This window comes from Ectothiorhodospira mobilis (assembly GCF_900114895.1).
GTDB classification, from domain to species: Bacteria; Pseudomonadota; Gammaproteobacteria; order Ectothiorhodospirales; family Ectothiorhodospiraceae; genus Ectothiorhodospira; species Ectothiorhodospira mobilis_A.
The window spans coordinates 1-55,927 of sequence record NZ_FOUO01000011.1 but is presented as its reverse complement, the minus strand read 5'-3'; the positions used below and the strand labels follow the sequence as shown (position 1 = coordinate 55,927).

The following is a 55,927-nucleotide window of genomic DNA, read 5'->3' as shown; positions in this document are numbered from 1 at the left end:
GGCTTTGCGCACGCCGCCCCGGCGTCGTATGATGATCCGTCCGGCGGGGACGCCGGACAGGATCCGCATCCGGCGCAGGGAACGCGTGGCAGGCCGGCAGCCTTGGGCTGCCTTTTTTCGTTTATGGGAGGGGAAACACCCGATGTCAGACGCGCTGGTGCAGAACTACAGGCGCCAACCGGTGGCCTTCGAACGGGGCGAAGGGGCCTGGCTGTGGGATACCTCGGGGCGGCGCTACCTGGACGCCCTGGCGGGCATCGCCGTGTGCGGGCTGGGCCATGCCCACCCCGCCGTGACCCGTGCCCTGTGTGATCAGGCGGGCCGCTTGGTGCACACCTCCAACCTCTACGAGATCACCCTGCAGACCCGTCTGGCCGAACGCCTCACGGCCCGCTCCGGCATGGATCAGGCCTTCTTCTGCAACTCCGGCGCCGAGGCCAACGAGGCGGCCCTGAAGCTGGCGCGCCTGCATGCCCGCCGCCGGGGCATTGAGCGGCCGCAGGTGGTGGTGATGGAAGGCAGTTTCCATGGCCGCACCCTGGCCACCCTCAGCGCCACCGGCAATGCAGCCGTGCAACAGGGCTTCGAACCCCTGGTGGAGGGGTTCATCCGCGTGCCCTACGGCGACCTGGCGGCGGTGGAGGCCCTGGCGGGGCGCGAGGACATCGCCGCCGTGCTGGTGGAGCCGGTCACCGGCGAGGGCGGCATCCGCATCCCCCCCGAGGGGTATCTCCCGGGCCTGCGCCGGGTGTGTGACCAGCGGGGATGGCTGCTGATGCTGGACGAGATCCAGACCGGCATCGGCCGCACGGGCACCCTCTTCGCCTTCCAGCACGAGGATCTGCGTCCCGATTGCCTGACCCTGGCCAAGGGCCTGGGCAACGGCGTACCCATCGGCGCGGCACTGGTGGCCGGCCCCGCCACGGGCCTGTTCACCCCGGGCACCCACGGCACCACCTTCGGCGGCAATCCCCTGGTGTGCGCCGCCGCCCTGGCGGTGCTGGACACCCTGGAGGCGGAGGACCTGCCTTCCCGGGCCGCGGCCATGGGCCGGTATCTGTCAGAGGGCCTTGGCAGGCGGCTGGGGCAACACCCAATGGTGCGGGAGATCCGCCACCGGGGGCTCATGATCGGTCTGGAGCTGGATCGGCCCTGCGGTGAACTGGTGGGCCAGGCCCTGGAGCGGGGCCTGCTTGTGAACGTGACCGCCGCACAGGTGATCCGGCTGCTGCCGCCCCTGATCATCGACCACGCCCAGGCGGACGAGATCATCGATACCGTCTCGACCCTGGTGGAACGCTTCGCGGCCGAGGCCGCCTGAGGAACACACCATGGCTGTTCGTCATTTTCTCTCCCTCCTGGACCTGTCCGCCGAGGAACTGCGTCACTTGATCCAGCGCGCCATGCAGATGAAGGCGCAGCAGCACCAGGGCAATGCCCATGCCCCCCTGCGGGGCAAGACCCTGGCCATGATCTTCGAGAAGTCCTCCACCCGCACCCGGGTGTCCTTCGAGGTGGGGATGCAGCAGCTGGGGGGGCATGCCCTCTTCCTCTCGCCCCGGGACACCCAGCTGGGCCGGGGCGAGCCCATCGAGGACTCCGCCCGCGTGCTCTCGCGCATGGTGGACGCGGTGATGATCCGCACCTATGAACACGAGAAGGTGGAGCGATTCGCCGCCCATTCCCGGGTGCCGGTGATCAACGGCCTCACCGATCTGGAACACCCCTGCCAGCTGCTGGCGGACCTGCAGACCTGGTTCGAGCTGCGCGGCGACATCGCCGGACGCACCGTGGTCTGGGTGGGGGACGGCAACAACATGTGCCACAGCTACATCCACGCCGCCGAACGCCTGGGCTTTACGCTGCGCATCACCTGCCCCGAGGGCTACGACCCGGACCCGCTCATCCTCGCCTCCGCCGGGCGCAGCGCCGCCATCGTGCGCGACCCCATGGAGGCCGCCGAGGGGGCGCACCTGATCGTCACCGACGTCTGGGCCAGCATGGGCCAGGAACAGGAACAGGCGGCCCGCCGCCGCGCCTTCGCCGACTACGTGGTGGACGAGAAGCTCATGGCCCGGGCCGCCCCCGACGCCCTGTTCATGCACTGCCTGCCCGCCCACCGCGAGGAGGAGGTGAGCACCGGCGTGCTGGAGGGGCCGCAAAGCGTGGTCTGGGACGAGGCGGAGAACCGCCTGCACGCCCAAAAGGCCCTGCTGGAATTCCTGCTGGCCGGCGGCGAGACCCAGCCCCTGTCACGGCAGTGAAACAAAGCGACCGTAGTGTGACGCAGGCCCGGGCCCCAGGGCCCGCCGCGGGCGTCCCATGCATCCGACACGGGCCATGATGCAGACCATGACCGACACCGATCTGAGCAATCCGGAGTACTACCTCAACCGCGAGCTGAGCCTGCTGGCCTTCAATCAGCGGGTGCTGGAGCTGGCCAAGCAGGAGGACATCCCCCTGCTGGAGCGGCTGCGCTTTTTGTGCATCTCCTCCACCAATCTGGACGAGTTCTTCGAGATCCGCGTGGCCGGTCTCAAGCAGCAGCTGGCCCTGGGGGTGAACACCCCCGGCCCGGACGGCCTGAGCGCGGCGGAGCAGCTGGCCCGCATCAGCCAGTCGGCCCACGACCTGGTGGACGACCAGTACCGCACCTTCAACGAGATCCTGGTGCCGGCCCTGGCCCGGCAGGACATCCGTTTCGTGCGCCGCACCCAGTGGAACCGCGAACAGGCCGCCTGGGTGAAGGACTTCTGCAGCCGCGAACTGCTGCCGGTGCTCTCCCCCCTGGGGCTGGACCCGGCACACCCCTTCCCGCGCATCCTCAACAAGAGCCTGAACTTCATCGTCACCCTGGAGGGCAAGGACGCCTTCGGCCGCGAGAGCCGCATGGCGGTGGTGCAGGCCCCCCGCTCCCTGCCCCGCCTGGTGCGCCTGCCGCGGGAGATCGCCCAGGGGGACAACGACTTCGTCTTCCTCTCCTCCATCCTGCACGCCCATGTGGGCGAGCTCTTCCAGGGCATGAAGGTCACCGGCTGCTATCAGTTCCGGCTCACGCGCAATTCCGACCTGTTCGTGCACGAGGAGGAGATCGACGACCTGCTCATGGCCCTGGAGGGGGAGCTGCCCCAGCGCAACTACGGCGAGGCGGTGCGCCTGGAGGTGGCGGACAACTGCCCCGCCAAGGTGGCGGACTTCCTGCTGCGCCAGTTCAAGCTGCAGCCGGAGGACCTCTACCAGGTGAACGGGCTGGTGAACCTCAACCGGCTCATGGCGGTGCACGAGATGGTGGACCGGTCCGATCTCAAGCATCCCCCCTTCGTCGCCGCCCTGCCCCCGTCGCTGACCGGCGCCTCGGACATCTTCCACACCATCCGCCGGGGGGACATCCTGCTGCACCACCCCTACCAGTCCTTCCTGCCGGTGCTGGAATTCCTGCGCCAGGCGGCGCGGGACCCGGACGTGCTGGCCATCAAGCAGACCCTCTACCGCACCGGCGAACGCTCCCAGCTGGTGGAGACCCTGATCCAGGCGGCGCAGGCGGGCAAGGAGGTGACCGTCATCATCGAACTGCGGGCCCGCTTCGATGAGGAGGCCAACATCCAGCTGGCCAACCGGCTGCAGGATGCCGGCGCCCATGTCACCTACGGCGTGGTGGGCTACAAGACCCACGCCAAGCTGCTCATGGTGGTGCGCCGGGAGAAGGGGCAGATCCGGCGCTACGTACATCTGGGCACCGGCAACTACCACGCCGGCACCGCCCGGGCCTACACCGACCTGGGCCTGCTCACCGCCGACCGGGGCGTGGGCGAGGACGTGCACAAGATCTTCCAGCAGCTCACCGGGCTGGGCAAGGTCTCCAAGCTGCGCAAGCTGCTGCAGTCCCCCTTCACCCTGCACTCCGGCATGATGGAACGTATCGAGCGGGAGATCGAGCACGCCCAGGCCGGGCGCGGCGGTCGCATCATCGCGCGCATGAACTCCCTCATCGAGCCCCGCATCATTCAGGCCCTGTACCGGGCCTCCCAGGCGGGGGTGCGCATCGACCTGGTGGTGCGGGGCATCTGCTCCCTGCGCCCCGGCGTGCCCGGGGTGTCGGAAAACATCCACGTGCGTTCGGTCATGGGCCGCTTCCTGGAGCACTCGCGGGTGTTCTACTTCCACAACGCCGGCTCGCCGGAGGTCTTCCTCTCCAGTGCCGACTGGATGCCACGCAACTTCTTCCGGCGGGTGGAGACGGCCTTCCCCATGGACAACCCGGAACTGCAACAGCGGGTGATCGAGGAATCCCTCTGCTACTACGTGGAGGACAACACCCAGACCTGGGTGCTGCAGCCGGACGGCAGCTACCGGCGCATCCAGCCCCAGGAGGGGGAACCCCCCCGCTCTGCCCAGGCACGCCTTTTGGAGAAACTGAGCGCCTCGTGACGGGCGGGCATGCCCTTGCGGGGATACGCCGTGGAATGCCTCACCCAAGCGCGGCTTCAGTATCCAACAGGGCTGCGCGTAGCACGCTATCCGGTTTCATCTTGACGCACTTTCTGTCGAAACGAGATATTTACCCGTATGAGCGATGCTCTTTGCTAAAAAGTGATGACTGTGATGAAGGCCCATATCAATCCTGCGGTCCTTCGCTGGGCGAGGGAGCAAGCGAGGTTGTCTCTTGACGAGGCCGCCCAACGGGCCGGTATTGCAGACACAAGAAAGAAGACGGCTGGCGAGCGTTTGGAAGACTGGGAAACCGGAGAGGAAATTCCGGCCCGGACCCAGGTGACGAAGCTGGCGAAGGCCTATTACCGCCCGGTCCTGACCTTCTACATGCGGAGGCCACCGAGGCAAGCCGAACCCATCCACGACTTCCGCACCCTCGCTGACCAAGCGGTTGACGAAGATGGGAACGTTCTTCAGGCCCTTGTGCGGCGGATGCGGGCGCGTCAGCAAGAGGTGATTGGACTGCTGACCGAAGAGGCTGAAGGTGTCGAACCCCTGCCTTTTGTGGGCCGTTTCCAGAATCCGACTTCCCCTGAAGTGGTGGCGGCCGACATCCGGCAGGTGCTGGACCTGGATTTCGGGAGCCAACGTGCCTTGCGGGATAGGGACACGCTGTTCCGAGTTCTGCGGCAGAAAGCCGAGGAAGCCGGCGTGTTTGTGCTCCTTCAAGGCGACTTGGGAAGCCACCATACGGCCATTGAGCCGGAGGCGTTCCGAGGCCTCGCCCTAGCCGATCCCATCGCTCCCTTTGTCATCATCAACAGCAACGACGCCAAGGCGGCCCACACATTTACCCTGCTGCACGAACTGGCCCATATCTGGGCCGGTGCGACAGGAATCAGTAATCTATCGCCGTTTACGGGGCGGGAAGATACCCAGAACCTAGAGGCGTTCTGCAACCGGGTCGCTACCGAATTCCTGATGCCAAAGTTTTTTTTTCTGGAGGCATGGAGGCAGGTGCGTGACCAGGGTCTGCGTGAGGCGATCGAAACCCTGGCAACCGAGTTCAGTATCAGCCGCGCAGCGGTGGCCCATCGTCTATGGAAGTTGGGTCAGATCGAGGACGATGATTGGTGGGAGCGGTACCGTGCCTATCAGGCCGAGTGGAAACAACATCGAGACCGCCTGCGAGCACGGGAAGGTGGCCCCACCTATCACACTACGAAACGCAGTCAGCTTGGATCGGCGTTGATCCGGACGGTCCTCGGGGCGGTTGATGCCGGGGCGATCACCTATACCCGCGCATCCCGTATCCTGGGCGTGAACGCCAAGAACTTCGACGGACTGAGGGCGGGGCTGGGGTAATCGTGTTTCTGCTGGATGCCAACGTCTTCATCTTCGCACATCGCGACTACTATCCCCCGGAACGGGTACCAGAGTACTGGAGTTGGTTGGCCTACAACGCAGACAAGGGGAACATCAAGGTGCCCCAGCCCATCTGGGATGAACTAAAACCCCAGGACGAAGAGCTGAAGGACTGGTTCAAGGCACACAAGGACGATTTCATCCTGAACCCCGATGACAGCGACATGCTGGTTCCCGATGTTCTGGACAAGTATGCGCCCGACCTGACAGACGCCGAGATCGAACAGATCGGCAATGACCCGTTCCTGATCGCAGCTGCGCTACGCTACAAAGCGACAGTGGTCAGCAAGGAGGGCTCAAAGCCCTCGAAGAAAAGAGCGAACCGAAAGATACCCGACGTGTGCCGGGACCTCGGTGTCCTGTGCATCACCGATCACAGGCTGATCGTGGAACTTGATTTCCGGACCAACTGGCGAGGATAACAGCAACCGTCGCTGAACGTCCTAGGCATTCTGAGCGGAGCTACTGCCTTCTTGCAGACCTACCAGTGGTATCCCATTTCGAATCGATATCAAACAGCTAATCCTCGTACCTGAGCTTGAAGCCGGCGTTGCGCAGGTAGTCCGCCTCCCGCTCCAGGTCGGCCCGGGTCAGGGGGTGGGCCTCCAGCCAGCCGGGGGTAAAGCGCAGCTTCAGCCCCTGGGGCTTGGGCTTGAGGCCCGTGATGGCCTGCGCCCCCTCCTCGTTGCGGGCGCGGTGCAGCAGCACCGCCAGGCGCAGCAGCACCGCCAGGCGCGTGAGCCGGTCCCGCTCCGGTTCCGGTAGGGCGGAGAAGAGCTTGACCGGGAACTTGCGCCGGTGGGCCCGCACCAGCAGGGCCAGGCGCCGCTGCCCCTCCAGGGTGAAACCCGCCAGGTCGGCGTTCTCCACCAGGTAGGCGCCGTGCTTGTGATACTGGCTGTGGGAGATGCTCAGGCCCACCTCGTGCAGGCGGGCGGCCCAGGCCAGGCTGTCGGCGTCATCCTGGTCCAGGTCCCATTGCTCCCCCGCCTGCTCCACCAGCATGAGGGCCGTGCGCTCCACCCGCGCCGCATGCTCCGCATCCACCTGGAAGCGCTTCATGAGGCCGTCGATGGTGCGCCCGCGCACGTCCTCGTGGTGGCTGCGCCCCAGCAGGTCATAGATCAGACCCTCGCGCAGGGCACCGTCGGAGACGCGCATGCGCTCGATGCCCAGGGATTCAAAGATGGCGCTGAGCACCACCACGCCCCCCGGGAACACCGGCCGGCGGTCGTCGCTCAGGCCCTTGAGCTGCAGCTTCATGGCGTCCCCCGCCTCCAGGATCACGTCCCGCAGGCGGCGCAGCCCCTCCAGGGTGATCCCCTCCCGGGACCAGCCCTGTTCCCGCAGGATGCGGTCCACCGCCAGCAGGGTGCCGGAGGCCCCCAGGGCATCCTGCCAGCCCAGACGGCGGTAGGTCTCGGCGATGGGCTGCAGCTCCAGGCGGGCGCCGATCTCCGCGGCCCGCCAGGCGGTATCACTGACCCGCCCCTCGGGGAAGTACAGCCGCCCCATGCTCACGCAGCCCATGTGCAGGCTCTCCATGTGCAGGGGTTCGAAACGCTCGCCGATAATGAGTTCGGTGCTGCCGCCGCCGATGTCCACCACCAGACGGCGGCCGCCGTCGTCCGCCAGGGAGTGGGCCACCCCCAGGTAGATGAGCCGGGCCTCCTCGCGTCCGCCGATGATCTCGATGGGATGGCCCAGGGCCTCCCCCGCCCGTTCCTGGAAGCCCTCCGCCATGCGGGCCTTGCGCAGGGTGTTGGTGCCCACGGCGCGCACACTGCCCTCGGGCAGGTCCCGCACCCGCTGGCCGAAACGCTCCAGGCAGGCCAGGGCGCGTTCGATGGACGCCTCGTCCAGATGGCCCCGATGGTCCAGACCACTGGCCAGGCGCACCGGCTCGCGCAGGCGGTCGAGGACGTGCATCTCCCCGTCCCGCACCCGGGCGACGATCATATGGAAGCTGTTGGAGCCCAGATCCACGGCGGCCACCGTGTCGGAGGGTTTGCGGCGTCGGAACATGGGCGTAACCGGGAGCGGGTCAGTGGGGTTGGAGCAGGCGCAACTGGCGCTGGGTCAGCAGCCACTGGAGTACGGCCCCCCCCTCCCGGCAGTCCTTCTCCAGGGCGAAGGCGCAGGCCCCGCCCTTCTTCATGCGCACCGGGGCATGGCGCCGCCCGGTCAGGAGCCAGCCGGCCAGGAGGGAGAGGTTGGGCTCGTGCCCCACCAGGATCAGGGTGGACGGGAGCGCCTTGCCCAGCCCCCGCAACCAGGCCATCTGCCGGGCCGGATCGGCCTCGGGCACCAGTTCGGGGGTCTCCTCCACCGCCCGGGCAGGCAGGGCCCGGGCCAGGATCTCCGTGGTCTGGCGGGCGCGCACATAGGGGCTGGTGAACAGGGCCACGTCCCCCTTGAGCAGGGTGGCCAGCCCCAGGGCCGCCTCGTCCATGCGCGCCACCCCGCGGGGCGTCAGCGGACGCAACTGGTCCTCCTGGCCGGTGCGGGCGAAGGCCTCGGCATCCCCGGCCTGACTATGGCGGACCAGGATCAGGGTCTTGGGACAGGTCATATCAGGCTCCCCTTGGGCATCGCTGCATCCTTTGCTTGGACGACCGTTCATATTCATCCCTGATGGGGCGGATGACAACCGGGTCATGGGGGGTTGGCCCCTTGGGGTAATCGCACATGGTGCCCCACCGGGATGAAGCCTGCATGACAGCGGACATGATCGCTTCAGCCCAGCAGGGTCCGCAGCAGCAGGAAGAAGAAGATGGAGAGCAGGGCCCCCGCCGGCAGGGTGATGATCCAGGACATGAACACGGTGCGCACCACGCCCAGGTTGATGGCGGCGATGCCCCGGGCCATGCCCACCCCCAGCACCCCGCCCACCAGGGTATGGGTGGTGGAGATGGGCAGCCCGGTGCCCGAGGCCAGGACCACGGTCATGGCCGCCCCCAGGGTGGCGGCAAAGCCCCGGCTGGGGGTGAGTTCGGTGATGTTGCTGCCCACCGTGGCGATCACCTTGTGGCCGTAGGTCACAAGCCCCAGGACGATGCCGGTGCCCCCCAACAGCAGGATCCACATGGCCATGGGGGCCTGGTCGTGCACGTTGCCGTCCTGGGAGACGCTCACCACCGCGGCCAGGGGCCCCACGGCGTTGGCCACGTCGTTGGAACCGTGGGCAAAGGCCATGGCGCAGGCGGTCACCAGCATGAGCACGCCGAAGACCTTCTCCACGTTGGTGAAGTGGAACTCCCGGTCCGCCGCCGCGTCCAGCTTCAGGCGCCGGATGGCCAGGATCCCCAGCCCCATGACCCCGAGCCCCACCACGGCGGCCAGGGCATAGCTCTGCACCATGGAGAGTTCCAGGCCCACGTGCTTGAGCCCCTTGAGCAGGGTGACCAGGGCGGTAAAGAAGGCGGCGAGGAAGATGTACAGGGGAACGAAGCGGCGGGCGTTGTCCAGGGGGCGTTCGGTGTCGAGGATCAGGATCTGCACACTGCGAAACAGAGTGAAGGAGATCACCCCCGCCAGGGCCGGGGAGACCACCCAGCTCATGGCGATGGTCCCCACCCGGTCCCAGGCCACGGCGCTCATGCCCACGGCCACCACCGCAAAGCCGATGATGGCGCCGACGATGGAATGGGTGGTGGAGACCGGCCAGCCGAAGTAGGAGGCCACCAGCAGCCAGATCCCTGCGGCCAGCAGGGAGGAGAGCATGCCGTACACCAGGATCTCCGGAGTCCCCGCGAACAGGCCGGCATCCAGCATGCCGCTGCGGATGGTCTGGGTCACCTCCCCACCCGCCAGCCAGGCCCCGGTGAACTCGAACAGCGCCGCCACGATCACCGCCTGACGGATGGTCAGGGCCCGTGACCCCACGGAGGTGCCCATGGCGTTGGCCACGTCGTTGGCCCCCACCCCCCAGGCCATGAAGAAGCCGAAAAGGCATGCAAGGGCAATGAAAAGCGCTGCGTATTCCATGGAATACCCGGTTCTGGCGGTTTGTGGGTGATCGGATGGGGCGCTACTGCGCCAGCATCAGCTGCAGACGGCTGCCCACCCGCTGGGCCAGATCGGCCAGATCGCCGATCTCGTCGATGATGCGGTACATGAACATGACGTCCACGGGGGGCAGGGAGGATTCCAGGGCGAACAACCGCGCCCGCACCTGGACCTGCATGCGATCCGTATCGTGTTCGATGCGGTCCAGCTCCATGAGGAGGGTCTCCATCACCTCCACCTCGTGGCCGCGGAACCCCGCCTCCACCAGGTCTTCCAGTTCGTGCACGGCCCGGGCGGACTGCTCCACCGCCTCCACGCTGCGGGCCAGAAATTCCTGCAGGCCTGCCTGCAGGGACTCGGGGAAGGTCATGCCGCGCCCGAGGATCAGACCGGAGATGTCCTTGGCGGTGTTGGCGATGCGGTCCTGCACGGTGAGGGCCTCCAGCACGTCCCGCCGGGACATGGCCAGCATCAGCCCCTTGGGCAATTGCAGGCGCAGTTCCTTCTTGAGCCGGTCCGCCTCGTTCTCCAGGGCCGCGATGCGGTCCCGCCGCTCCCCGGCCGCCGTCCAGTCGCCGGCGAGGACGGCCTCCAGGAACCCGGGCAGTTCCGCGACACAGGCACGCACCTGATCCGCGTGGGCCTGCAGCGGGCGCACGGGGGATTTGCCGAACAGGCTGGAGAAATAGCTCTTCGGGGACATGACGGCACCTTTTGCAATGGCGGCGATTGTAACGGAATTGTCACACAGATCGAGAGCCCCGATCCCCAACGGTTGGGACCGCAATGGATCGCCTCAGGATCCCGGGGTGGCGGCGTCGAATGGGGCCAGGGGATACGGCCGCAAGGGGGGATGGGAAGGGCCGGTGCCCGGTTTCAATCGCTGGGACGGCGGAGCAACCGGGTGGAGGGGAAGTCGCAGGTGAAGATACTGCCCTGGTCGGGGTCGCTCTCGATGCGCAGCTTACCGCCGTGGCGCTGCAACACATGCTTGACGATGGCCAGGCCCAGGCCGGTGCCGCCGCGGGAGCGGCTGCGGTCGGATTCCACGCGGTAAAAGCGTTCCGTGAGCCGGGGGATGTGCTGCGGCGGGATGCCGATACCCGTGTCCTCCACCTGGAAGTGGGCGCCGGCCTCATCCTGGAACCAGCGGATGGTGATCTGCCCGCCGTCGGGGGTATAGCGGATGGCATTGGTCACCAGGTTGGAGAAGGCGCTGTGCAGCTCGGTGCGCGCACCCCGCAGCCACAGGTCCGGGTCCGCCTCCACGGTCACCGTCTGCCCCTTCTCCCCCACCAGCATATGGGCCTCCTCCTCGATCCCCCCCACCAGGGCCGGCACCGGTACCGGGGTCTGCTCGGCCTTGGGGTCTTCCCGGGTCTCCAGGTGGGAGAGGGTGAGCAGATCGTCGATGATGCGGCGCATGCGCTCCGCCTGGAATTCCATGGACTTCAGGGTGGTATGGATCGCCGGGTCCAGGGTGTCGTCATCCACCAGGGTCTCCAGATAGCCGTTGATCACCGTCAGCGGCGTGCGCAGCTCATGGGAGACATTGGCCACGAAGTCGCGGCGCATGGATTCCAGGCGATGGATGCGGGTGACGTCCCGTACCGTGAGCAGGAATTGCCGGTTGCCATAGGGCACGATGCGGGCGGAGAGGCGCACCTGATGATCCGGGGCGCGGGAGAACTCCACCGCCTCGGCGTAGGAACCCCGCTGCACGTAGGCGACGAAATCCGGATGCCGCAGGAGATTGGTGATGCGGGCACCGATGTCCCGGGGGGTCTCCAGCTGCAGCAACTCCACGGCGGCGCCGTTGAACCACTCGATCTCGAAGCGGCTGCCCAGGATCACCGTGGCATCGGGCATGGCCGCGCTGGATTCGTGGAAGCGGTTGAGCAGCTTGGCGATCTTCTTCTTGCGCCGGCGGTTGCGCTGATGCAGACGGTAGAGCTCGTGGATCAGATCCCGCCAGATGCCCGAGGCCTCCGGTGGATCGCTGCGCCGCCCCACCCGCACCCAGCGGTGAAAGCGCCACAGCTGATAGACATGCCAGCCCAGGTAGCCGGCCAGGGCCAGGGCCAGGCCCAGGGCGCCCCCCCCGAAGACCCAACCCAGCAGCAGGCCCGCGGCCAGCGCCGCCGCCAGGCGCCAGGCCTCCACCGTCCATGGATTGGGATCACGGATCATGGGGGTCGTTTACACGCGCTGGGAGAAGCGGTAACCGGCGCCGCGCACGGTCTGCACGTAACGGTCGCAGCCCGAGGGCTGCAGGGCCTTGCGCAGGCGCAGGATGTGCACGTCCACCGTGCGCTCCTCCACGTAGGTGTTGCGGCCCCACACCCGGTCCAGCAACTGGGCCCGGGAATACACCCGCTCCGGGTGGGTCATGAAGAAATGCAGCAGGCGGAACTCCGTGGGCCCCACCTCCAGGGGCTGCTCCCCCACCGTCACCCGGTGACTGGAGGGATCCAGGGTCAGGGACTCCACGGTGATGGGCTTGGCGTGTTCTTCCTGCACGCTGCGGCGCAGCACGGCCTTGATGCGCGCCACCAGTTCCCGGGGCGAAAAGGGCTTGGTGATATAGTCATCCACCCCGGCCTCCAGGGCCCCCACCTTGTCGTCCTCCTCGCCGCGGGCGGTGAGCATGATGATGGGCACCTCACCGGTGTATTCCTCCCGCTTGAGCCGGCGCGCCAGTTCGATCCCGCTCACCCCGGGCAGCATCCAATCCACCACCACCAGATCGGGCAACTGTTCCGCCAGACGTGCATGGGCCTCCTGGGCATCCCCCGCCTCCTCCATGCGGAATCCCGCCCGGGCCAGGGCAAAGCCCACCATCTCGCGGATGGCCGGTTCGTCTTCCACCACCAGGATCGTCTTCTCGGTCATAGCCTTCGGTCCGCAGTGCCCCATCGGATGCCGGTCATTAAAACGAAAGCCTGTTACACACCCATGACAGCATGACAGAAGATTGAAGGATCCATGACGGCCTCAATCCAGGGTGACGGTGCGGGAGAAGACCTGGAGCACCACCACCCCGGCCAGGATCAGGCCGATACCCACAAGACCGGCCAGATCCAGGGACTGGCGCAGCCAGACCACCCCCACCAGGGTGATGAGCACGATGCCGCCCCCGGCCCAGATGGCATAGGCCACCCCTACAGGGACATGGCGCAGCACCAGCCCCAAGAGATAGAAGGCCGCCCCATAGCACAGCACCACCGTCAGGCTGGGAAACCAGCGGGTAAAGCCGTCGGAGAACTTCAGGGCGGTGGTCCCCATGACCTCCGCCAGGATGGCCAGGGCGAGCAGCAGGAACGGGGGCAAGGGCGTCATCCTCGTGTCACATTTTTGCCACAGGACAGGCGTACCATGGCGTGCACATTATACGTAACCGGATCATACGCCTCCTGCATGCCCTTGATGCACCCCCCGCACCAGCCCCGATGCCCCTCCCCCACCCGGCCGAGACGGCGCCTATCCGTGTATTGGCTCGTGCTGCTGCTCCTGCTGCCGCTCCCCCTGGTGGCCCCGCAGATGGCCTTGGCTGCGCCCACCCCCTGGTCCGCCGAGGCCGCTGCGGCAGAGCCCGTGGCGCGGCTGGAGGCCGAGGCCCATGCCCATCTGAAGACCACCCCGCCGGATTACGACCAGGCGCGGCGCTGGTTTGCTGCGGCGGCTAAACAGGGCTCCCCCCGGGCCATGGCCTACCTGGGCTGGTTCCATGAACACGGCCACGGTGTGCCACAGGACCCGGGCCAGGCCGTGGCCTGGTACGCCCGGGCGGTGGACGCCGGGGCACTGCACTACACCCTGCACCTGGGCTGGATGCACCTGGACGGGCGTCTCCTGAAGACGGACCAGGCCGCCGCCGAGGCCTGGTTCCGGCGGGGGATCCGGGCCGGCTACACCCCTGCCCAAGTGGCCCTGGCCTCGGTCTGGATCGCCGACGCCATGGGGGGCAAGGCCCCGCAGCGCACCCTGGAGGCGGAGCGGCTGCTGCTGGATGCCCATGACAAGGGCGCCCCCAAGGCCGATTACTTCCTGGCCAAGCTCTACATCCAGGGCATCGGCGCCGTGGATGCCGATGCGGACAAGGCCTTTTATTACACCCGACTGGGGGCGCGCCGCGGCGAGCCCACCATGCAGGCCTGGCTGGCGCAACAGTACCTGGATGGGCGCGGCGTGGAGGCGGACCCGGTGCAGGCGGTGAAATGGGCCCATCGTTCCGCCTCCGCCGGGGACCCCATGGGCCAGGCCCTGTGGCAGGATCTGGAGAGACGCCTGGACCCGCAGGTGATCCGCGAGGGCAAGGCCCGGGCCGGGGAGGACTGAGGACCCGGCGCGCTCGACCGCCCCCGCCCCCTTTGGCTACACTGCACGGCTTACCGGCGATGCGATCCGCGGTCCGCCGAAAAGACCGGCATGGGGTGTCTGATGAAACGCGTCATCTTCAACCAGAAAGGCGGGGTGGGCAAATCCACCATCACCTGCAACCTGGCGGCCATCAGCGCCGCCCGCGGCCTGCGCACCCTGGTGGTGGACCTGGATCCCCAGGGCAACTCCACCCACTACCTGCTGGGGGAACAGGCGGAGCACTGCCCGCAGACCATCTCGGACTTCTTCGGCGCCACCGTGGGCTTTTTCAGCAACCGCAAGCCGGCCCGGCTCACCCCCCTGGAGACGCCCTACGAGCAGCTGCACATCGTGGCCGCCAACCGGGAGCTGGAGAACCTGCAGACCAAGCTGGAGTCCCGCTACAAGATCTACAAGCTGCGCGAGGCCCTGCAGGGGCTGGAAGGGGAGTACGACGCCGTCTTCATGGACACCCCCCCGGCCCTGAACTTCTTCACCCGCTCCGCCCTGATCGCGGCGGACCGCTGCCTGATCCCCTTTGATTGTGACGACTTCTCCCGCCGCGCCCTGTACGAACTCCTGGACAACGTGCGCGAGATCCAGGAGGACCACAACGACGCCCTGATGGTGGAGGGGATCATCGTCAACCACTTCCAGTCCGGCGCCAACCTGCCCCGGGCGGTGGTGGAGGAACTGGTGCAGGAGGATCTGCCGGTGCTGCCCGCCTACCTCTCCGCCTCGGTGAAGGTGCGGGAGTCCCATCAGGTGGCCCAGCCCCTCATCCACCTGACCCCGAGCCACAAGCTCACCGGGGAATACCTGGCCCTCTACGGCCTGCTCACCGGCGAGGCCGTGACCCTGGCCGACTGAAGGGGCCCTCGCACCCCCATTACCCGCCGCCTCAGGCCCCTCCGGCCCGGGCACGCCCCCGGCGCAGGGTGATGGTCTCCCCCGCCACGCCCCAGTTGTCGGTGTCCACCTCGTCGATCACCACCACGGTGGTGGCCGGATCCTTGCCCAGCACGTCCACCAGCAGTTGCGTGGCCCCGCGGATGAGTTCGGCCTTCTGCTCCGCCGTGGCCCCCTCGCGGGTGATCTTGATGTTCACATACGGCATGGATCATCCTCCGAAATACCATCCAAAAACGAAAAAGGAACCCCCATGGGCATCGAGGTCTCGGGCCTTTTCGGCCTGCTGTTTCTCATCCTCATCGTCTGGGCCATCGTCAGCACGGTGCAAAGCCGCGCCGGCACGGGCACCAAGGTCCTGTGGATCGTACTGCTGATCCTGGTGCCGGTGATCGGCTTCATCCTCTGGCTGCTGCTGGGGCCCAAGAGCGGCCGCTGAGCCTCCCGGCCTACCTCAGCGGGACCGGCGCGGGGGTTTCCCGGGGGGGCGCCCCGAGCGGCGGGCGGTCCCGCCGGGGCGGCCCTTGCGGGCCGGGGCGGGGCCGCGCCGCCCCTCCCCGCCCCGGCCCGTGCCCTGGGGCTGGTAACGGGGCACCAGGTGGCGCTTGCCGTTGCCGATCAGATCCGCCCGTCCCATGTCCTGCAGGGCCTTGCGCAGCAACGGCCAGTTCTCCGGGTCGTGGTAGCGCAGGAAGGCCTTGTGCAGCCGCCGCTGGCGCAGCCCCCGGGCCACGTGCACCCGCTCCCCCCCGTCGGGCCGGATGGGCTTCAGGGGGTTCAGGCCGGTGTGGTAGATGGTGGTGGCCAGGGCCATGGGTCCCGGCAGGAAGCCCTGTACCTGATCCGGCCGAAAGCCGTTGTCCTTGAGCCACAGGGCCAGTTGCAGCATGTCCGCGTCGGTGGTGCCCGGGTGGGCGGCGATGAAATAGGGCACCAGGTACTGCTCCTTGCCCGCCTCACGGCTGTAGTGCTCGAACAGGGCCTTGAAACGGTCGTAGGCGTCCATCCCCGGCTTCATCATCTTCTCCAGCGGCCCGGACTCCGTGTGCTCCGGGGCGATCTTCAGATAGCCGCCCACGTGGTGGGTCACCAGTTCACGCACGTAGGTCTTGGAACGGATGGCCAGGTCGTAGCGCACGCCGGAGGCGATGAGCACCTTCTTGATGCCCGGCCGCCCGCGGATGCGCCGGTAGAGTTGGATGAGCGGACCGTGGTCCGTGTCCAGGCGGGGGCAGATGCGCGGGAAGACACAGGACAGGCGCCGGCAGCGGGCCTGGATCTGCGGGTCCCGGCAGCCCATGCGGTACATGTTGGCGGTGGGACCCCCCAGGTCGGAGATGATGCCGGTGAAACCCTCCACTCGGTCCCGGATCTCGTCCACCTCCTTCACCACGGAATCCTCGGAGCGGGACTGGATGATGCGCCCCTCGTGCTCGGTGATGGAGCAGAAGCTGCAGCCCCCGAAGCAGCCGCGCATGATGTTCACGGAGAAACGGATCATCTCCCAGGCGGGGATGCGGCTGCCCCGGTAGGCGGGGTGCGGGGCGCGGGCGAAGGGCAGGTCGAACAGGGTGTCCAGTTCCGCCGTGGTCAGGGGGATGGGCGGCGGGTTGACCCACAGGTCACGCCCGGCATGGGCCTGCACCAAGGCGCGGGCGTTGCCGGGGTTGGTCTCCAGGTGCAGCAGGCGGGCGGCATGGGCGTAGAGCACCGGGTCCTGGGACACGGTGTCGGCATCCGGCAAGCGGATCACCGTGCGCGCCCAGGACGGCACCTCCCCGCGCCGGGGCTGCAGGCGCGGACCCGGCGCGCCCCCGTCCCGGGCCCAGGCCACGGCCTGGCCGGGGCCGCACTGCTCGGGGATGTCCCCGCAATACGGGTCCCGGTGGGGGGGCACCGGCCCGGGGCGGTCCACGCAGGTGGAGTCCAGTTCGTGCCAGTCCTCGGGCACGCCCTCCAGGGCGAAGGCCGTGCCCCGCAGATCGCGGATCTCCCGCACCGGCTCCCCGGCGGCGATGCGGTGGGCCGCCTCCACCAGGGCGCGCTCGGCATTGCCGTAGAGCAGCAGGTCGGCCTTGGCGTCCAGCAGCACCGAGCGGCGCACCTTGTCGGACCAGTAGTCGTAGTGGGCCACCCGCCGCAGGCTGGCCTCGATGCCCCCCAGCAGGATGGGCACGTCCCGGTAGGCCTCCCGCGCCCGCTGGCTGTAGACGATCACCGCCCGGTCCGGCCGCCGCCCGCCCTCGTCGTCGGGGCTGTAGGCGTCGTTGCGGCGGATGCGCCGGTCGGCGGTATAGCGGTTCACCATGGAATCCATGTTGCCAGCGGTGATGCCGAAGAAGAGGTTCGGCGGCCCCAGGGCCGTGAAGGCCTCGGCGGAGCGCCAGTCGGGCTGGGCGATGACCCCCACGCGAAAGCCGTGGGCCTCCAGCAGCCGGCCGATGATGGCCACGCCAAAGCTGGGATGATCCACATAGGCGTCACCGGTGACGAGGATCACATCGCAGCTGTCCCAGCCCAGCTCGTCCATCTCGGCCCGGGACATGGGCAGGAAGGGGGCCACCCCGAAGCGGGCGGCCCAATAGGGACGGTGGGAGAACAGCGGCCGCAGCGGGGAGGCCGATGCCGCCGGTGAAGGTTCCGATGGGGTCATTCGATCTCGTCCAGGCGCAGTTCGCTGCGCCGGCGGGTGGTGCGCAGGGCGTAGTCCACCGCCTCCGCCACCTGGCGGTTGATCAGCTCCCAGTCCTCGTCGGTGAGGCGGGTGGTCAGGTCCACGGAGAAGCGTACATAGCGCGGGGGCAGGCGATTCAGGGCCACACAGGCCAGATCGTCCATATGGGCGGTATCGAGCTCATCCCCCCGCTCGACGAGCACCTGACGGATGCGGTCGTAGACCAGGTGTTCGAAGTAATTCTGGATGTTGCCGATCATGATCCACCTCCGGTGGGCAGGTTGCGTGGAGGGTGCGGTTCCCTCCTCCCCCTATTCTGACAGGACTTGTGAATCTTGAGGCCATCCAGGGCGCTGGCGGTTCAATCCGAGGCGTGCACCCAGGTCAGGAAGGCGTCCTGGATGGACACACCCTGCCCGTGGGTCAGCCCCGGATGGCGGATCAGGAGCACCACCAGGCGATCCCCGCCCCCCGCCGTGCGCACGTATCCGGCCACCGCCGACACCCCCCGCAGGGAACCCGTCTTCAGGTGCATCCGCCCCGCCAGGGGGGTGTCCTGAAAGCGCCGGCGCAGGGTGCCGTCCATACCCGCCAGGGCCAGGGAGGCGATGTACTCGGGGCGGTAGGGGCTCTCCCAGCCCGCCTGCAACACCCCCGCCAGCTGCCGCGCGGTGAGGCGGTTCTCCCGGGAGAGACCTGCGGCGTTGTCCAGCACGAAGCCCCCCAGACCGATCCCCCGCCCGCGCAGGAAGTCCTGCAGCACCCGGTGGCCCTTTTCCGGGGTGGCCGGGCTGCCGTGCACCTCCAGCCCCAGGGTCAGGTTCAGCTGGCGGGTCATGACATTGTTGCTGTACTTGTTGATCAGGCGCACCAGCTCCCCCAGGGGCGGGGAATGATGCACCAGCAGGGGTTCGGCCTCCGGATCCGGCACGCGGCCCAGCCGCCATCCCCCGTCCAGCACCCCGCCCCACTGGGCCCAGAGGGTCCGGAACAGGTCGTGGGCATACCGCTCCGGCCCCGAGGCGGTGCGCAGCAGGGTGGAGGGCCCGCAGTGGGTCGGCACCCCCCCTTCCAGACGCACCCGGGAAGGCTCCGGCACGTGGTAGCGCACCTGACGCGCGGGGCCCGTGCAGGACCCGTGATCGTCCAGGTGCAGTCGGTTCTCCACCTGCAGATGCGCCAGGGGCGGATCCACGGCCACGCGCACGATCCCCGCCTGCGGCTGGGGATGCAACTCGAAGCGCACGGCGTTGAAGTTCATCAGCAAAGGATGCGGGGGCTGGTTATAGGCGCGAAAGGGCTGGCCGTCGAAGGCCCCCGGGTCTTCCGGCGGCAGACGAAAACGGCTCAGGTCCAACACCAAATCGCCCCGGATGCGGCGCACCCCGCTGCGGTACAGGGCCCCCGCCAGCTTCCACACCTCCTCGCTCACCAGGAAGGGATCGCCGCCGCCCCGCAGGTAGAGATCCCCCTGCAACACCCCGTCCTCCACCGGGTCCGGGGCGTACACCGCCGTCTCCCAGCGATAGGCGGGCCCCAGCACCTCCAGGGCCGCCAGGGTGGTCACCAGTTTCAGGGTGGAGGCCGGGTTGCGGGGCACATCCGGGCGGTGGGCGATCACCGGCCGCGCCGCCCCCGGGGCCTGCACCCACAGGCTCACCGCCGCCTGCGGCACCCCGTGGCGCTCCAGGGCCCGGGCCAGGGGGTCGGGGAGGGCCGCCGACACCGACCCGGTCCAGGCCAGGGCGGACAGGAGCAGCACCAGGGCGGTGCGCAACAGAAGGCGAGATCTATGGGGCAAGGCAAGGATCCTCGGGGAAAGCAGCTACTCTATCCCGTCCCGGGGCGGCGGGGGAATGGCCGGCCCGCAAGCGGAAACCCTCCCGGCAACCCGGGCGGGGATGGTCCTGACGGTGCCGGGATGGGTAAGATAATCCGTTTTCCGGGACGGGCCCGATAGGACCCGGACCCGGACCGCGTAGCCCCTTTTCCGGAGTCCGTCCATGTCCGTCATCCGCCAGGAAGACCTGATCCAGAGCATCGCCGACGCCTTCCAGTTCATCAGCTACTACCACCCGAAAGACTTCGTGCAGGCCCTGGCGCGGGCCTACGAGCGGGAGGCCTCCCCCGCCGCCCGGGACGCCCTGGCCCAGATCCTGGTCAATTCCCGCATGTGCGCCCAGGGGCACCGCCCCATCTGCCAGGACACCGGCATCGCCGTGGTCTTCCTCAAGATCGGCATGGACCTGCGCTGGGAGGCGGACATGAGCCTGCAGGCCATGGTGGACGAGGGGGTGCGCCGCGCCTATACCCACCCCGACAACCCCCTGCGGGCCTCGGTGCTGGACGATCCCGCCGGGGCGCGGCGCAACACCCGGGACAACACCCCGGCGGTGGTGCACACCGAGATGGTTCCCGGCGACCGCCTGGAGGTGATCTGCGCCGCCAAGGGGGGCGGCTCCGAGAACAAGGCCAAGCTGGCCATGCTCAACCCCTCCGACTCCATCGTGGACTGGGTGCTGCAGACCGTGCCCGGCCTGGGCGCCGGCTGGTGCCCACCGGGCATCCTGGGGCTGGGCATCGGCGGCACCCCGGAGAAGGCCATGCTCCTGGCCAAGGAATCCCTCATGGCCCCGGTGGACATCCACGAGCTGCGGGAGCGCGGTCCCGCCAACCGGGTGGAGGAACTGCGCCTGGAGCTGTACGACAAGGTCAACGCCCTGGGCATCGGCGCCCAGGGGGTGGGCGGGCTCACCACCGTGGTGGACGTGAAGATCCTGGACTACCCCACCCACGCCGCCTCCCTACCCGTGGCCCTGATCCCCAACTGCGCCGCCACACGCCACGTGCACTTTGAGCTGGACGGCAGCGGCCCGGCCGACCTGGTGCCCCCCGCCCTGGAGGACTGGCCGGCCCTGGACTATGACCCGGCAGAGGGTCGCCGCGTGGACCTGGACCGGGTCACCCCCGAGGAGGTGGCCACCTGGAAGCCCGGCGAGGTGCTGCTGCTCAGCGGCCGCCTGCTCACCGGCCGGGACGCCGCCCACAAGCGCCTGGTGCAGATGCTGGACCGCGGCGAGCCCCTGCCCGTGGATCTTCGCAACCGCTTCATCTACTACGTGGGCCCGGTGGACCCGGTGGGCGATGAGGTGATGGGCCCCGCCGGTCCCACCACCTCCACGCGCATGGACAAGTTCACCCGCCGCATGCTGCAGGACACCGGCCTGCTGGGCATGGTGGGCAAGGCCGAGCGCGGGCCGGAGGCGGTGGCGGCCATCCGCGACCACGGGGCCGTCTACCTCACGGCCGTGGGCGGCGCCGCCTATCTGGTGTCCAAGGCCATCCGCTCCGCCCGGGTGCTGGCCTTCGAGGACCTGGGCATGGAAGCCGTCTATGAATTTGAAGTGAGGGACATGCCCGTGACCGTGGCGGTGGACAGCCAGGGCACCTCGGTGCATGAAACCGGCCCCCGGGAATGGCGCATGCGCATCCAGCGGGGCATACCGTCCTGACCCATAAGGGCCATGCAGGCCCCGCCCAGAGGCGGCCCCTCACGGAGCGACCATGCGACTGCGCGTCCTGGACCTGGATCATCAACCCCCGTACCGCTCCCAGGCGGTGTACCACGGCATCGCCGCGGCCCTGACCGCCGGCGATGACCCGGTGCTCACCCTGCTCAGCCCCTCGGACCCCTACGTCTGCGTGGGGCTGCACCAGGACATCGCCCTGGAGGTGGACGAGGCCTACTGCCAGGAACAGGGCCTACCGGTGATCCGCCGCCGCGTGGGGGGCGGGGCCGTCTATCTGGACCGGCACCAGCTCTTCTTCCACTTCATCTACCCGGCGGAGCACGCCCCACGGCGCATCTCCGAGATCTACGGCCACTTCACCGATCCGGTGATCGAGACCTACCGGCGCCTGGGGGTGGACGCCCACTTCCGCCCCGTGAACGACATCCAGGTGAACGGGCGCAAGATCGGCGGCACCGGCGCCGCCACCCTGGGGGAGGCCACCGTGATGGTGGGCAGCTTCCTGTTCGACTTCGACGTGGACACCATGAGCCGCTGCCTGAAGGTCCCCTCGGAGAAGTTTCGCGACAAGCTGCGCCAGGGCATGGACGACTACATCACCACCCTCACCCGGGAGCTGGGGCATCCCCCCTCCCGGGAGGAGGTGATCGCCACCTTCCTGCAGGCCCTGCGGGATCGGCTGGGGGTGGAGCCGGTGGCGGACAACCCCACCCCCGCCGAGGAGGCCGCCATCGCCCAACAGGAGCGGGCCCTGGCGGACCCGGACTGGACCCATCAGAAGGGCCGCCGTTTCGTGGAGGGAGGGGTCAAGATCGCCGAGGGGACCCACCTGGCCGACGGTGCGGAGAAGGCCCCCGGCGGACTGGTGCGCGCCCGGCTGCTGTCCCGGGACGGCCGCGTGGCGGACCTGTCCCTGAGCGGCGACTTCACCGTATTCCCGCAGACGGGCATGGAGCGCGTCGCGCAGGCACTGCGGGGGTTGCCCCTGGATCCGGAGGGGCTGGAGGTGGCCATCTCCCGGGCCATGCAGCGGGAAGAGATGGACCTGCCGGGTGTGGATCCCCGGCACATCGCCACCGCCATCCTCAACGCCCGCCGCGGCTAGGCACGCCCACGGCCCGAAACGCCGGGTACGGTCCCCGGCGCGGCCGCCCTAAGCCCCCGGCCCCGGGGCCAGGCCGTAGAAACGGGCCACGCGCACGGCGAAATCGTGGATGGGCTCGGGGGAGACGGCATCCGGCAGACCGTCGATGATGCGCCGCCCGTCCCGCAGGTGCAGACAGACCACATAGCGATGGCCCCGCCCGAAGGGATAGCGCTCGATGCTGATGCGCTGCACCCGGGAGAGATCGTGTTCCAGCACCGGGCGCAGGCCGGTGAGCCCCAGCCGCTGGATCTGCACCTTGGCCGGTGAATGGCGGAAGCGGTAGACCGTCACCGGGGAGAGCTTCCACAGGGCGTACCCCAGCATGGCCGCCAGCAGCACCAGGATGGCCAGATTGGCCGCATGCGGCGGGTGACCCGCCACCGCCTGGCGCAGGAAGAAGGTGCCGTACCCCACCAGCCCCACCGCCGGCAGGGCCTGCAGCAGGATGGCCAGGGGATCGGGATGCCGGATCACCATCGCCGTGTCCTCAACCGCCGGCGATCTCGGCCATGGCATGCTCGATGCGCGGATACAGGAAGTCGTAGCCGGCCTCCTGGATCCTGTGCCCCGAGATGTCCTGGGAGTCCAGCACGATGCCGGCCATCTCCCCCATGGCCGCGCGCAATACGAAGGCGGGCACCGGCAGCAGCGCGGGTCGCCCCAGGGCGCGGCCGAAGGCGCGGGAAAAGTCCCGGTTCGACACCGGATGGGGGGCCACGGCGTTATAGGGCCCCTGCATGGTCTCGTCCTTCAGGGCCCGGTCCAGGATCCCCGCCAGGTCGTCCACGTGGATCCAGCTCATCACCTGCCGGCCGTTGCCCACGGGCCCGCCCAGCCCCATCTTGAAGATGGGCAGGAGGCGGTCGATGACCCCGCCGCCGCGGCCCAGGACCACGCCAATGCGCGGGATCACCAGGCGCACCCCTTCCTTTACGTTCCGGGCCTCCGCCTCCCAGTCCCGGCAGATGCGGGCCATGAAGCCCTCCGCCGGGGGGGTATCCTCGTCCAGGGCCTCGGGGCGGTTCACCGGATAGTAGCCGATGGCGGAGGCGGAGACCAGCACGCGGCAGCGGGGGGCGTGGCGGTTGATGCCCTCCACCAGGGCGCGGGTGGGCTCGATGCGGGACTGGAGGATGCGTTTCTTCTGCTGCGGCGTCCAGCGGCGGGCGGCGATGCTCTCCCCCACCAGGTTCACCGCCGCGTCCACCTCCGCCAGCACCTCCGGCGGGATCGGGGAACGGGTGTCCCAGGGGACGAACTCCAGATGCTTCCCGTCGCCCAGACGGCGCCGGGCACTGGCCGCGTTTCGGGTGAGGACGACGAAGGTGTGCCCCTGGGGCTGAAGGCGCTGGATGAGACGGGAACCGACAAAGCCGGTACCGCCGGTGATGAGGATTCTCATACTGGGCTCCTTGAGTGCTTCCTGTCCGGAACGGGGAGATGGCCAGGCTAACGCCGATCCCGATCCTGCTCCCGCTCTGCCTTGCGCCGCTGCAGTTCCTCGCGGTCCCGGCGCAGGGAGCGGAACTGCCACAGGCCGAAGACGATCACCACGGCGATGATCATCAGCCCCTCGAGCATCTTCACATCCAATTGCGCAGCCATGGTCTGCCTCCGGTGGGATCGTCCCTGGGAAGCTACGCCGCGGCCACCGGGCGGTCAAGACGACGATTCAAGGGGACTTTCCGCCGTCCCCATCCCCCTTGAGCAGATCCCCCAGGGCGGCAAAGGGGTTGTGGGTGGCCCCCCGGGCCCCCGCGGGGCCGCCGTCCCCGCCGCCGCGAGCCGCCTCGATGAGGCGCTGGTGCTCGTTGTCGTGGCAGTACACACACAACAGCTCCCAGTTGGAGCCATCCAACGGATTGTTGTCGTGATTGTGGTCCCGGTGGTGCACGGTGAGTTCGTGCACGTTGCGCTGATCGAAGCTGCGGCCGCAACGACCACACACCCAGGGATACATCTTCAGGGCCCGGGCACGGTAGCCCTGCTCCCGCTCCTGGCGCTGGCGCTGGCTCTCGGCCACCACCCGGTCCAGGCGCGAGCCGCCGTTGGGGTCTTTGCTCATGGATGCCTCCTCTCTCGTTCTGCCGTGGCGCGGGCGAGCCAGTTCCAGAGCAGGCCCTCGGGCCGGCTCTCCCCGGTGACCAGATAGCGCAGGGCCCGGGTGTCCCGCAACAGCCGCCGGAAGCGATCCGCCACCCGCGGGCGGCTGCACAGCAGCAGGCAGTCCTCCCGCGCCAGGGTGCGCTCCGCCTCCGGGGTGAGCACCTCCTCCCCGCCGCGCATCCACATCAGGGCCACACATTCCGAACCCTGGTGGCGGCGCTGGCCGGCGTCCAGGAGTTCTCCCAGGGTAACGCTGCGTTCCTGCAGCAGGGCCACCAGGCCCGGGGCCTCTTCGGGTTCGATGCGGATCATCCACACATCCGGCACCACCTCATCGGTGACACCGCCGATGCGGGCGATGAGGGCATCGGCCCAGTCCTTGTCACGCTGGCGGGCGAGGGCCAGGAAACGCGCCAGCAGCGGTGTGCTCAAGTGGGCCAGGATGGCCTCGGCGATCATCTCCCCGGGGCGCATGAGCAGGTCCGGGGAGGCGGCACGGAACAGGGCCTGGTTGTCCCGCTGGTTCTGCCGCGCCACTACGAACAGGTCCGGATTCAGGTCGCGGGCCGTCATCAGGCAGGAGAGGTTGTGGCTATCCCGGTCCGTGCCCGCCACCAGCCCGGCGGCGTGCTCGATGCCGGCCTCGCGCAGCACATCCGCCTCCGTGCCCCGCCCCTGGATGCAGGGACCGTCGCAATGGGCGCGCCCGGCATCGTGCTCCACCACCACGGTGGTCAGCCCCTGGGCCAGCAGACCCCGGCGCACCGACTGCCCCAGGCGGCCGAAGCCCACGATCACCCAGTGCCCCCGGGGCGGGTCCACCGGCAACGGCAGGGGCGTGCCCGGCACGCTGGTGAGCCATTCATGCAGCAGGTACAGCCCCGGGGAGCGCAGGGCCAGCGCCAGGCGCTCGCCGAAGGCATCGAAGGGATTGACCACATGATCCGCGCCGAAGGAGAGCATGTTCTCCCGCGTGGCGGCGTTGTGGGCGCGGCAGATCACCGGCAGGCGCTCGTTGAGCAACTTTCCGGTGATGGCGATCTTGAGATTGGTCTCGTCGTTGTCGGTCACCGCCACCACGCCCCGGCAGCAGGGATGGTAGAGCCCGCAGGCCACGAGATTGGAAGACAGGGCCGCATCCCCCCGCAGCCCCGGCACATGCACCTGCAGGTCCGCCAGTTCCAGGTCGTTGATGCGCTCGCCGTTCCAGTCCAGCACCACGGCGCCGTGGCCGCGATGCACCAGGGCCTTCACCAGCATGGAGCCCGTGTCCCCGTAGCCGCAGACGATGTAGAAGGGATCGCAGATGCGCCCCACGGCGCGCTCGAAGGACTGGGCGCGCAGGGCCTGGTTGAAGGCCGGGTCCTGGAGCAGGGAGAGGATCTTGCCGATGGCGTAGAGCCAGGCCACCACGGTGAGGTAGATGGAGCCCATGACCCACATGCGCTGGGCGGCGTTGAAGGCATGGGGCAGTTCCCCGAAGCCGATGGTGGTGGCGGTGTAGCTGAGGAAATACAGGGCGTGGAAGATGTCCATGCGCCAGGGGTTGCCCTGGGGGTCTTCCCCGGGGATGAGGATCATCCCCAGGCCCGCCACGGTGTAGGCGGCGATGAGCACCAGCAGCGGATTGCGCATCCGCCGCAGGAAGAGGAAGACGACCTTATCCATGGGGCGGGTCCGCCGCGGCCCTCAGCGCCGCAGGTTGACGGTGTCGATGATCACCAGTACCGCCGACACCACGTTGGCCAGCAGGGCCCCGGCGGCCAGGGAGACGATGGTGGCCATCATGGTCATGTCCACCCCCTGGGCGTGCACCTGGGCGGCATAGCCCCAGACCACCGCCGCCGTGAGCAATTGCAGGTCCGCCACCAGGGAGCTGGCCAGGAGCAGGGCCCCGGTCTGGGTACGATCCCCGAACTTGAGCACCGTGGCCACCAGGTTCACCAGGATCACCGCCAACAGCTCGTAGGTGTTGTGGTGTTCCGGGTAGTAGAACTGACCCAGCACGAAGCCGAAGTTCAGGGTCAGGGCCAGGATGATGAAGAAACCGAAGACCACCTTCTCAAGACTCATGCCCCTGCCCTCCCCTGTTCCATTGGCCGCCGTCAGGCCGCCTGATAGGCCGCCTTCCAGCCATCGTACTGCCGCACCAGGGCATCCATCACCTCCTGTTCGAAGGGGCGCAGGCCTGAGAGCACCAGCTTCTTGCAGCCGCTGCCCACCTCCTGACCCTCCAGCACCAGGTCGAAGTTCAGGTCCACGTCCCCGCGCTTGCCGTTCACCTGCAGATCGGCCTTGGAGAAGACCAGTTGCGGCGCCCCGGCCACGGGCCATTGGCCGAACTCGAAGGCCATGCTGTTGTAGAACACCAGGGGCCGCTGCGGGTTCACCATCACGCCCTGGGACTTCATCAGGGGCACCAGCACATGGGGGAAGTTCTGCCCGGAGAAGGCGGCATAGTCCCGGGTCAGCTGCCCCACCAGGGCGGCATCCCGGGAGGGCTCCCCTTCCCGCTCCACTTCCAGATAGACCTTTCCGGCGGCATCGGCAATGGCCAGATGGGGCGCGTCCGTCTGCGGAAAGCAGAGCTCCACGTCCTCGCCCACCATGTTCTGGAAGGTGAAGGCCATGCGTCGGCTCACACCGTAGTGGGCCAGCACCAGGCAGAACAGCAGGTCCCCCGGCACGCAGAAACGCTTGGCATCCTCGTCGTGGATGGGGTTGAAATCCCCCGCCACCTCCTTGGCGAAGCGGCTGGCCTGGCGGCGCGACACGCGCACGCCGCCGGGCGCACGGCTGTGGAATTCATCGAGATAGGAAGGCACGGGTCCGGTCTCCTTGAGGATGTGCTGCGGGTGGTTCGTTCGGGCCGCAAGGGGCCCGACAGTGTACCCGCCCGTACCCGCCCAGGCCATGGCGGCGGGGCTACTGCCACTGCTGCAAGCGCTGGAGGGCGAACCGACCCTGGGGTGTCGCCGTGCCCACCTGCTCCAGGTAGCGCTGGTAGTACGCCGCCGCCATGCGCCGGTCCTGCATGCCCTCGTAGGCCACGCCCTGCAGGAAGACGGTGTTGGGGTTGCCGGGCAGCAGTTGCTCGTAGCGCCGGAACTGCGCCAGGGCCGCCTCCGGACGGTCCAGGGCCAGCTGGTTCACCCCGCTCAGGTGGATGGCCTGACCCTCCTGGGGATAGGCCTCGCGGGCGGCGTCCAGATAGCGCTGCGCCTCCCGGTGGCGTCCCTGGGCCGACTGGGCCTTGGCCATGAGCACCAGACCGGGGTAGTCCTGGGGCTCGCGCTTGAGGGCCTCGGCGAAGCGTTTCGCCGCCTCCGCCGGCCGCTCCTTCGCCATCAGGGCCTCCCCCTCCCGCTCCGTCTCGATCACCGGCTTGAGGCGGCGCAGGCTGGCGGTGTGGTCCATGTAGCGCTCGCGGCGGGTGGCCCGGTCCAGGGCGGCGCCGTAGCGCTGCCGCGCTTCCCGCCGCGCCGTGTCATAGCGCTCCTGGCTCATGGGGTGGGTGGAGAACATGGCCTCGATGGCATTGGGCTCGTGGTCGGACATGGACCGCAGCCGGTCCATCAGCCCCACCATCCCCTCGGGGTTGTGGCCCGCCTTCACCATGTACTCCAGACCCAGGGCATCCGCCTCGCGTTCGTTCTCCCGGCTGTAATGGGCCAGCAGGGCCGTGGCCCCCACGGCGCTCACGGCATAGATGAGATTGCTGTAGCCCGAGAGCTGCTCCGATTGCCCCGCCGCGATGCCCAGCCCCCCCAGGGCCAGGGAGGCCAGCACCCCCTTGGTGTAGCGTCGGGCCGCATGGCGGGCGTTCACATGCCCCGTCTCGTGCCCCAGCAAGGCCGCCAGCTCCGCCTCGTCCTCCAGCTCCACCATGATCCCCCGGGTGCAGGCCATGCTGCCGGCGGGGAAGGTGTAGGCGTTGATGTAGTTGGCGTTCACCACATGGTGGTCGTAGGGCATGTCCGGCCGATGGGACACCCGCGCCACCCCCATGCCCACCTCCTTCACGTAGGCGGTGACGGTGGCATCCCGCAGCAGGCCGTAGTCGTTGGAGAACTGGTGCGGCGCCTGCTGCCGGTCGATGGCGATCTCCTGGGCCTCGGACATGAGCATGAGCCGCTGCTCCCCCGTGACCGGATCGGTGGCGCAGCCATGGAGCGCCGGCACCGCCACCCCGGCGGAGGCGGCGGACATCAGCCAGAGGAAGTCACGCCGCGTCATGCGGCGCTCCAGGATACGGTTATCGGGATGGTCATGCATGGCGGATCTCCTGGTCCTGGGCCTTGCGACGAAGTCCAACCCAGGCTCTACCCGAAAAGCGGTGTCGAATGCAAGCTGCCTTGTCCCCGCTGGATACCGGGCACCGCCCTCTGCAAAGATAGGCCGGTACGCGTAGCCAACGGAATCCATCCATCTTCCCCGACGGAGGTCCCCTTGTCCCCTGCCCCGTCCTGGCGACGCCTGCTGGATGCCGTCACCGGCGCCGCCCCCGCGCCGGAACTGGATGACCGCATCCGGGAACAGGCCCGGGCCGAGGCCCCGGTACTGTGGCTGCTGGGCAAGGTGCAGTCGGGCAAGAGCTCCATCGTGCGCGCCGTCACCGGGGATACGGACATCGCCATCGGCAATGCCTTCACCCCGTGCACAAGGTCGTCCCGGCTCTACGAGTTCCCCCCCGAGGCGCCGGTGGTGCGTTTTCTCGACACCCGGGGGCTGGAGGAGGCGGACTACGACCCGGCCGAGGACCTGGCGCTGCTGGAGGGCCGGGCCCATGCGGTGGTGGCCGTGGTCCGGGCCATGGACCCGCACCAGGAGGCCGTGCTGGAGGTGCTGCGGGCGGTGCGCCGGCGCCATCCCCACTGGCCGGTGGTGCTGGTGCAGACCCGGCTGCACGATGGCTACCCCGACGGCCGCGACCACCCCGATGCCGCCGCCCTGGCCCGGGACCCGGACCTGGCGGACTTGCGCCGGGCCCTGGAGGCCCAGGCCCGGGCCTTCCAGGATCTGCCCGGGGATGGCCCGATCCATGAGGCGGCGGTGGACCTGACCCCGCCGCAGGAGGGGTTCACCGACCCCCAATACGGCCTGGAGGCCCTGCTGGACGCCCTGGACGCCGGCTGCGCCGACGGCCGGGCGGGGTGGATCCGGGACCTGGCCGAGGAGGCCCGGGCGGGACGCGCCGCCCGGCTGCGGCCGCATATCCTGGGCTATGCCCTCGCCGCCGGGGCCGCCGACGTGTTCCCCATGGTGGGCACGGTGGCCGTGCCCACGGTGCAGGGGCGCATGCTCCACACCATCGCCACCTTCCATGCCGTCCCCTGGGACCGCCCTGCCCTGCGGGCCTTTGCCGCCTCCCTGGGGACGGGCACCCTGCTGGGCATCGGCGCGGGCTTTGCGGCGCGGCAGGTGGGCAAGCTGGTGCCCGGCTACGGCCAAGTGGTGGGGGCCACCGCCGCCGGGGTGGCCAGTGCCTCGGTGACCTACGCCCTGGGCCGCGCCGCCTCCTATTACCTGGAGACCCGCCGCCGGGGCGTGCAGGACCCCCAGGGGGTGCGGGCGGCCTACCGCGGGGCGCTGCGGGAGGCCCATGCACTGTTCCGGCGGCGGGGGCGCGACACCGGCGCCCCGAGGCCGGAGGACCGGACCCCGTGAGGGATACCCGCCGCCTGGGGGCGCTGCTGGCCACCGCGGCCCTGCTGCTGCTGCCCCTGCTGGTGCTCATGCCCCTGGGGGCCCTCTGGCTCTGGCAGCAGGGGTGGCTGCTGTACTGGCTGGGGGCCGGCGCGGTCCTGGGTCTGGCGGGCTATGGCCTGTCCCGCTGGCTGCAGGGGTCGGACGCCCCCCCTGCCGGGGATGGAGAGATCCCCCCGCAGGGGGCGGTCTCGCCCCCGGATGCGGACTGGTCGCAGCGGGACCTGGCGGCCTGGGCCGAGGTGCAGACCCTGGCCGCGGAGGTGGATCCGGCCATCGTCACCCGCTACCGGGACCTGCTGGCGGTGGCCCGTCGCACCATCGCCACGGTGGCCGCCCACTACCATCCCGACGATCGCCATCCGGTGTGGCGCTTCACCCTGCCCGAAGCCCTGCTGCTCACCGAGCGGGTGAGCGTGCGCCTGCGCCGGGTGCTGCTGGACCGGGTGCCCGGCGCCCACCTGATCCGGGTGAGCCGTCTGGTGCGGCTATGGGAGTTGCAGCCGGCGGCCCGCACGGGGCTGAAGTGGTTCCGCGGGGCGGCCTGGGTGTACCGCGCCGCCCGCCTGGTGAACCCCATGGGGGCGGTGCTGGCGGAGACCCGGGAGCGCCTGTTCTCCAGTCTGCTGGATGAGGCGGGGGACGAACTGCGCCGCCGGGGGGGCCGCATCTGGGTGGAGGAAGTGGGCCGCGCCGCCATCGAACTCTATTCCGGGCGGCTGCAGGCCCAGGCAGGGGCCCTGGACGAGGCCGCCCTGGAGCGGGCCGCGGGACCGGGGGTGCCGGTGGACGTGCCCCCGGGGCCGGTGCGCATCCTGGTGGCGGGACAGGGCAAGGCGGGCAAATCCAGCCTCATCAACGCCCTCACCGGCCGCACGGCGGCCGGGGTGGACGTGCTGCCGGCCACCCGTCTGCCCCAGGGCCATACCCTGGAGGCGGCGGGTCTGCCCGGGGCCGTGCTCATCGACACCCCCGCCCTGGAAGGGGCCGAGGAGTTCTCCCAGCTGCTGGCCCAGGCCGACCAGGCCGACTGCATCCTCTGGGTGAGCGCCGCCCACCGGGCCGACCGGGCCATGGACCGGCGCGCCCTGCAGGCCCTGCGCCAGCACTGGGGCCGGGACACCGCCCGCCCCGCCCCGCCGCTGCTGGGGGTGGTGAGCCACGTGGACCGCCTGTCGCCGGCGCGGGAATGGGACCCGCCCTACGATACCCACACCCCCGTGCGCCCCAAGGAACGGGCCATGCGCCAAGCCCTGGAGGCCGTGGCCGCGGACCTGAAGATCCCCGTGGAACAATTGGTGCCGGCACGCCTGGATCAGGCGGACACGGCACTGGATGTGGAACCCATCCTGGCCCTGCTGGCGGCCCATGGGGAACGGGCCCGGCGCTGCCGCGCCCTGCGGGTGGTGAGCCAAGGGGCGCGGGGGCCCTGGCGGCAGGTGCTGGTACAGACCGCCCGCGCCGGGGCCGGGGCGGCCCGGCACTGGATCGGCCGCCGGCACAGGGGGCGTGGGGAAGGCTGATCCGGCCGGGGGTCCGTCACCCCCGGGCGAAGAGATGCCAGAGCAGGAAGCCGCCATAACCCCCCAGCAGGGCCAGGCTCAGGAGGGTGATGGGCCGTATCCCGCTCTCGGGCGGCGGCGGCTCGCCCCGGGCCCGGGCCAGGCGCAGCCGCCACCAGCGCCGGAAACGCCACCAGGCAAAGAGCAGGAGCAGCAGCAGCGTCAGGAACTTGAACATACAGACGATCTCGCGGCGACGGTGTGGCCCCGATTCTCCCAGACTCCCGCGGCGCATCCAAACGGGCCCGGCGGGCGGAACCCGGTGCCGGCATGGAGCACAAGACATACATCAGCACTTGGTGATATGGTGATGTTTCTTTCCACACAAGGAGACACCGAACCATGCAACGCTTCAAGAACGGTCTCATCGCCATCACCGCCCTGCTGGCCCTGGGCCTGATGCCTCTGGCCCAGGCGGAGGATGACAACAAGGTGCTGGTGACGGTGACCACGGGCGACGCCCAGACCCAGGCCATGGCCATGATCCTCACCGGCCAGCTGGTGCAGCGCGGCGCCGATGTGCGCATCCTGCTCTGCGACCAGGCCGGCGAAATGGGCACCACCGCCTTTGAAGGCCCCACCTTCAAGGGCCCCGACGCCAACGCCCAGCAGATCATGCAGAAGGTGATGAAGGGCGGCGCCCAGGTGGATGTCTGCGCCCTGTTCCTGCCCAACAGCGACTTCACCCAGGACGATCTCATCGACGGCGTGGGAGCCGCCACGCCCCAGGAGATGGGCGAGTACATGATCGACGAGGACGTGCGTTTCCTGAGCTTCTAACGCCACGCGGCGCGTTCGATCCCCATGCAAAAGGGGCGCCCCGGCAGATCCGGGGCGCCCCTTTTTGTATGCCCAGCGACAGCTGGCGGCCTCAGTCGCGGCGGTAGACCCCGGTGAGGCGGTTCATGCCCAGGATGGCGGGCTCCACCTGCTCCAGCAGTTCCCAAAGGCCCAGACCCTCGGGCAGATCCGGCTCCCGGTCCAGGGCCAGCACCCAGAAGTAGTAGCGGTGTGTGCCATGGCCCTGGGGGGGCATGGGGCCGCCGTAGCCGGTGCGGCCGAAGTCGGTGCCTCCGGCGGTGTAACCCTGCACCCCTTCCGGCAGTTCCTGCACCGTGGCAGGGATGTTGTAGAGCACCCAGTGCACGAAACCGTAGGTGCCCCGGGGGGAGACCAGCGGGGCGTCGGGATCGTGGCAGATCACGGCGAAGCTGCGGGTGCCCGCCGGCGCCCCGGACCAGGCCAGCGCCGGGGAGACATCCTCCCCCTCGCCGGTATGGCGCGCGGGGATGGCCGCGCCGTCGGCGAAGGCCGGACTCTCAACCTGCATATCGGACAGTGCAAACCCCATGGGTGGCCTCCTTGTATGTGCAATGGATGGGACGCTGACTGGTTCCGGAGTCTAACGGGGATGCGGGGCGGCGGGAAACCGGCCCCTGCTCAGCCGCACTCGATACGGTTGCGGCCGCCTTCCTTGGCCCGATAGAGGGCGTCATCCGCCCGCCGCAACAGGCGCTTGCGGGAATCCCTCTCCCGGTACCCGGCCACCCCCAGGCTCAAGGTGATCCGCCCCACCCGGTCATGGCTCTCACCGGCCACCCCGGCGCGGATGCGTTCGGCCAGTCCGCAGGCGGCCTTGGCGTCGGCCTTGGGCACCAGGATGAGGAACTCTTCGCCGCCCCAGCGGATGGCGAAGTCCGAATCCCGGGTGAGTGTACGCAACTGCTGACCCACCCGGGTGAGGATCTGATCCCCCACCCCATGGCCATAATGATCGTTGATTGCCTTGAAGTGATCGATATCCGCCATGATGACGCTGAAGATCTCGCCATAGCGGCAGGCCCGGTTCCATTCCCGCTCCAGGATCTGCTCGCCGAAGCTGCGGTTGGGAAGGCCGGTGAGCAGGTCCATGGTGGCCATGCGGCGCAGGGCCTGCTCCATGTGCACCCGCTCGCTGATGTCCTTGCCGATGCTCAGGAAGTGGGTGATCTCCCCCAGACGGTTGCGCACCGGGGTGATGGTCTGCTCCAGGTGGAAGAGGGAGCCGTCCCTGGCGTGGTTGACGAAGGTGGCGCGAAAAGGGCCCCCCCCCTTCACGGTGGTCCAAAGCTCGCGGTAGAACTCTTGGTCGTGGTGTCCGGACTGGAGCAGGCGGGGGTTCTTCCCCAGGACCTCCTCGCGGTCGTAGCCCGTGCGCGCCTCGAAGGCGGGATTGGCATAGACGATGCGCCCCTCCCAATCGGTCATCACCACCTGATCGGAGTTCACCTCCAGGGCCGAGGCCATGAGATCGTAGCGGTCCTCGGCCGCCACCTGCTCGGAGATGTCCCGCTGCACCGAGACGAAATAGGCCACCTGCCCGTTCTCATCGCGCACCGGGGAGATGTTCCACTCCACGTAGTAGGAACTGCCATCCTTGCGGTAATTCACGGTGCTGCCCTGGAAATAGCGCCCCTCCCGCAGGCACTCGCGCAGGCGCTGGATGGTCTGGGGCTGGGTACGGGGCCCCTGCAGGAGGCGCGGATTGCGGCCGTACAGCTCCTCGGCGGCATAGCCCGTCATGCGCACGAAGGCGGGGTTGACGTAGACGATACGCGGCCCCGGGGGCTCCAGGTCCGCCGTGGTGATCACCACGGCGTTGAAGGACTGCTCCACGGCGGCCTGAAGCAACCCGTCCATGGGCAGCCCCGGGGCCGGCGAGGGGATGGATGTGGGATCATTCGGACTCATTCTGGAATGATAGTGGATCTCTCCCCTGGCCAGAAGGGATGGATTCGGTACACTCCCCTTCATGTTCCCATTCCTGCAAGGCTTCGCCTACGGGCTCTTCCTCTCCTGCCTGCCCTGGCTGATCCTGGGGCTGATGGAGCCGCGCTGGGCCCTGCCCACCGATCCCCCGCGCCGCTGGCAGGTGCTGCTGCGTTACTGGCTGCTGTTTCCCTTCCTCGCCTTCGTGCTCTGGCTCACCTCCCTGTGGGGCGGTTTCGGGGCCTCCCTGGGAGGCTGGATCGCCGGTCTGCTCGCCATTTCCGTGGAAATCCCGGCGGAACGGGCCTGGCGCCGCTGGCGGGTACACCGGGCGCGGCAGCGCCAGGCGGCCCGGGCCCGCGCCGCCGCCGAGCAGCGCCGCGCGGAACAGGAACAGAAGGCCCGGGAGGCGGGCCTGGCGGTGCTGGACCCACAGCGCCCCCCGGTGGACGCCGACGATCTGGTGCGGGCCCTGTGCGAGGCCAAGGGGCGGCTGCTGCAGGCCCGCCGCCCGGATCTGGCCCCCCAGGCGGACCGGCTCTACACCCGCTACGGCCATGTCAACCGCCTCCTGGACGGCAAGTTCGACCCCCGGGAACTGACCCACGAGCGCTCCCGCAAGCTGGTGGCCGAGGTGGCCTGGTCCGCCGTGGATCAGCTCAATACCATGGCCTCGGTGGCCCGGGGACTCCTGGGGGTGGACCCCCAGGAGGTCCGCCGCCGCCTGGCGCAGCCGGCCCTGGCCGATGAGGAACGCCGCGCCCTGGAGCGGCGCATGGAACTGGTGGAGACCACGGAGGCCCGTTTGCGGGAATTGAAGGCCCGCAACGAGGCCGCCCTCACCGCCCTGGACGATGCCGCGGTGACGGTGTCGGCGCTGAACACCCAGCGCCCCCGGGCCGGGGTGGCGGCGGAACAGGCCCTGGAGGACCTGCGCCGCTTCGTGGATCAGGCCCACCGCTACGACCGTTCCTCCTGAGCGCCGCCCGCGACCTTGGGGGCGGTCCGCCGTTCATTTTCCAGCCGGCCTTGGGCCGGCCCTGTGCACGAGGTGATCCATGAGTACAGAGCGGGACGATACCGGGGGGGATGCCCTCAACCTCTCCCTGCCCCCGGCCCAGGAGATCGAATCCCAGGTGAAGGATGAGAGTGATCCCGGGGGCGTGGAGGACGACCCGGAACTGGTGCAGCGGGCGGAAAGTTTCCTGGAACAGGTCCTGGCAGCGGGAGAGGGGGATCCGCGCCAGCGCCAGGCGGTGGACGAGATGGGGCTGGACGTGCAGCGCCAGGCGGCCCACCGCAGCGAGATGCTCAAGACCCCCCTGCGCAAGCTGGCGCACCAGGGGGACGAGGGGGGACCGGTGGCCCGGACCCTGCTGGCGCTGCGGGAACGCATGGAGGCCCTGGACCCGAAACGGCATAACCTCCAGGGCCGCGGTCTGGCCGGTCTGCTGTCCCGGCTGCCGGGGATGGCCTCCCCCATCAAGCGCTACTTCCACAAGTTCGAGACCGCCCAGGAGGCCCTGGATCACATCCTCAAGGACCTGGAGGCGGGGCGGGACATGCTGCACCGGGACAACCTCACCCTGGCGGACGATCAGCAATCCCTGCGCGAGAGCCTGGAACAGCTCCGCCGCCAGGTGGCCCTGGGGCGGCTCATCGACCGGCGCCTGACCCAGAAGGCCGCGGAACGGGACGACGGGGACCCGCAGAAGCGCTTTATCCAGGAGGAACTGCTCTTCCCCCTGCGCCAGCGCATCGTGGACCTGCAGCAGCAGCTCACCGTGAGCCAGCAGGGGATCCTGGCCCTGGAGGTGGTGATCCGCAACAACCGCGAGCTCATGCGCGGCGTGGACCGGGCCATCAACGTCACCGTCTCCGCCCTCAACGTGGCGGTGACCGTGGCCCTGGCCCTGGCCAATCAGCGCCTGGTGCTGGACCGGGTGGAGGCCCTGAACACCACCACCTCCGACCTCATCGCCGGCACCGCCCAGGCCCTGCGCGGCCAGGGGGTGGAGATCCAGAACCGGGCGGCCTCCACGGTGCTGGACATGGAGAAACTGGAACAGGCCTTCGCGGACGTGGTAGGGGCCATCGACGAGGTGTCCCGCTACCGCCGCGAGGCCCTGCCCCGTCTGGATGCCCAGATCGACCGGCTCGACCACCTGGCCTCGGAGGGCACCCAGGCCATCCGGCGCATGGACCGGGGCAGCGCCGCGCAGGCGGACCCGCCGGTGTAAGTTCCTCCCTCAAGCCAAACCGGTAGACGGGGACGAGGGGGGACCGTCCCGGGCCACCGGGGATCAGTCCCGGTGCCGCTCCTCGTCCCGCTCCACCGGCGGGTCGATGGGGGGCGGACCGGCCCGCTTCTGGGCGACGATCTGGGCCACCAGGTGAGCGATGCCCAGGATGAAGGCCAGGGGGAACAGCAGGGCCAGCACCGGCACCGGACCCCAGACGAAGAGGAACCCCAGGGGGGAGATCTGCACCAGCCACAGGCCGAAGGCGACGAGGATCCAGCGCCCGGCGAAGGTGGCGCAATGGTCCCGGCACCAGACGGCCCGGGCCAAGCGCTGCTCCGGGGTGGCCCGGGGCATGGCGCGCAGGCACCAGGGGGCGAGGAGATAGGAGAGGATGGTATCCGCCAGGGAGGCGCTTGCTCGACGGGGCATGGGATGCGGGTCACCTCGGGAAACGGGATGGGCGGGATGGGCAGGGTGTGCGGGGGTTCCCGCACCGGGGATCCCCCCCGGTGCGGGCGGAGGGACTACTGCGCATCATCCTCCTGCCAGCGCGGACCTTGCCCCTGTCCCGGGACACGATCCTGCGGCGGCCCCCTGCGGTCCGCGTTGCCGCCACCGGGGCCGCGGCCCTGGCCGGGGGCACCGGCATCGCCACCGCCGTTCATGCGCTCCCAGGGGGTGGGGGCCTCATCCAGGATCCGGCGCTGCTGCGGGGTGAGGGCCTCATAGAGGCGCTCCGCCGCGTCCCGGGCCTCCCGCGCCTCCTCCGCCCGGGCCTCGGCCATGGCGGCCCGGTTGCGCATGCGGGTCAGGAAACCGGTCTCCCCCATGGCCTGGCGGCGCATGTCCCGCTGCTCTGCAGGCATACGCGGCCCCAGGTGCCCCATGAATGCTTCCCACAGGGGGCGCTGCTCACGGGTGAGATCCAGGTCCTCCTCCAGCTGCGCCATGCCCTGCCCCATGTTGCCCTGGCCACGGCCGCCGGAGGGGCCCATGCCCTGCTGGCCGGGGCCTCCGCCCTGCCCCATCTGGCCCTGCCCCTGATACTGGGCCGTGGCCAAGGGGGAGACCGCCAGCAGCGCCACCAGGGCGCAGGCGGTGGCCAGGGGACGGAAAGGGATCGGTTGTATCGACTTCATAGGGACACCTCCCGGCGCCTTCGCGCCTCGATTGAGTACTCACCCGATTCTAGGAGAGATCCCGGCGGCGGGGCGGAGGCGCCGCGCGACTCAGGCCTGAGGATCCAGCACCTCCACCCCGCCCATGTAGGGCCGCAGGGCGGCGGGGACATGGATGCGCCCCTGTTCGTCCTGATGGTTCTCCACCACCGCCACCAGGGCGCGCCCCACCGCCAGCCCCGAGCCGTTGAGGGTGTGCAGCAGCTCCGGCTTGCCCGTCTCCGGGTTGCGGTAGCGGGCCATCATGCGCCGGGCCTGGAAGGCCTCGAAGTTGGAGCAGGAAGAGATCTCCCGGTAACGCCCCTGGCCGGGCAGCCACACCTCCAGGTCGTAGGTCTTGGCGGCGGAGAAGCCCAGGTCCCCGGTGCACAGGGTCATCACCCGGTAGGGCAACTCCAGGCGCTGCAGGATGGCCTCGGCATGGCCCGTGAGGGTCTCCAGGGCCGTCCAGGAGTCCTGGGGCGGCACCATCTGCACCAGTTCCACCTTCTCGAACTGATGCTGGCGGATCAGGCCGCGGGTGTCCTTGCCGTAGGAGCCCGCCTCGGAGCGGAAGCAGGGGGTGTGGCAGACGAAACGGGCGGGGACCTCGCCGGCCTCCAGGATGCGTTCCCGGGCCAGGTTGGTGACGGGCACCTCGGCGGTGGGGATGAGGTAGTAGCCGGGATCGTCCCCCATGCGGAACAGGTCCGCCGCGAACTTGGGCAACTGGCCCGTGCCCCGCAGGCTGTCGGCGTTCACCAGGTAGGGCACATACACCTCCTGATAGCCGTGTTCGCCGGTGTGCACGTCCAGCATGAACTGGATCAGGGCACGGTGCAGGCGGGCCATGGGCCCGCGCAGGACGGCGAAGCGGCTGCCGCTGATGCGGGCGGCGCTGTCAAAGTCCATCCAGCCGTTGTGGGCCCCCAGATCCACGTGGTCCCGGGGCTCAAAGTCGAATCGGCGCGGCTCGCCCCAGCGGCGCACCTCCGCGTTCTGGTCCTCGTCCTCACCCACCGGCACGCTCTCGTGGGGCAGGTTGGGCACCCCCATGAGGAATTCCGAGAGTTCCTCCTGCAGGGCCGACAGGCGCGCCTCACAATCCTTGAGCTCGTCCCCCAGCCGGCCCACCTCCGCCTTCAGGGGCTCGATGTCCTCCCCCCGGGCCTTGGCCTGGCCGATGGCCTTGGAGCGGCTGTTGCGCTCGCTCTGCAGTTCCTGGGTGCGCGTCTGCAGGGTCCGGCGCTCGGACTCCATGCGGCCAAAGGCCTCGATGTCCAGGGTGAAGCCGCGGTCGGCCAGTTGCGATGCGACCCCTTCCGGGTCGTTTCTCAGGGTCTTGGGATCAAGCATGTCGTCGGATTCGGTGGGTGGGTCGGTTTTTGGCGATGGTAGCACACCGCCCCCCGGGGCCCCGACCGTGTTCCCACGGCCGGATCCGGACCATCCCGGCACCCGATGATGCGCTGCAATGACATGGATCAAAAGTCAACAGATAACCCCTATAGGGACGGAATATTGACCCATTAGGTGGTCATGGGATCACGATTGTTGACACATTGAAAAAATCCTCTAAGGTCATGCCTGAAACGCAGCCCGGCCGGGCCCACTCACACCAGGCCGCGCCCCCGGCGCGGCCGCCCCTTGCGGGGACAACCAACAGCAGGAGCGAGTCATGGGTTATGCAGAGGTATACGACCGCGCGGTGAGAGATCCGGAGGGGTTCTGGGCCGAGGCGGCCCAGGACATCCACTGGGACCGACCCTGGGACCGGGTGCTGGATGACGACCATGCCCCCTTCTACCGCTGGTTCGCCGGCGGCCAGCTCAACACCTGCTATAACGCCGTGGACCGGCACGTGGACAACGGCCGCGGCGACCAGCCCGCCATCATCTACGACAGCCCCGTGGCCCAGACCAAGCGGGTCATCACCTACCGGGAACTGCAGCGGCAGGTGGCCCTGTTCGCTGGCGGTCTCGCCCGCCTGGGGGTGGAAAAGGGCGACCGCGTGATCATCTACATGCCCATGGTGCCCGAGGCCCTGGTGGCCATGCTGGCCTGCGCCCGCCTGGGGGCCATCCACTCGGTGGTGTTCGGGGGCTTTTCCGCCAACGAGCTGTGCACCCGCATCAACGACGCCAAGCCCCGGGTGATGGTGGGCGGCTCCTGCGGCATCGAACCCAGCCGGGTGGTGCCCTACAAGCCGCTGCTGGACAAGGCCATCGAGATGGCCGAACACAAGCCCGAGCACTGCATCATCCTGCAGCGCCCCCAGGGCCCCGGGGAACTGATGCCGGGGCGGGACCTGGAATGGAATGAAGCGGTACAGGACGTGGAACCCCACCCCTGCGTGCCGGTGGAGGCCACCGACCCGCTCTACATCCTCTATACCTCCGGCACCACCGGCAAACCCAAGGGCGTGGTGCGGGACAACGGCGGCCATGCCGTGGCCATGCACTGGAGCATGAAGCACATCTATGGCATGGAGCCGGGGGAGGTCTTCTGGGCCGCCTCCGACGTGGGCTGGGTGGTGGGCCACTCTTACATCGTCTATGCGCCCCTGATCTACGGCTGCACCACCGTGGTGTACGAGGGCAAGCCGGTGGGCACGCCGGACCCGGGGGCCTTCTGGCGGGTGATCCAGGAACACGGGGTGTCGGTGATGTTCACCGCTCCCACCGCCTTTCGCGCCATCAAGAAGGAGGACCCGAAGGCGGAACACCTCAAGCGCTATGACCTCTCCGGCTTCCGCGCCCTGTTCCTGGCCGGTGAGCGCTGTGATCCCGACACCCTCAACTGGGCCGGGGAGATCCTGCAGCGCCCCGTCATCGACCACTGGTGGCAGACGGAAACGGGCTGGGCCATCGCCGGCAACTTCCTTGGCATCGAGCAGCTGCCCATCCACCCCGGCAGCGCCGGCAAGCCCGTGCCGGGCTACAACGTGCAGATCCTGGACGACAACGGCAATCCGGTACCGGCCGGGCAGATGGGGCGCATCATGATCCAGCTGCCCCTGCCCCCGGCCTGTCTGCCCACCCTGTGGCAGAACGACGAGCGCTTCCACCAGGCCTATCTCAGCGCCCAGCCCGGCTACTACCTCACCGGCGACTCCGGCTATCTGGACGAGGAGGGCTTCCTCTATGTCATGGGCCGCATCGACGACACCATCAACGTGGCCGGCCACCGCCTCTCCACCGGGGCCATGGAGGAGGTCCTGGCCAGCCATCCGGCGGTGGCCGAGTGCGCCGTCATCGGCGTGCAGGACCCCCTCAAGGGCTCCCTGCCCATGGGGCTGGTGGTGATGAAGAGCGGTGTGGACCTGGCGGAAGACGAACTGCGCCGGGAACTGGTGGAGCGGGTGCGGGACCAGATCGGCCCCGTGGCCGCCTTCAAGCTGGTGGCGGTGGTGAGCCGGCTGCCCAAGACCCGTTCCGGGAAGATCCTGCGGGCGGTCATGCGCAAGATCGCCGACAACGAGCCCTACCAGGCCCCGGCCACCATCGACGACCCGGCCATCCTGGACGAGATCCAGCAGCAACTGGGCCGCATCGGCTACGCCGGGGCCAAACAGACCACCGGCTGAGGCCGGCTCACCCCCTCGCGGCGGCGGCCTCCTCGGGGGCCGCCCCGGGCCCGCCCGCTCGCCCTGGCTCATGCGCACCGGACGGGAATAACCATAGTCCTGAGATTGTCATCAAACCCCGGGGTTTACCCGGATTTTCAGGCCTGCTAACCTGATATTGTTAACAATCGGATCCGACATGGCACCCTATACCGATCAGCAACCAGGCGAGCCGGGCGTCACCCTGGCAGACCGGGTCTTCACCCGGCTGCGCAATGCCATCGTGGAAGGCGAGATCCCCGCCGGCAGCAAGATCAGCGAACCGGAGCTGGCGGCGGAATACGGCATCAGCCGCGGCCCCCTGCGGGACGCCATGGGCCGCCTGGAGGCCTGCCATCTGGTGGAACGGCGCGCCAACGTGGGCGCCCGGGTGGTCTCCCTCAGCCAGGAAGACCTGCTGGAGCTGTACATCCTGCGGGAGGCCCTGGAAGGCATGGCGGCGCGGCTGGCGGCGGAGCGCATCACCGAGAAGGAACTGAACCACCTGCGCCGGCTGCTCAAGCAGCACGAACAGCGGGGGGAACTGCAGGAGGGCATCGCCTACTTTCAGAAGGAGGGTGACCTGGACTTCCATTTCCGCATCGTCCAGGCCAGCGGCAACCAGCGCCTCGTGCAACTGCTGTGCAACGACCTGTACCACCTGATGCGCATGTACCGCTACCAGTTCGGCATGGCCAGCGCCCGGGCCCTGATCGCCTTCCGCGAGCACGGCCACATCGTCGAGGCCATCGCCGACCGCGACCCGGAAATGGCCGAGCTCATCATGCGCCGGCACATCCGCAGCTCGCGGGTGAACGTGGAGATGCTCTTCGACGCCCGGGACTCCCTCACCCGCCGGTCCGACCCGGACCTGAGCGAGGCGGGTTAGGTCCTTGGCGGCCCCCTGCCCCTGCGCCGTTGCAAGTAGCGCGGCGGCCCCCGGGTACGAGGCCGGAACCCAGACATCCCTTTTCTTCGCAAAGGAGTATCCATGACGCAAGCATCCACCCCAGGCGCCCGGTTGCGGCGCGCCGTAGAAGAGGAACAGCCGCTGCAGGTGGTGGGGGCCATCAACGCCTACCACGCCCTCATGGCCGAGCACGTGGGCTACCGCGCCCTGTACCTGTCCGGGGGCGGTGTCGCCGCCGGTTCCCTGGCCCTGCCGGACCTGGGCATCAGCACCCTGCACGACGTGCTGGAGGACGTGCGCCGCATCACCTACGTCACCGACGTGCCCCTGCTGGTGGACGCGGACACGGGCTTCGGTTCCAGCGCCTTCAACATCGCCCGCACCGTGCGGGAACTGGAACGGGCCGGCGCCGCCGGCTGCCATATCGAGGACCAGGTGCAGTCCAAGCGCTGCGGCCATCGGCCCGGCAAGGCCATCGTCGGCAAGGACGAGATGGTGGACCGCATCCGCGCCGCCGCCGACGCCCGGCGCAACGACTTTGTCATCATGGCCCGTACCGACGCCCTGGCCGTGGAGGGCATGGACTCGGCCATCGAGCGGGCCGTGGCCTGCGTCGAGGCCGGGGCCGACATGATCTTCCCCGAGGCCATGACCTCCCTGGAGCAGTACCGGCAGTTCGTGGAGGCGGTCCCGGTCCCCGTGCTGGCCAACATCACGGAGTTCGGCAGCACGCCCCTGTTCACCGTGGATGAACTCAAGGGCTCCGGGGTGGGCCTGGTGCTCTACCCCCTGTCGGCCTTCCGCGCCATGAACCAGGCGGCCCTCAACGTCTACGAGGCCATCCGCCGCGACGGCACCCAGCAAGGGGTGCTGGATACCATGCAGACCCGGGCCGAGCTCTATGAGCACCTGGGCTATCACGCCTACGAAGAGAAACTGGACCAGCTGTTCCGCAAAGGCGGCTAAGACGGAGAATCGAGCGATGACTGAGACCGAGAACACCAAGCCCAAGCCGAAGAAATCGGTAGCCCTGTCGGGCACGGTCGCCGGCAACACCGCCATCTGCACCGTGGGCCGCACCGGCAACGACCTGCACTACCGCGGCTACGACATCCTGGATTTCGCCGACCAGGCGGAATTCGAGGAGATCGCCTATCTGCTGGTGCACGGCACCCTGCCCAACCGCGCCGAACTGGCCCGTTACAAGGCCCAGCTGCGCGCCATGCGCGGCCTGCCGGCGGCCCTGCGCGCCACCCTGGAACAGATCCCCCCCTCCGCCCACCCCATGGACGTGCTGCGCACCAGCGTCTCCCTGCTGGGCACCCTGGAGCCGGAGAAGGAGGACATGAACACCGCCGGGGCACGGCACATCGCCGACCGCCTGCTGGCCTGCCTGGGCTCCGCCCTGCTCTACTGGTACCACTTCGCCCACCACGGCCGGCGCATCGACGTGGAGACCGACGATGACAGCATCGGCGGCCACTTCCTGCACCTGATGCACGGCAAGGCCCCCTCGGAAGACTGGGTGCGGGCCATGCACACCTCCCTCAACCTCTACGCCGAGCACGAGTTCAACGCCTCCACCTTCACCTCGCGCGTGGTGGCCGGCACCAACTCCGACATCTACTCCGCCCTCACCGGCGCCATCGGCGCCCTGCGCGGACCCAAGCACGGCGGCGCCAACGAGGTGGCCTGCGACATCCAGCTGCGCTACCACGATGCCGACGAGGCGGAGGCGGACATCCGCGAGCGCATCGCCCGCAAGGAGATCGTCATCGGCTTCGGCCATCCGGTCTACACCATCTCCGACCCGCGCAACCGCGTCATCAAGGACGTGGCCCGCCGCCTCTCCGAGGCCCAGGGGGACACGCGCATGTACCAGGTGGCCGAACGCCTGGAATCGGTCATGTGGGAGGTGAAGAAGATGTTCCCCAACCTGGACTGGTTCTCGGCGGTGTCCTACCACATGATGGGCATCCCCACGCCCCTGTTCACCCCCATCTTCGTCATCGCCCGCACCGCCGGCTGGGCGGCCCATGTCATCGAGCAGCGCCACGACGGCAAGATCATCCGTCCCAGCGCCAACTACATCGGGCCGGAGAACCAGGCCTGGGTGCCCCTGGACCAGCGCGGCTGAGGCACCCGCGGCGGGCGGGGGCCCATCCCGCCCGTACAGAACCCCCACCCGCCGCGGCCCCGGGCCGCGGCGGATCCCGCATCCCAATGACTACAGGAGACCCCCCCATGGGTGGACATACCGCTGACGCCAACGTGCGTCCCGAACCCGATCAGGAACTGGTGGCCATCGCCGACTACGTCTGCGGCTACGAGATCGACTCCGCCGAGGCCCTGGACACGGCCCGCAACTGCCTCATGGACTCCCTGGCCTGCGCCATGATGGCCCTGCAGTACCCCGAGTGCACCAAGCACCTGGGCCCCGTCGTCCCCGGTACCGTGGTACCCAACGGCACCCGCGTGCCCGGCACCCCGTTCCAGCTGGACCCCGTGCAGGGGGCCTTCAACATCGGCACCCTGGTGCGCTGGCTGGACTTCAACGACACCTGGCTGGCCGCCGAATGGGGCCACCCCTCGGACAACCTGGGGGCCATCCTGGCCGTGGCCGATTACCTCAGCCGCAAGGCCGTGGCCGAGGGCAAGGAACCCATGACCATGGGGCAGGTGCTGCACTACATGGTCAAGGCCCACGAGATCCAGGGCGTGCTGGCCCTGGAGAACAGCTTCAACCGCGTGGGCCTGGACCACGTGGTGCTGGTGAAGGTGGCCTCCGCCGCCGTCGCCGCCCACATGATGGGCGCCGACCGGGACCAGGTGATCGACGCCGTCTCCCAGGCCTTCGTGGACGGCCAGTCCCTGCGCACCTACCGCCACGCCCCCAACACCGGCTCGCGCAAGTCCTGGGCCGCCGGGGACGCCTGCGGCCGCGCCGTGCGCCTGGCCATGATGGTGATGAAGGGCGAGATGGGCCTGCCCAGCGTCCTCACCGCACCCCGCTGGGGCTTCTACGACGTGCTCTTCAAGGGCGAGAAGTTCCGCTTCCCCCAGGGCTACGGCAGCTACGTCATGGAGAACGTCCTGTTCAAGATCAGCTTCCCCGCCGAATTCCACGCCCAGACCGCCGTGGAATGCGCCCTGATCCTGCATGAGCAGGTGAAGGACCGCCTGGACGAGATCGACCACATCGAACTCACCACCCAGGACTCGGCCGTGCGCATCATCAGCAAGGACGGCCCGCTGCACAACTACGCCGACCGCGACCACTGCCTGCAGTACATGGTGGCCGTGCCGCTGATCTTCGGTGAACTCACCGCCCGCCACTACAACGACGACGTGGCCGCCGACCCCCGCATCGACGCCCTGCGCGAGAAGATGCGCGTCAACGAGGACCCCCGCTACTCCAAGGACTACCTGGACCCGGAGAAGCGCTCCATCGCCAACGCCATCCAGATCTTCTTCAAGGACGGCAGCAAGACCGAGAAGGTGGAGATCGAATACCCCATCGGCCACCGCCGCCGCCGCGCCGAGGGCATCCCCGTGCTGGAGCGCAAGTTCGACAGCGCCCTGCGCTCCCGCTTCCCGGCCCGCCAGGCCGAGGGCATCTATGCCCTGTGCAAGGAGGCCGACCGCCTCACGACCACCCCGGTGCACGAGTTCTTGGACCGCTTCATGATCTGATCCGCCCCGCACGCAGCGGATCCGGCAAGACAGACGGCCGCCCCCAGGGGCGGCCGTTTGCCGTATTCATCACCGCAGACACGGATGGCCCGGCTTGCCCCTTCCTCCTCAATGGCCCCTCCCCCATTCCCCCGGCCCAGGGGTTATCATGGCGTTTCAGTCAGGAATGCTCCCCCCCACAATCCAAAGGAGGCCCCATGAGCCCAGTGCATTACCAGGATCTTGACCATGGCATCACCGTCATCGATGCGGAAATCCAGCGCCCGGGGCTGGCTGCCTGTTACCTGATCCGGGAGGGGGATCGGGCGGCCTTTGTCGAGGCGGGCACGGCCCATTCCGTACCGGGGCTGTTGCAGGTGCTGGAGGAGAAGGGCATCGGCCGCGACCAAGTGGACTATGTCATCCCCACCCATGTGCACCTGGACCATGCCGGGGGCGTGGGGGTGCTCATGGAGCAATTGCCCCAGGCCCGGCTGGTGATCCATCCCCGCGGGGCGCGGCATATGATCGACCCCTCCAAGCTGCGCGCCGGGGCGGCGGCGGTGTATGGGGAGGAGGCCATGGACCGCATATTCGGCCCTTTGCTGCCGGTGCCCGAGGAACGGGTGATCCAGGCCGGTGAGGGGGACAGCATCCAGCTCAATGGCCGCACCCTGGCCTTCCTGGACACCCCGGGGCATGCCAAGCATCACTTCTCCATCGTGGATGAAAAGGGACGGGGCATCTTCAGCGGCGACACCTTCGGCCTCTCCTACCGGGAGTTCGATACCGAGCGCGGGGCCTTCGCCTTTCCCACCACCACCCCCGTGCAGTTCGACCCCGAGGCCCTGCACGCCTCGGTGGATCGTCTGGTGGACCGGGGGCTGGACTCCATGTACCTGACCCACTACGGGCGTGTGGGGGATCTGGAACGCCTGCGCCGGGAACAGCACGAGATGATCGATGCCTTCGTGGTCCTGGCCCGGGAGCACGCCGACGATGGCGAGACCCGCCACGGTGCCCTGGTGGAGGGCATGATGGCCCTGCTCATGGAACGCCTGAAGGCCCACGGCTGCACCCTGCCCGAGACACGGGTGCGGGAACTGGTGGGGATGGATGTGGAGCTCAACGTCCAGGGATTGGAGTTCTGGTTGGATCACGCCGGCTGACCGCCGGGCCCCGGCGGCGGTTTCATAGCCGCCGGGGGGCCATCACTCAGGGGATCCATGTCGCGAAGTCCGGCGCAACACGCTCGGCTCACGGGCCCCTGCATTCAGAGAATCAGCGCAACGCCTGAGCGAATGGAGGCTGGGCCCACAACGGCGAGGGTGGACCCTTTATGATATTGCGCCATGACGCACGCTAAAAACGATCACCTGACCATCCCCATCGACGCCTTGCGCGATGCCCTGCGTCGCAACAAGCACAAGCGGGCACGTCGAATCCTCCGCACGATGCACCCTGCGAAGGTGGCCAGTCTGCTGGAAACCCTGGACGCGGACCAACGCATCGCGGCCTGGCACCAAATCGATAAACGCTTCGAGCATAAGGTGCTCGCGCACCTCTCTCCGGCGCTGCAGGCCCAGCTCACCCATGAGACCGAAGCCGGCGTGCAGGGCGAGGTTCCGGACGGATTGAGCGGCGAGCAGGGCGAGGCGCCGGATGGATTGAGCAGCGAGCAGACCGCGGCGGACGATGATTCGGGGGACTCCCCTGAAACACAACTCAAACTGGTGCTGGAGGCACTGGAGAACGGCAAGCTCAAGCACATAGCACAACTGTTCAACAAGCTCCATCCGGCACGGATCGCCGGGCTCCTGGAGTCCCTACCGGCCAGTGAACGTGCGGCGGCCTGGGGTATGCTCGACCACGAGCGCACCGGGAAGGTGCTGCGCTATTTGCACGAAGGGGTTCGCCGGCGTCTGGCCGAGGAGATGGAGCTGGATGACCTGGTGGACGCCGCCCGCGGCCTCGAACCCGATGACCTGGTGGACCTGATCCAGGAGCTTCCACCCAAACTGGGCCGGGAGATCCTGTTCACCCTCAACCGGCGCGAGCGCGAGCGTGTGGAATCCCTGCTGTCCTACGACGAGGACAGCGCGGGCGGCCTGATGAACCCCGACCACATCGCCGTGCGCGCCGATATCAAGGTGGGCACGCTGCTGCGTTATCTGCGCCTGCTGGAGGATCTGCCGCCGAACACGGACAAGTTCTTCATCGTCGACCGGGACAATCGATACCAGGGCATCGTGCGCGCCAGGCGCGTCCTGACCACACGGCCGGAGACGACCATCACCGAGTTGATGGAGACCGATTTCGAACCGGTTCAGGCCGAGCAGCCCAGCGAGGAGATCGCCCGGCGTTTCGAGGACCACGACCTGATCTCGGTGCCTGTGGTGGACGGCGACGGTCACCTGCTCGGCCGCATCACCGTCGACGATGTGGTGGACGTCATCCGCGAACAGGCGGAACGCTCCATCATGGGGATGGCCGGTCTCCACGAGGAGACCGATATGTTCGCTCCGGTGTGGGCAAGCAGCCGCCGACGCGCGGTCTGGCTCGGGATCAATCTGCTCACCGCCTTCCTGGCCGCCGGGGTGATCGGCCTGTTCGAGGCCACCCTGGAGCAGGTGGTCGCACTCGCGGTACTGATGCCGATCGTCGCCAGCATGGGCGGCATCGCCGGCAGTCAGACCCTCACGCTGGTCATCCGCGGCTTGGCCACCGGCCAGCTCGGCTCGGGCAACACCCGAATCCTGCTGCTCAAGGAGATCGGCATCGGTCTGCTCAACGGGCTGCTCTGGGCCCTGGTGGTTGCCGCACTGGCGGTGCTCTGGTTCGGGAACTGGACGATTGGCACCATCATCGCCGCCGCAATCCTGTTGAATCTGTTATGCGCCGCCCTGGCCGGGGTGATGATTCCGATGATCATGCGCAAGCTGCGGATTGACCCGGCGCTCGCGGGCAGCGTCGTGCTGACCACGGTCACCGACGTGGTGGGGTTTTTTGCATTCCTCGGACTCGCCACCCTGATCCTGCTCTGAAGGACCCTTCCCCATGCACGGCCTATAGCCAGGGCCGGAGCTGGCAGCAAACGAACTACCCGCGGAAAAGATCCGCATGGCTGCCAGTACGCGCCAGATGCAACTCATCATCCACCACGCGATACAGCAGCAACCCATCGGGCTCGAGGTGTGCATCTCAGCATCAGATGTCTAAGTCCTCGAACAAGGCATCCGGGCTATCGAAACGCTTGCCCTTGCCGGCTTCCAACTCCTCCATGGCCTTGGACGTGGTAGCGTTCGGCACCTGCACAACAAATGGCAGACGTTGCTCTTCGGCGATCCGCAGCATCAGAAGGCGGATGGCGTCGGACACGGACAGGCCCATGGCCTCCAGAGCAGCGGTGGCGCGCTCCTTGGTTTCGCTGTCGATGCGGGCTCGGATCACGTTATCGGCACTCATGGCAATCCCCTCTCCAATGTAGTCACATTGTAGCTACAGTATAGCTGGACTACGTGCTTTTTCCACCATTCGGGCATGCCTCGCCCGCTTGCCTGTTGCTCTTGAACCTCATGCGACCATTGTGGCCTCCACGTTGCGGGTCGGTTCCGACCCGTCGAGGGGGCTGGGGCAGGACAGGGGCCTGGCCGTCCCGGGGGGATCCCTGGGAGCGCCAAGCACCCGCTTGGCTCAGTGCATGGCTTTACCCATGCCGAGCTGGGGCTCGGCGTTCCCAGATCGGGCTGGGACCAGGCGGGATTCCTGGGAGCGCCAAGCCCCAGCTTGGCTCTAGTGCATGGCTTCATCCATGCCGAGCTGGAGATCGGCGTTCCCAGATCGGGCTGGGACCAGGCGGGATTCCTGGGAGCGCCAAGCCCCAGCTTGGCTCTAGTGCATGGCTTCACCCATGCCGAGCTGGAGGTCGGCGTTGCCAGATCGGGCTGGGACCAAGCGGGATTCCTGGGAGCGCCAAGCCCCAGCTTGGCTCTGTTCTGCCGAGCTGGGGCTCGGCGTTCCCAGGGCCAAGGTCCGGCGTTCCCGGCTGCCGGGGCTGGGGATCAATATGGAGTCGGGAAATCAGTGCTGGGTCTCGGCACGTATCCGGGCCACTTCCTCAATCGGCAATTCCTCGATTTCGGCTATCGTCTGGTCATCCATCTCCGTCAGGGCAATCAGCTTACGGACCGCATTGCGTTTGCTTTCCAACGCATGGGCCTCAGCTTCCTGACGCCCTTCCTGACGCCCCTTTTCCTCCCAGCGTTCCGGCCACTTTTTGATGTGCTCAGCCAGCATGTCGTGTACCTCGTGCAGGTCCTGAAGGTCATTGAACTCGGGCAGCGGTCCCGGCGCTCGATGGGGCAACATCACGCGGCGGATCCACACCACGAATGAACGGCGCAAACCGGTCTGTTCTGGCGCCTTGAGCCAGTCCACCAGATGCCCCAATACTTGGAGCATATCCTGCTCGTCGCGGTTGTGCTCCAGCCGGAACAGCGCGGCGGCCACGTTGCGGGTCGGGGCCGTCCAATCCGGGGACTGGACGATGGCGCCCTCATCCAGCAGCAGATCGCTCAGCCGGGGCCGATTCGGTTCCAGGTCTTCGGCTATCGCACCGCCGCTGAAAGACCCTGCGGGCCGTTTCCATCCCGCGCAGGAACCGCACCTGGCGCTGGGCGGCCCGTTGCACCAGCCTCTCGGGGGTACCCACCGCCTGGCCGAAGGCCTGGAGGAAGGAGGAGCTTTGGGCAATGAAGGCCTCGGCGTCCATACCCAGGCGGACCAGGAGCCGGGGGGTGTGCTCCGGGATGAACCCCTTCTTGGCGGGGTGCACGCAGCGCCCCAGGGTCTCCACCAGGTCCAGGTAATCGGCCCAGGCGAACGGGATGGCCCAAGACTCCCGGGCGGTGGCGTCAAAAGGCATCAGAGGGCAATGGGTCCACCAGTCGCGCTCGGTAGGTCTCGGCCCATTCCCGCACCCGGGCCTGCTCGGCCGCGGTCATCACGGGGCGTTGCCGCACATCCAGATAGCGGCGCACCAACATCGGGCCACTGAACAGCGCCGTCCAGCGCCGCAGCACCTCCTCCTCCGTCCAGCCCTCGGCGCGCCCCGGATCCAGGCGCAACAAGATGTGGTAGTGGTTGCTCATGACCGCGTAGGCAGCCACATCCACGGCGAACACCGCCGACAACTGCCGCATCCGGGCCTCGATCCAGCCCCGCCGGTGGTCGAAATTCCGGCCCGTAAACCGGTCCTCGCCACACAGGAAGGCACGACGAACACAGCGGGAGACCACGTGGTACCAGGGGGTGTCGGTCACGCAGACCTGCTCGGATCGGGGACGGGTCATGGTTGGGCTCCTTCCTTGAGCGGACCTTTTGACCATAGTTCAGGCAGGTGGGGACTGCAAACTAAGTGGGTGTCCTTTTTTCTGGTTCCCTAACCTTTTCCACGGAAGCCTTCATCGCTTCATCTGAGGAAGCATCAATTTTCGGATCGCTGCATCCTGCAAGCATGGTGAACGCGATCATAAGTCCCAGTATTTTTAAGTAATACATGAGTTCTCCTTTTTGGCATCTAACGCCGAGCTAAAGGGCGCAAATGGAGCGCAGCGGAATTTGCGTCCATTTTGAGCGCCGTGTTAGGCTCATTCATTTATAATTGCATCAAGCTTAGCCACCCAATGCTCTGCTTCAGTCTTTGATAAATTGCCAACTTTAATCAAAGGACGGTTCTTATCTCTAAGAGTAAAATGCAACTGATTATTTGTTTTTACAGCGTTCTTTTCGATCCAATGCCATTGCCACTGTTTAATGTCCGTATAGTCATATTGTAATGACATGTCACGAAAGACAAATGCCACTTTTCTAGTCGCATCATTAAACGCAACCTTGACAGAGCCATTCAACAAATGGTCAATTTGGAATCCCGACTGTTTAAGTTTGTCAAGTTGATTCCTTGCCTGTATTTTCGTGTAAATAACCCATGCGATTATGGCCACTATAATTAACACTGGTAATGCTTCCATTTGATTCTCCTATTGTTTTTGTCGTGATGCCTAACGTTCCGCTTGAGCCGCGGCTTGCCCTGGAGCGCAGCGGAAGGGTAAGCCGTCGGATTCAAAGCGGTTGTTAGAAGTTTTAGCTGGACAAGCCCGCATTTCGGATTCTCTGGAGCAACGACACCCAACCATCAGTGCGCATAATTAGCGACAGACCTATGAGGCCCTGAAGCATATGAGCCACCATTAAAACCGCAGTTTGGAGCGGAACCTCTCCCGGCTCAACCCGAACGTACTGAACGTAAGCACCTGCGCTTACATAGGAAAAGCGCGTCAGGGCTTGCACTACAAGGAAAAGGCCAAGAGCAGCAAACACAGCGGCCTCAATACTTAAGAAGCAACTCCCGCCTATTCCATCGGTTGGTTTGGAGAGCGCCTTATTTGCGACTTTCCAGAGAAAAACCGCGGCAACAAGCCCGATCACGACAGCTGCGGCGGCGGCGCCCCAAAGCCCCCAGGCCGAAAAGGAAGAGCCGAGGTAGTCTTTCGCGGTGCCGAGAGTGGCGACTAAGGTCGGAGTAGCGAGAAGCATCTGCACCAGCAAGTAGATCGCGAACAGTTTCAGCGCGAGGCTCGTAATTTCCCTTTCCGTCATCGTTTCTCGTCCTTACTTCTAACGCCAATGTTCAGCGGCCGGTTTGGAGTGCAACGGAAAACCGGTCCGGTGGAGGCCCGCAGGGCCGGAACGAACTGCAACTACTTGTTAAATGGCTACACTTCAAGTTTCGGCAACGTCACATTGGTTATTAATTCGCGAAGGTTGATTAGGTCTTTTTTCTTTAGCTTTCCAAGGATTTTCCGTTTTCGGTATAAATCACCATTTCCCAGATGAGCTACCAAGTTCTTGGGGTAATTATGGGCATGAGGGTTGGAAGGAAATGGATCTGCGTCATTCTTATGAATTCTCCAGATTTCCCCCTTCGCACGAACGGTTTGTTCAGTGAGAGAAACTGGTATATCACCCGGGACAATCGATTCTTCCAGCTCTACTTCACAAAGCGTTTCAGGGTAATACTTAGAAAAATCAAAAGACGACAATAGCTCAACGATTTTTTCTTCTGGAAGATCGCGATACAGCAAATCCAACGAACTGTCCAAGGCAAGCACTTCTACCAAAGCGTTCTGCACATCATGGATCGTTGGGTATAAATCATCAGTGCTAAGCCTTTCTGCTGCTGCTTCAGCGTCTTTAATGAATTGATTTATCCAGTCACTTGGATCTTGCACAACTCCCTTCCTTGCCATTTAACGACAGCGCTCAGGCGCGCAGCTTTGCTGCGTCGCCTGCAGCCAATTGTTGGGCGTCGTGATCGGCTCTGATTCTGGGGCGTTTGCTACCCATCCTCGCGCCCTTCTACAAACGTCAGCGGCTCTTCGCTCTCACGATACAACCACCAACCGATTTCATAGAGCATTAGGACTGTTAGGGCGCCAAAGAACGCAGGCGCCGCGATTACCAAATCAACTGGAATGACCGTTGAAGTCGAAGTTAACACTAGCGTCACCACTAGTAGGCCCAATAGGGCAAGGGTCTTGACTGCAATCTTTGCGTAGATACCCAAGGCAATCTGATGGATGCACGCAATGCCGATCTGGTTGACCAGTTGTTCAAGGTAGCCGAGATATCCGAGAACTTTGTTGCCTAAATTCGGGTCCCCTGCCTCCCCTGGATCGTACGCGTCGATCGCAGAAACAATGCCTTTCACTCTTTCGTCCCAGTCCATCACGGGAAACTCGTCGAGATCGAGAAACTTCAGGCGCCACGAAAACTCTTCCGATTCGCCGACAATCTTCTGACCTGAGTCGCACGTACTCAAAAATCCATCAAAGGAAAAGAGCGCCTCTTTGAAACGGTGGAACAATTCCCGCTTCCGCGTATTCGCCTGTGCTGCCTGATAGGTTGTGAAAACGAATGATACCGAACCAAGTAGCGCCACTGCCGTTCAAATTAACGAAAGCGAAGACACTGTTGCGTTGACTACGTCGTCTCGCACGAGCGAGGACTTGGGAGGTACAAGCCAAACGGCGTGCGCTGATGCGGCGGCAGTAGCGACAATAAGCTGCCAACGCGCATCTCTCAGTCTAGTCAATAGCTGTGGCCACTGGAGGCTCATATTCCTACGCCCAACGTGCCAGCTCAGCCACGGCGGAGCCGTCGGCTGCAGCGCCGTGTTATACGCCCGCTGCACGCGAGGGCATGGGAGAGATAATGGCGTCAGTCCCCATCTCCTGTTCGAACACCTCTACGTCCGCCGCATGCGTCGAATTGGCGAGGAGATGTGGCTGCGCCAATGCGTCAAGGCCCATCACGATGTCGACAATTGGAAAATCACGCCTAGATTCGAGTTCAGCGGCGACTTGTCGGTGCAGCGGAGACGGAAGGGCCGCCTCTCGCGGGACTTTGGCATCGGCCGCAAGAAACTGGGCGACGATCCCCCAAGCGTAATAGAAGACTTCCATAAAAGCACCATCGTAGGGCACCGGGCACACGACTAGGTTCTTGCTTTGGTCAATCTTGATAAGGTCATTTCGTCCTTGGTGAGCGGGCACTATACCTAGACGCAAGCCTTCGGCACCCTCGAGAGCTAGCGGGTTCGTCTTCACAGTCGCACCGATCCACCTGTCAGAGTCTGTGTAGCCTAGGAATAGATCAGCTTTCCATAGGCCCTTTATGCTGCGAGGTAGGCTGTCACGTACGTTGCGCAAGCGAAATGCCTGGGCGATCTGCGAGAGATAGGTTCTGAGCTTCGGAGGCTGTGCCCTCGCCCCCGTCAGAACTCTCGAATCCTCGGTCAGAACATCATGTGCAGTATCTATTAGCTGTAGAGAGCCGTTCTTCTCAGCGCCGAAAAGAATCGATTCAATGTTTGTCCCAGGGACGCCACAGTAGTTGGTCAGAGCATCATATATCCGTTCAATAACAAGAGCGTCTCTTCTTCTGATGGCATCATGAACGGCATACTCAAAACATATTCCTATATCCCCATCCCCTTCTCTGCGCAGGCGCGGGAGCATCATCAACTTGACGTTCTCATAGCCACCGACTTCCGCAACGACCGCCTGCTTGATCGAATATAGTAGCCCATTAATAATCGGCCGAATGATAGCAATCAACGCAGAATATGGATCCGCTACTGGACTCTGCTGATACTCCTGGTAGTTCGCCACCTGGGTCATTTTATTCTCCGTAGTTCGTATAACAGTATATTCGACAGAATCGGCCTTCCACAGGAAAGACGGATTCTGTATAGCATGCCTGCAATCCTTCAGACCATGCCACCCATCCCCAAAGTATTGCATCAACAAGGAACCGTTTCGTCAGACCCTAATTAGACCAACCCTCCTCTTACGGACAAAGAGCGCGTTTTCTGGTCCCGCTTTAGCAAATATTTGATTCAAAAAGGAATCAATCCGGAATCGGTGCGCTGGTATCGGATTCGGGCGGAGCAGCTCATCCGTGCTTTCCCCGTCGACGACTGGACTCCCTAACTCCTGTCGACATCTCGGCCTATCTGCTCAAGGTGGGCGAATCCCCTCACCTGAAGACCTGGCAGTAACTCCAGGTCATCGACGCTATACGTACCTGTCCGGTAGCCCCCGTATTCCATAGCCCCCACTGATCCTCCATCGTCACCGGTACGATCTCAAGCAATAGAGGGGATGTGGCGGATGAG

At 67.2% G+C, this 55,927-nt stretch carries 55 protein-coding genes and 2 pseudogenes; 22 read left to right on the top strand and 35 right to left on the bottom strand.

Features of this window, described 5'->3' with window-relative positions; all coding sequences use genetic code 11:
* The first annotated feature begins 142 nt into the window (after positions 1-142).
* The 5 genes from BM214_RS09275 to BM214_RS09255 all read left to right on the top strand — a co-directional run bounded on the left by BM214_RS09275 (position 143) and on the right by BM214_RS09255 (position 6,278).
* Positions 143-1,321, top strand: coding sequence for an acetylornithine transaminase (locus BM214_RS09275; protein ID WP_090486088.1), 1,179 nt, complete (start codon positions 143-145; stop codon positions 1,319-1,321).
* 10 nt (positions 1,322-1,331) lie between these two features.
* The gene (argF, locus tag BM214_RS09270; RefSeq protein WP_090486086.1) at positions 1,332-2,264 is read left to right on the top strand and encodes an ornithine carbamoyltransferase; all 933 of its coding nucleotides are present in this window, start codon (positions 1,332-1,334) and stop codon (positions 2,262-2,264) included.
* Positions 2,265-2,340: 76 nt separating this feature from the next.
* Positions 2,341-4,428, top strand: a complete 2,088-nt coding sequence (gene ppk1 / locus BM214_RS09265; protein WP_280521893.1) for a polyphosphate kinase 1 — start codon at positions 2,341-2,343, stop codon at positions 4,426-4,428.
* Positions 4,429-4,602: 174 nt separating this feature from the next.
* Entirely contained in the window at positions 4,603-5,796 is a 1,194-nt protein-coding gene (locus BM214_RS09260; protein WP_177217641.1) for an XRE family transcriptional regulator, read from the top strand.
* Between the two features lie 2 nt (positions 5,797-5,798).
* A complete protein-coding gene (locus BM214_RS09255) occupies positions 5,799-6,278 on the top strand; it encodes a DUF4411 family protein (protein ID WP_090486078.1) in 480 nt (159 codons plus the stop codon).
* Between the two features lie 97 nt (positions 6,279-6,375).
* Here BM214_RS09255 and ppx read toward each other — a convergent pair whose 3' ends face one another.
* From ppx to BM214_RS09220, 7 genes are all read right to left on the bottom strand, one after another.
* Positions 6,376-7,881, bottom strand: coding sequence for an exopolyphosphatase (gene ppx, locus BM214_RS09250; protein ID WP_090486075.1), 1,506 nt, complete (start codon positions 7,879-7,881; stop codon positions 6,376-6,378).
* Positions 7,882-7,900: 19 nt separating this feature from the next.
* On the bottom strand, positions 7,901-8,428 hold the full coding sequence (locus BM214_RS09245) for a SixA phosphatase family protein (RefSeq protein ID WP_177217640.1): 528 nt from the start codon (positions 8,426-8,428) through the stop codon (positions 7,901-7,903).
* A 164-nt stretch (positions 8,429-8,592) separates the two neighbouring features.
* Positions 8,593-9,843 (bottom strand): inorganic phosphate transporter, encoded by a 1,251-nt coding sequence (locus tag BM214_RS09240; protein ID WP_090486069.1) that lies wholly within the window; start codon positions 9,841-9,843, stop codon positions 8,593-8,595.
* Positions 9,844-9,886: 43 nt separating this feature from the next.
* Positions 9,887-10,567 carry a TIGR00153 family protein gene (locus BM214_RS09235; RefSeq protein ID WP_090486066.1) on the bottom strand — a complete coding sequence of 227 codons (681 nt, stop codon included), beginning with the start codon at positions 10,565-10,567 and terminating at the stop codon, positions 9,887-9,889.
* Between the two features lie 173 nt (positions 10,568-10,740).
* Entirely contained in the window at positions 10,741-12,054 is a 1,314-nt protein-coding gene (gene phoR / locus BM214_RS09230; RefSeq protein ID WP_090486064.1) for a phosphate regulon sensor histidine kinase PhoR, read from the bottom strand.
* Positions 12,055-12,063: 9 nt separating this feature from the next.
* Positions 12,064-12,756: a phosphate regulon transcriptional regulator PhoB gene (gene phoB, locus BM214_RS09225; RefSeq protein ID WP_090486061.1), complete on the bottom strand. Its 693-nt coding sequence runs from the start codon at positions 12,754-12,756 to the stop codon at positions 12,064-12,066.
* Positions 12,757-12,858: 102 nt separating this feature from the next.
* Positions 12,859-13,194, bottom strand: coding sequence for a DMT family transporter (locus BM214_RS09220; RefSeq protein ID WP_090486058.1), 336 nt, complete (start codon positions 13,192-13,194; stop codon positions 12,859-12,861).
* Between the two features lie 156 nt (positions 13,195-13,350).
* Between BM214_RS09220 and BM214_RS09215 the strand changes: the two genes are divergently transcribed.
* A complete protein-coding gene (locus BM214_RS09215) occupies positions 13,351-14,202 on the top strand; it encodes a tetratricopeptide repeat protein (protein ID WP_244887920.1) in 852 nt (283 codons plus the stop codon).
* 102 nt (positions 14,203-14,304) lie between these two features.
* Entirely contained in the window at positions 14,305-15,093 is a 789-nt protein-coding gene (locus tag BM214_RS09210; protein WP_090486055.1) for a ParA family protein, read from the top strand.
* Positions 15,094-15,124: 31 nt separating this feature from the next.
* Here BM214_RS09210 and BM214_RS09205 read toward each other — a convergent pair whose 3' ends face one another.
* Positions 15,125-15,340: a 2-hydroxymuconate tautomerase family protein gene (locus BM214_RS09205; RefSeq protein WP_090486052.1), complete on the bottom strand. Its 216-nt coding sequence runs from the start codon at positions 15,338-15,340 to the stop codon at positions 15,125-15,127.
* 45 nt (positions 15,341-15,385) lie between these two features.
* On the opposite strand from BM214_RS09205, the gene BM214_RS09200 reads away from it, so the two are divergent.
* Positions 15,386-15,571 (top strand): PLD nuclease N-terminal domain-containing protein, encoded by a 186-nt coding sequence (locus BM214_RS09200; RefSeq protein WP_090486050.1) that lies wholly within the window; start codon positions 15,386-15,388, stop codon positions 15,569-15,571.
* A 15-nt stretch (positions 15,572-15,586) separates the two neighbouring features.
* Here the strand turns inward: BM214_RS09200 and BM214_RS09195 are convergent, their stop codons facing one another.
* The 3 genes from BM214_RS09195 to dacB form a co-directional block, all read right to left on the bottom strand.
* A complete protein-coding gene (locus BM214_RS09195) occupies positions 15,587-17,785 on the bottom strand; it encodes a YgiQ family radical SAM protein (protein ID WP_090486047.1) in 2,199 nt (732 codons plus the stop codon).
* Positions 17,782-18,066 (bottom strand): late competence development ComFB family protein, encoded by a 285-nt coding sequence (locus BM214_RS09190; RefSeq protein WP_090486045.1) that lies wholly within the window; start codon positions 18,064-18,066, stop codon positions 17,782-17,784. The genes BM214_RS09195 and BM214_RS09190 overlap by 4 nt, the downstream gene beginning before the upstream one ends.
* 101 nt (positions 18,067-18,167) lie before the next feature.
* Positions 18,168-19,559 carry a D-alanyl-D-alanine carboxypeptidase/D-alanyl-D-alanine endopeptidase gene (gene dacB / locus BM214_RS09185; RefSeq protein WP_090486120.1) on the bottom strand — a complete coding sequence of 464 codons (1,392 nt, stop codon included), beginning with the start codon at positions 19,557-19,559 and terminating at the stop codon, positions 18,168-18,170.
* A gap of 250 nt (positions 19,560-19,809) precedes the next feature.
* Here dacB and BM214_RS09180 point away from each other — a divergent pair, with 250 nt between their 5' ends.
* Positions 19,810-21,318 carry a fumarate hydratase gene (locus BM214_RS09180; protein ID WP_090486042.1) on the top strand — a complete coding sequence of 503 codons (1,509 nt, stop codon included), beginning with the start codon at positions 19,810-19,812 and terminating at the stop codon, positions 21,316-21,318.
* A 52-nt stretch (positions 21,319-21,370) separates the two neighbouring features.
* Complete coding sequence (locus BM214_RS09175) at positions 21,371-22,441, top strand: lipoate--protein ligase (protein ID WP_090486039.1); 1,071 nt, start codon at positions 21,371-21,373, stop codon at positions 22,439-22,441.
* Between the two features lie 48 nt (positions 22,442-22,489).
* Here the strand turns inward: BM214_RS09175 and BM214_RS09170 are convergent, their stop codons facing one another.
* The 8 genes from BM214_RS09170 to BM214_RS09140 all read right to left on the bottom strand — a co-directional run bounded on the left by BM214_RS09170 (position 22,490) and on the right by BM214_RS09140 (position 28,864).
* Positions 22,490-22,960: a hypothetical protein gene (locus BM214_RS09170; protein ID WP_090486036.1), complete on the bottom strand. Its 471-nt coding sequence runs from the start codon at positions 22,958-22,960 to the stop codon at positions 22,490-22,492.
* A 10-nt stretch (positions 22,961-22,970) separates the two neighbouring features.
* A complete protein-coding gene (locus tag BM214_RS09165) occupies positions 22,971-23,885 on the bottom strand; it encodes a TIGR01777 family oxidoreductase (RefSeq protein ID WP_090486033.1) in 915 nt (304 codons plus the stop codon).
* Between the two features lie 47 nt (positions 23,886-23,932).
* Positions 23,933-24,088, bottom strand: coding sequence for a hypothetical protein (locus tag BM214_RS12520; protein ID WP_177217639.1), 156 nt, complete (start codon positions 24,086-24,088; stop codon positions 23,933-23,935).
* A gap of 67 nt (positions 24,089-24,155) precedes the next feature.
* Entirely contained in the window at positions 24,156-24,548 is a 393-nt protein-coding gene (locus tag BM214_RS09160; RefSeq protein ID WP_090486030.1) for a YajD family HNH nuclease, read from the bottom strand.
* Positions 24,545-26,257: a potassium channel family protein gene (locus tag BM214_RS09155; protein ID WP_090486027.1), complete on the bottom strand. Its 1,713-nt coding sequence runs from the start codon at positions 26,255-26,257 to the stop codon at positions 24,545-24,547. The genes BM214_RS09160 and BM214_RS09155 overlap by 4 nt, the downstream gene beginning before the upstream one ends.
* Positions 26,258-26,278: 21 nt before the next feature.
* Positions 26,279-26,662 carry a DUF6394 family protein gene (locus BM214_RS09150; RefSeq protein ID WP_090486025.1) on the bottom strand — a complete coding sequence of 128 codons (384 nt, stop codon included), beginning with the start codon at positions 26,660-26,662 and terminating at the stop codon, positions 26,279-26,281.
* A 32-nt stretch (positions 26,663-26,694) separates the two neighbouring features.
* Entirely contained in the window at positions 26,695-27,414 is a 720-nt protein-coding gene (locus tag BM214_RS09145) for a DUF3581 domain-containing protein (RefSeq protein WP_244887918.1), read from the bottom strand.
* Positions 27,415-27,514: 100 nt separating this feature from the next.
* A complete protein-coding gene (locus BM214_RS09140) occupies positions 27,515-28,864 on the bottom strand; it encodes a M48 family metalloprotease (protein WP_090486020.1) in 1,350 nt (449 codons plus the stop codon).
* Between the two features lie 174 nt (positions 28,865-29,038).
* Here BM214_RS09140 and BM214_RS09135 point away from each other — a divergent pair, with 174 nt between their 5' ends.
* Both BM214_RS09135 and BM214_RS09130 read left to right on the top strand, forming a co-directional pair.
* Complete coding sequence (locus tag BM214_RS09135) at positions 29,039-30,256, top strand: YcjF family protein (RefSeq protein ID WP_244887917.1); 1,218 nt, start codon at positions 29,039-29,041, stop codon at positions 30,254-30,256.
* On the top strand, positions 30,253-31,818 hold the full coding sequence (locus BM214_RS09130) for a GTPase family protein (RefSeq protein WP_244887916.1): 1,566 nt from the start codon (positions 30,253-30,255) through the stop codon (positions 31,816-31,818). Before BM214_RS09135 ends, BM214_RS09130 begins: the two co-directional genes overlap by 4 nt.
* A 16-nt stretch (positions 31,819-31,834) precedes the next feature.
* On the opposite strand, the gene BM214_RS09125 is transcribed toward BM214_RS09130, so the two are convergent.
* Positions 31,835-32,035, bottom strand: a complete 201-nt coding sequence (locus tag BM214_RS09125) for a hypothetical protein (RefSeq protein WP_090486015.1) — start codon at positions 32,033-32,035, stop codon at positions 31,835-31,837.
* Between the two features lie 164 nt (positions 32,036-32,199).
* Here BM214_RS09125 and BM214_RS09120 point away from each other — a divergent pair, with 164 nt between their 5' ends.
* Positions 32,200-32,637 (top strand): DsrE family protein, encoded by a 438-nt coding sequence (locus BM214_RS09120; protein ID WP_090486012.1) that lies wholly within the window; start codon positions 32,200-32,202, stop codon positions 32,635-32,637.
* 91 nt (positions 32,638-32,728) lie between these two features.
* On the opposite strand, the gene BM214_RS09115 is transcribed toward BM214_RS09120, so the two are convergent.
* The gene (locus tag BM214_RS09115; protein ID WP_090486009.1) at positions 32,729-33,208 is read right to left on the bottom strand and encodes a YbhB/YbcL family Raf kinase inhibitor-like protein; all 480 of its coding nucleotides are present in this window, start codon (positions 33,206-33,208) and stop codon (positions 32,729-32,731) included.
* A gap of 89 nt (positions 33,209-33,297) precedes the next feature.
* Entirely contained in the window at positions 33,298-34,536 is a 1,239-nt protein-coding gene (locus tag BM214_RS09110; protein ID WP_177217638.1) for a sensor domain-containing diguanylate cyclase, read from the bottom strand.
* Positions 34,537-34,648: 112 nt separating this feature from the next.
* On the opposite strand from BM214_RS09110, the gene BM214_RS09105 reads away from it, so the two are divergent.
* Both BM214_RS09105 and BM214_RS09100 read left to right on the top strand, forming a co-directional pair.
* The gene (locus tag BM214_RS09105; protein ID WP_090486004.1) at positions 34,649-35,584 is read left to right on the top strand and encodes a cobyrinic acid a,c-diamide synthase; all 936 of its coding nucleotides are present in this window, start codon (positions 34,649-34,651) and stop codon (positions 35,582-35,584) included.
* 79 nt (positions 35,585-35,663) lie between these two features.
* Positions 35,664-36,845, top strand: a complete 1,182-nt coding sequence (locus BM214_RS09100; protein ID WP_090486000.1) for a toxic anion resistance protein — start codon at positions 35,664-35,666, stop codon at positions 36,843-36,845.
* A 63-nt stretch (positions 36,846-36,908) separates the two neighbouring features.
* On the opposite strand, the gene BM214_RS09095 is transcribed toward BM214_RS09100, so the two are convergent.
* From BM214_RS09095 to serS, 3 genes are all read right to left on the bottom strand, one after another.
* Entirely contained in the window at positions 36,909-37,277 is a 369-nt protein-coding gene (locus BM214_RS09095; RefSeq protein WP_090485996.1) for a hypothetical protein, read from the bottom strand.
* A gap of 95 nt (positions 37,278-37,372) precedes the next feature.
* On the bottom strand, positions 37,373-37,987 hold the full coding sequence (locus BM214_RS09090) for a Spy/CpxP family protein refolding chaperone (RefSeq protein WP_090485993.1): 615 nt from the start codon (positions 37,985-37,987) through the stop codon (positions 37,373-37,375).
* Positions 37,988-38,077: 90 nt separating this feature from the next.
* On the bottom strand, positions 38,078-39,361 hold the full coding sequence (gene serS, locus BM214_RS09085) for a serine--tRNA ligase (protein ID WP_090485990.1): 1,284 nt from the start codon (positions 39,359-39,361) through the stop codon (positions 38,078-38,080).
* 322 nt (positions 39,362-39,683) lie between these two features.
* Here serS and BM214_RS09080 point away from each other — a divergent pair, with 322 nt between their 5' ends.
* From BM214_RS09080 to mgtE, 7 genes are all read left to right on the top strand, one after another.
* Positions 39,684-41,591 carry a propionyl-CoA synthetase gene (locus tag BM214_RS09080; RefSeq protein ID WP_090485988.1) on the top strand — a complete coding sequence of 636 codons (1,908 nt, stop codon included), beginning with the start codon at positions 39,684-39,686 and terminating at the stop codon, positions 41,589-41,591.
* 178 nt (positions 41,592-41,769) lie between these two features.
* Complete coding sequence (locus tag BM214_RS09075; RefSeq protein WP_090485985.1) at positions 41,770-42,498, top strand: GntR family transcriptional regulator; 729 nt, start codon at positions 41,770-41,772, stop codon at positions 42,496-42,498.
* Between the two features lie 102 nt (positions 42,499-42,600).
* Entirely contained in the window at positions 42,601-43,485 is an 885-nt protein-coding gene (gene prpB, locus BM214_RS09070) for a methylisocitrate lyase (RefSeq protein WP_090485982.1), read from the top strand.
* 16 nt (positions 43,486-43,501) lie between these two features.
* On the top strand, positions 43,502-44,656 hold the full coding sequence (gene prpC, locus BM214_RS09065; protein WP_090485979.1) for a bifunctional 2-methylcitrate synthase/citrate synthase: 1,155 nt from the start codon (positions 43,502-43,504) through the stop codon (positions 44,654-44,656).
* A gap of 107 nt (positions 44,657-44,763) precedes the next feature.
* Complete coding sequence (locus BM214_RS09060; protein WP_090485976.1) at positions 44,764-46,212, top strand: bifunctional 2-methylcitrate dehydratase/aconitate hydratase; 1,449 nt, start codon at positions 44,764-44,766, stop codon at positions 46,210-46,212.
* Positions 46,213-46,409: 197 nt separating this feature from the next.
* Complete coding sequence (locus tag BM214_RS09055) at positions 46,410-47,360, top strand: MBL fold metallo-hydrolase (RefSeq protein WP_090485973.1); 951 nt, start codon at positions 46,410-46,412, stop codon at positions 47,358-47,360.
* Between the two features lie 183 nt (positions 47,361-47,543).
* On the top strand, positions 47,544-49,235 hold the full coding sequence (gene mgtE / locus BM214_RS09050; protein WP_177217637.1) for a magnesium transporter: 1,692 nt from the start codon (positions 47,544-47,546) through the stop codon (positions 49,233-49,235).
* A 55-nt stretch (positions 49,236-49,290) separates the two neighbouring features.
* On the opposite strand, the pseudogene BM214_RS09045 reads toward mgtE, so the two are convergent.
* The 10 genes and pseudogenes from BM214_RS09045 to BM214_RS09015 form a co-directional block, all read right to left on the bottom strand.
* Positions 49,291-49,380 (bottom strand): annotated as a pseudogene (locus BM214_RS09045) (type II toxin-antitoxin system YafQ family toxin); the annotation flags it as partial.
* Positions 49,381-49,398: 18 nt separating this feature from the next.
* Positions 49,399-49,656 carry a type II toxin-antitoxin system RelB/DinJ family antitoxin gene (locus BM214_RS09040; protein ID WP_090485970.1) on the bottom strand — a complete coding sequence of 86 codons (258 nt, stop codon included), beginning with the start codon at positions 49,654-49,656 and terminating at the stop codon, positions 49,399-49,401.
* Between the two features lie 615 nt (positions 49,657-50,271).
* Positions 50,272-50,700, bottom strand: a complete 429-nt coding sequence (locus BM214_RS12585; protein WP_244887915.1) for an RpnC/YadD family protein — start codon at positions 50,698-50,700, stop codon at positions 50,272-50,274.
* Positions 50,701-50,746: 46 nt separating this feature from the next.
* A pseudogene (locus BM214_RS09030) lies at positions 50,747-51,542 on the bottom strand (transposase).
* A gap of 61 nt (positions 51,543-51,603) precedes the next feature.
* Positions 51,604-51,723, bottom strand: coding sequence for a DUF6694 family lipoprotein (locus tag BM214_RS13090; protein ID WP_425319160.1), 120 nt, complete (start codon positions 51,721-51,723; stop codon positions 51,604-51,606).
* A 116-nt stretch (positions 51,724-51,839) separates the two neighbouring features.
* The gene (locus tag BM214_RS12415) at positions 51,840-52,220 is read right to left on the bottom strand and encodes a hypothetical protein (RefSeq protein WP_143096379.1); all 381 of its coding nucleotides are present in this window, start codon (positions 52,218-52,220) and stop codon (positions 51,840-51,842) included.
* 112 nt (positions 52,221-52,332) lie between these two features.
* On the bottom strand, positions 52,333-52,848 hold the full coding sequence (locus tag BM214_RS09025; RefSeq protein ID WP_090485967.1) for a hypothetical protein: 516 nt from the start codon (positions 52,846-52,848) through the stop codon (positions 52,333-52,335).
* Between the two features lie 116 nt (positions 52,849-52,964).
* Positions 52,965-53,480, bottom strand: coding sequence for a hypothetical protein (locus tag BM214_RS12410; RefSeq protein ID WP_143096378.1), 516 nt, complete (start codon positions 53,478-53,480; stop codon positions 52,965-52,967).
* Positions 53,481-53,587: 107 nt separating this feature from the next.
* Complete coding sequence (locus BM214_RS09020; protein ID WP_090485964.1) at positions 53,588-54,115, bottom strand: hypothetical protein; 528 nt, start codon at positions 54,113-54,115, stop codon at positions 53,588-53,590.
* A gap of 310 nt (positions 54,116-54,425) precedes the next feature.
* Positions 54,426-55,430 (bottom strand): hypothetical protein, encoded by a 1,005-nt coding sequence (locus BM214_RS09015; protein WP_090485962.1) that lies wholly within the window; start codon positions 55,428-55,430, stop codon positions 54,426-54,428.
* Positions 55,431-55,927 lie beyond the last annotated feature (497 nt).

Coding starts and splice junctions, on each gene's coding strand:
- BM214_RS09275 (WP_090486088.1), top strand. CDS start 143: ATGTCAGACGCGCTGGTGCAGAACTACAGGCGCCAACCGGTGGCCTTC.
- argF (WP_090486086.1), top strand. CDS start 1,332: ATGGCTGTTCGTCATTTTCTCTCCCTCCTGGACCTGTCCGCCGAGGAA.
- ppk1 (WP_280521893.1), top strand. CDS start 2,341: ATGATGCAGACCATGACCGACACCGATCTGAGCAATCCGGAGTACTAC.
- BM214_RS09260 (WP_177217641.1), top strand. CDS start 4,603: ATGAAGGCCCATATCAATCCTGCGGTCCTTCGCTGGGCGAGGGAGCAA.
- ppx (WP_090486075.1), bottom strand. CDS start 7,881: ATGTTCCGACGCCGCAAACCCTCCGACACGGTGGCCGCCGTGGATCTG.
- BM214_RS09245 (WP_177217640.1), bottom strand. CDS start 8,428: ATGACCTGTCCCAAGACCCTGATCCTGGTCCGCCATAGTCAGGCCGGG.
- BM214_RS09240 (WP_090486069.1), bottom strand. CDS start 9,843: ATGGAATACGCAGCGCTTTTCATTGCCCTTGCATGCCTTTTCGGCTTC.
- BM214_RS09235 (WP_090486066.1), bottom strand. CDS start 10,567: ATGTCCCCGAAGAGCTATTTCTCCAGCCTGTTCGGCAAATCCCCCGTG.
- phoR (WP_090486064.1), bottom strand. CDS start 12,054: ATGATCCGTGATCCCAATCCATGGACGGTGGAGGCCTGGCGCCTGGCG.
- phoB (WP_090486061.1), bottom strand. CDS start 12,756: ATGACCGAGAAGACGATCCTGGTGGTGGAAGACGAACCGGCCATCCGC.
- BM214_RS09210 (WP_090486055.1), top strand. CDS start 14,305: ATGAAACGCGTCATCTTCAACCAGAAAGGCGGGGTGGGCAAATCCACC.
- BM214_RS09205 (WP_090486052.1), bottom strand. CDS start 15,340: ATGCCGTATGTGAACATCAAGATCACCCGCGAGGGGGCCACGGCGGAG.
- BM214_RS09200 (WP_090486050.1), top strand. CDS start 15,386: ATGGGCATCGAGGTCTCGGGCCTTTTCGGCCTGCTGTTTCTCATCCTC.
- BM214_RS09195 (WP_090486047.1), bottom strand. CDS start 17,785: ATGACCCCATCGGAACCTTCACCGGCGGCATCGGCCTCCCCGCTGCGG.
- BM214_RS09190 (WP_090486045.1), bottom strand. CDS start 18,066: ATGATCGGCAACATCCAGAATTACTTCGAACACCTGGTCTACGACCGC.
- BM214_RS09180 (WP_090486042.1), top strand. CDS start 19,810: ATGTCCGTCATCCGCCAGGAAGACCTGATCCAGAGCATCGCCGACGCC.
- BM214_RS09175 (WP_090486039.1), top strand. CDS start 21,371: ATGCGACTGCGCGTCCTGGACCTGGATCATCAACCCCCGTACCGCTCC.
- BM214_RS09170 (WP_090486036.1), bottom strand. CDS start 22,960: ATGGTGATCCGGCATCCCGATCCCCTGGCCATCCTGCTGCAGGCCCTG.
- BM214_RS09165 (WP_090486033.1), bottom strand. CDS start 23,885: ATGAGAATCCTCATCACCGGCGGTACCGGCTTTGTCGGTTCCCGTCTC.
- BM214_RS12520 (WP_177217639.1), bottom strand. CDS start 24,088: ATGGCTGCGCAATTGGATGTGAAGATGCTCGAGGGGCTGATGATCATC.
- BM214_RS09160 (WP_090486030.1), bottom strand. CDS start 24,548: ATGAGCAAAGACCCCAACGGCGGCTCGCGCCTGGACCGGGTGGTGGCC.
- BM214_RS09155 (WP_090486027.1), bottom strand. CDS start 26,257: ATGGATAAGGTCGTCTTCCTCTTCCTGCGGCGGATGCGCAATCCGCTG.
- BM214_RS09150 (WP_090486025.1), bottom strand. CDS start 26,662: ATGAGTCTTGAGAAGGTGGTCTTCGGTTTCTTCATCATCCTGGCCCTG.
- BM214_RS09140 (WP_090486020.1), bottom strand. CDS start 28,864: ATGCATGACCATCCCGATAACCGTATCCTGGAGCGCCGCATGACGCGG.
- BM214_RS09125 (WP_090486015.1), bottom strand. CDS start 32,035: ATGTTCAAGTTCCTGACGCTGCTGCTGCTCCTGCTCTTTGCCTGGTGG.
- BM214_RS09120 (WP_090486012.1), top strand. CDS start 32,200: ATGCAACGCTTCAAGAACGGTCTCATCGCCATCACCGCCCTGCTGGCC.
- BM214_RS09115 (WP_090486009.1), bottom strand. CDS start 33,208: ATGGGGTTTGCACTGTCCGATATGCAGGTTGAGAGTCCGGCCTTCGCC.
- BM214_RS09110 (WP_177217638.1), bottom strand. CDS start 34,536: ATGGACGGGTTGCTTCAGGCCGCCGTGGAGCAGTCCTTCAACGCCGTG.
- BM214_RS09105 (WP_090486004.1), top strand. CDS start 34,649: ATGTTCCCATTCCTGCAAGGCTTCGCCTACGGGCTCTTCCTCTCCTGC.
- BM214_RS09100 (WP_090486000.1), top strand. CDS start 35,664: ATGAGTACAGAGCGGGACGATACCGGGGGGGATGCCCTCAACCTCTCC.
- BM214_RS09095 (WP_090485996.1), bottom strand. CDS start 37,277: ATGCCCCGTCGAGCAAGCGCCTCCCTGGCGGATACCATCCTCTCCTAT.
- BM214_RS09090 (WP_090485993.1), bottom strand. CDS start 37,987: ATGAAGTCGATACAACCGATCCCTTTCCGTCCCCTGGCCACCGCCTGC.
- serS (WP_090485990.1), bottom strand. CDS start 39,361: ATGCTTGATCCCAAGACCCTGAGAAACGACCCGGAAGGGGTCGCATCG.
- BM214_RS09080 (WP_090485988.1), top strand. CDS start 39,684: ATGGGTTATGCAGAGGTATACGACCGCGCGGTGAGAGATCCGGAGGGG.
- BM214_RS09075 (WP_090485985.1), top strand. CDS start 41,770: ATGGCACCCTATACCGATCAGCAACCAGGCGAGCCGGGCGTCACCCTG.
- prpB (WP_090485982.1), top strand. CDS start 42,601: ATGACGCAAGCATCCACCCCAGGCGCCCGGTTGCGGCGCGCCGTAGAA.
- prpC (WP_090485979.1), top strand. CDS start 43,502: ATGACTGAGACCGAGAACACCAAGCCCAAGCCGAAGAAATCGGTAGCC.
- BM214_RS09060 (WP_090485976.1), top strand. CDS start 44,764: ATGGGTGGACATACCGCTGACGCCAACGTGCGTCCCGAACCCGATCAG.
- BM214_RS09055 (WP_090485973.1), top strand. CDS start 46,410: ATGAGCCCAGTGCATTACCAGGATCTTGACCATGGCATCACCGTCATC.
- mgtE (WP_177217637.1), top strand. CDS start 47,544: ATGACGCACGCTAAAAACGATCACCTGACCATCCCCATCGACGCCTTG.
- BM214_RS09040 (WP_090485970.1), bottom strand. CDS start 49,656: ATGAGTGCCGATAACGTGATCCGAGCCCGCATCGACAGCGAAACCAAG.
- BM214_RS13090 (WP_425319160.1), bottom strand. CDS start 51,723: ATGATCGCGTTCACCATGCTTGCAGGATGCAGCGATCCGAAAATTGAT.
- BM214_RS12415 (WP_143096379.1), bottom strand. CDS start 52,220: ATGGAAGCATTACCAGTGTTAATTATAGTGGCCATAATCGCATGGGTT.
- BM214_RS09025 (WP_090485967.1), bottom strand. CDS start 52,848: ATGACGGAAAGGGAAATTACGAGCCTCGCGCTGAAACTGTTCGCGATC.
- BM214_RS09015 (WP_090485962.1), bottom strand. CDS start 55,430: ATGACCCAGGTGGCGAACTACCAGGAGTATCAGCAGAGTCCAGTAGCG.